General features: G+C 74.3%; 43 protein-coding genes and 1 pseudogene. 22 read left to right on the top strand and 22 right to left on the bottom strand.

Features of this window, described 5'->3' with window-relative positions; translation table 11 throughout:
- From ACFUK0_RS18380 to ACFUK0_RS18350, 7 genes and pseudogenes are all read left to right on the top strand, one after another.
- Positions 1-1,188 (top strand): annotated as a pseudogene (locus ACFUK0_RS18380) (non-ribosomal peptide synthetase); the annotation flags it as partial.
- A 130-nt stretch (positions 1,189-1,318) separates the two neighbouring features.
- Entirely contained in the window at positions 1,319-1,543 is a 225-nt protein-coding gene (locus tag ACFUK0_RS18375; RefSeq protein ID WP_380251336.1) for an MbtH family protein, read from the top strand.
- A 79-nt stretch (positions 1,544-1,622) separates the two neighbouring features.
- Positions 1,623-3,452 (top strand): ABC transporter ATP-binding protein, encoded by a 1,830-nt coding sequence (locus ACFUK0_RS18370; RefSeq protein ID WP_380251334.1) that lies wholly within the window; start codon positions 1,623-1,625, stop codon positions 3,450-3,452.
- Complete coding sequence (locus ACFUK0_RS18365) at positions 3,445-5,163, top strand: ABC transporter ATP-binding protein (RefSeq protein ID WP_380251332.1); 1,719 nt, start codon at positions 3,445-3,447, stop codon at positions 5,161-5,163. The genes ACFUK0_RS18370 and ACFUK0_RS18365 overlap by 8 nt, the downstream gene beginning before the upstream one ends.
- Before the next feature lie 70 nt (positions 5,164-5,233).
- On the top strand, positions 5,234-6,070 hold the full coding sequence (locus ACFUK0_RS18360; protein ID WP_380251330.1) for a siderophore-interacting protein: 837 nt from the start codon (positions 5,234-5,236) through the stop codon (positions 6,068-6,070).
- Positions 6,067-7,140, top strand: coding sequence for a FecCD family ABC transporter permease (locus tag ACFUK0_RS18355; protein ID WP_380251328.1), 1,074 nt, complete (start codon positions 6,067-6,069; stop codon positions 7,138-7,140). The genes ACFUK0_RS18360 and ACFUK0_RS18355 overlap by 4 nt, the downstream gene beginning before the upstream one ends.
- Positions 7,137-8,240, top strand: coding sequence for a FecCD family ABC transporter permease (locus ACFUK0_RS18350; RefSeq protein WP_380251326.1), 1,104 nt, complete (start codon positions 7,137-7,139; stop codon positions 8,238-8,240). Before ACFUK0_RS18355 ends, ACFUK0_RS18350 begins: the two co-directional genes overlap by 4 nt.
- Before the next feature lie 92 nt (positions 8,241-8,332).
- On the opposite strand, the gene ACFUK0_RS18345 is transcribed toward ACFUK0_RS18350, so the two are convergent.
- Positions 8,333-9,610, bottom strand: coding sequence for an amidohydrolase (locus tag ACFUK0_RS18345; protein WP_380251324.1), 1,278 nt, complete (start codon positions 9,608-9,610; stop codon positions 8,333-8,335).
- A gap of 186 nt (positions 9,611-9,796) precedes the next feature.
- Between ACFUK0_RS18345 and ACFUK0_RS18340 the strand changes: the two genes are divergently transcribed.
- Positions 9,797-9,985, top strand: coding sequence for a thiazolylpeptide-type bacteriocin (locus tag ACFUK0_RS18340; RefSeq protein ID WP_380251322.1), 189 nt, complete (start codon positions 9,797-9,799; stop codon positions 9,983-9,985).
- 53 nt (positions 9,986-10,038) lie between these two features.
- Here the strand turns inward: ACFUK0_RS18340 and ACFUK0_RS18335 are convergent, their stop codons facing one another.
- From ACFUK0_RS18335 to ACFUK0_RS18285, 11 genes are all read right to left on the bottom strand, one after another.
- Positions 10,039-11,985: a TOMM precursor leader peptide-binding protein gene (locus tag ACFUK0_RS18335; protein WP_380251320.1), complete on the bottom strand. Its 1,947-nt coding sequence runs from the start codon at positions 11,983-11,985 to the stop codon at positions 10,039-10,041.
- Positions 11,982-12,734, bottom strand: coding sequence for an ABC transporter permease (locus ACFUK0_RS18330; protein ID WP_380251318.1), 753 nt, complete (start codon positions 12,732-12,734; stop codon positions 11,982-11,984). The genes ACFUK0_RS18335 and ACFUK0_RS18330 overlap by 4 nt, the downstream gene beginning before the upstream one ends.
- Positions 12,731-13,666, bottom strand: a complete 936-nt coding sequence (locus ACFUK0_RS18325) for an ABC transporter ATP-binding protein (protein WP_380251316.1) — start codon at positions 13,664-13,666, stop codon at positions 12,731-12,733. The genes ACFUK0_RS18330 and ACFUK0_RS18325 overlap by 4 nt, the downstream gene beginning before the upstream one ends.
- Before the next feature lie 42 nt (positions 13,667-13,708).
- Entirely contained in the window at positions 13,709-14,941 is a 1,233-nt protein-coding gene (locus ACFUK0_RS18320) for a peptidase M50 (RefSeq protein WP_380251314.1), read from the bottom strand.
- Positions 14,938-16,017 carry a lantibiotic dehydratase C-terminal domain-containing protein gene (locus ACFUK0_RS18315; protein WP_380251312.1) on the bottom strand — a complete coding sequence of 360 codons (1,080 nt, stop codon included), beginning with the start codon at positions 16,015-16,017 and terminating at the stop codon, positions 14,938-14,940. The genes ACFUK0_RS18320 and ACFUK0_RS18315 overlap by 4 nt, the downstream gene beginning before the upstream one ends.
- Positions 16,010-18,844 (bottom strand): lantibiotic dehydratase, encoded by a 2,835-nt coding sequence (locus ACFUK0_RS18310; RefSeq protein WP_380251310.1) that lies wholly within the window; start codon positions 18,842-18,844, stop codon positions 16,010-16,012. The genes ACFUK0_RS18315 and ACFUK0_RS18310 overlap by 8 nt, the downstream gene beginning before the upstream one ends.
- The gene (locus ACFUK0_RS18305; protein WP_380251308.1) at positions 18,831-20,414 is read right to left on the bottom strand and encodes a SagB family peptide dehydrogenase; all 1,584 of its coding nucleotides are present in this window, start codon (positions 20,412-20,414) and stop codon (positions 18,831-18,833) included. Before ACFUK0_RS18305 ends, ACFUK0_RS18310 begins: the two co-directional genes overlap by 14 nt.
- Before the next feature lie 34 nt (positions 20,415-20,448).
- The gene (locus ACFUK0_RS18300) at positions 20,449-22,386 is read right to left on the bottom strand and encodes a TOMM precursor leader peptide-binding protein (protein WP_380251306.1); all 1,938 of its coding nucleotides are present in this window, start codon (positions 22,384-22,386) and stop codon (positions 20,449-20,451) included.
- Positions 22,376-24,613, bottom strand: a complete 2,238-nt coding sequence (locus tag ACFUK0_RS18295; protein ID WP_380251304.1) for a TOMM precursor leader peptide-binding protein — start codon at positions 24,611-24,613, stop codon at positions 22,376-22,378. Before ACFUK0_RS18295 ends, ACFUK0_RS18300 begins: the two co-directional genes overlap by 11 nt.
- Positions 24,614-24,617: 4 nt before the next feature.
- A complete protein-coding gene (locus ACFUK0_RS18290) occupies positions 24,618-25,733 on the bottom strand; it encodes a BTAD domain-containing putative transcriptional regulator (RefSeq protein WP_380251302.1) in 1,116 nt (371 codons plus the stop codon).
- 367 nt (positions 25,734-26,100) lie between these two features.
- Positions 26,101-26,565 (bottom strand): hypothetical protein, encoded by a 465-nt coding sequence (locus tag ACFUK0_RS18285; RefSeq protein ID WP_380251300.1) that lies wholly within the window; start codon positions 26,563-26,565, stop codon positions 26,101-26,103.
- 250 nt (positions 26,566-26,815) lie between these two features.
- On the opposite strand from ACFUK0_RS18285, the gene ACFUK0_RS18280 reads away from it, so the two are divergent.
- Complete coding sequence (locus ACFUK0_RS18280; protein ID WP_380251298.1) at positions 26,816-27,508, top strand: ester cyclase; 693 nt, start codon at positions 26,816-26,818, stop codon at positions 27,506-27,508.
- A gap of 57 nt (positions 27,509-27,565) precedes the next feature.
- On the opposite strand, the gene ACFUK0_RS18275 is transcribed toward ACFUK0_RS18280, so the two are convergent.
- From ACFUK0_RS18275 to ACFUK0_RS18265, 3 genes are all read right to left on the bottom strand, one after another.
- Entirely contained in the window at positions 27,566-30,118 is a 2,553-nt protein-coding gene (locus ACFUK0_RS18275) for a bifunctional lysylphosphatidylglycerol flippase/synthetase MprF (protein ID WP_380251296.1), read from the bottom strand.
- Positions 30,115-31,437 carry an alpha/beta hydrolase gene (locus ACFUK0_RS18270; protein ID WP_380251294.1) on the bottom strand — a complete coding sequence of 441 codons (1,323 nt, stop codon included), beginning with the start codon at positions 31,435-31,437 and terminating at the stop codon, positions 30,115-30,117. The genes ACFUK0_RS18275 and ACFUK0_RS18270 overlap by 4 nt, the downstream gene beginning before the upstream one ends.
- 331 nt (positions 31,438-31,768) lie before the next feature.
- A complete protein-coding gene (locus ACFUK0_RS18265) occupies positions 31,769-32,728 on the bottom strand; it encodes an alpha/beta hydrolase (RefSeq protein ID WP_380251292.1) in 960 nt (319 codons plus the stop codon).
- Positions 32,729-33,038: 310 nt separating this feature from the next.
- On the opposite strand from ACFUK0_RS18265, the gene ACFUK0_RS18260 reads away from it, so the two are divergent.
- Both ACFUK0_RS18260 and ACFUK0_RS18255 read left to right on the top strand, forming a co-directional pair.
- The gene (locus ACFUK0_RS18260; RefSeq protein ID WP_380251338.1) at positions 33,039-33,833 is read left to right on the top strand and encodes a spermidine synthase; all 795 of its coding nucleotides are present in this window, start codon (positions 33,039-33,041) and stop codon (positions 33,831-33,833) included.
- Positions 33,834-33,951: 118 nt separating this feature from the next.
- Positions 33,952-34,821: a class I SAM-dependent methyltransferase gene (locus ACFUK0_RS18255; RefSeq protein WP_380251290.1), complete on the top strand. Its 870-nt coding sequence runs from the start codon at positions 33,952-33,954 to the stop codon at positions 34,819-34,821.
- Between the two features lie 85 nt (positions 34,822-34,906).
- On the opposite strand, the gene ACFUK0_RS18250 is transcribed toward ACFUK0_RS18255, so the two are convergent.
- The gene (locus ACFUK0_RS18250; protein WP_380251288.1) at positions 34,907-35,413 is read right to left on the bottom strand and encodes a DinB family protein; all 507 of its coding nucleotides are present in this window, start codon (positions 35,411-35,413) and stop codon (positions 34,907-34,909) included.
- 258 nt (positions 35,414-35,671) lie between these two features.
- On the opposite strand from ACFUK0_RS18250, the gene ACFUK0_RS18245 reads away from it, so the two are divergent.
- Positions 35,672-35,854 carry a hypothetical protein gene (locus tag ACFUK0_RS18245; protein ID WP_380251286.1) on the top strand — a complete coding sequence of 61 codons (183 nt, stop codon included), beginning with the start codon at positions 35,672-35,674 and terminating at the stop codon, positions 35,852-35,854.
- On the opposite strand, the gene ACFUK0_RS18240 is transcribed toward ACFUK0_RS18245, so the two are convergent.
- Positions 35,851-36,726, bottom strand: a complete 876-nt coding sequence (locus tag ACFUK0_RS18240) for an NAD(P)H-binding protein (protein ID WP_380251284.1) — start codon at positions 36,724-36,726, stop codon at positions 35,851-35,853. The genes ACFUK0_RS18245 and ACFUK0_RS18240 overlap by 4 nt on opposite strands.
- A 139-nt stretch (positions 36,727-36,865) precedes the next feature.
- Here ACFUK0_RS18240 and ACFUK0_RS18235 point away from each other — a divergent pair, with 139 nt between their 5' ends.
- Positions 36,866-37,573: a TetR/AcrR family transcriptional regulator gene (locus tag ACFUK0_RS18235; protein ID WP_380251282.1), complete on the top strand. Its 708-nt coding sequence runs from the start codon at positions 36,866-36,868 to the stop codon at positions 37,571-37,573.
- Between the two features lie 106 nt (positions 37,574-37,679).
- Here ACFUK0_RS18235 and ACFUK0_RS18230 read toward each other — a convergent pair whose 3' ends face one another.
- Positions 37,680-39,104, bottom strand: a complete 1,425-nt coding sequence (locus ACFUK0_RS18230) for a glycosyl hydrolase (RefSeq protein WP_380251280.1) — start codon at positions 39,102-39,104, stop codon at positions 37,680-37,682.
- 411 nt (positions 39,105-39,515) lie between these two features.
- On the opposite strand from ACFUK0_RS18230, the gene ACFUK0_RS18225 reads away from it, so the two are divergent.
- On the top strand, positions 39,516-40,544 hold the full coding sequence (locus ACFUK0_RS18225) for a LacI family DNA-binding transcriptional regulator (RefSeq protein ID WP_380251278.1): 1,029 nt from the start codon (positions 39,516-39,518) through the stop codon (positions 40,542-40,544).
- 28 nt (positions 40,545-40,572) lie between these two features.
- Here ACFUK0_RS18225 and ACFUK0_RS18220 read toward each other — a convergent pair whose 3' ends face one another.
- The 3 genes from ACFUK0_RS18220 to ACFUK0_RS18210 all read right to left on the bottom strand — a co-directional run bounded on the left by ACFUK0_RS18220 (position 40,573) and on the right by ACFUK0_RS18210 (position 45,707).
- The gene (locus ACFUK0_RS18220; protein ID WP_380251276.1) at positions 40,573-41,598 is read right to left on the bottom strand and encodes a LacI family DNA-binding transcriptional regulator; all 1,026 of its coding nucleotides are present in this window, start codon (positions 41,596-41,598) and stop codon (positions 40,573-40,575) included.
- 105 nt (positions 41,599-41,703) lie between these two features.
- Positions 41,704-44,244, bottom strand: a complete 2,541-nt coding sequence (locus ACFUK0_RS18215; protein WP_380251274.1) for a carbohydrate binding domain-containing protein — start codon at positions 44,242-44,244, stop codon at positions 41,704-41,706.
- 155 nt (positions 44,245-44,399) lie between these two features.
- Positions 44,400-45,707, bottom strand: coding sequence for an ABC transporter substrate-binding protein (locus ACFUK0_RS18210; protein WP_380251272.1), 1,308 nt, complete (start codon positions 45,705-45,707; stop codon positions 44,400-44,402).
- 372 nt (positions 45,708-46,079) lie between these two features.
- On the opposite strand from ACFUK0_RS18210, the gene ACFUK0_RS18205 reads away from it, so the two are divergent.
- The 4 genes from ACFUK0_RS18205 to ACFUK0_RS18190 all read left to right on the top strand — a co-directional run bounded on the left by ACFUK0_RS18205 (position 46,080) and on the right by ACFUK0_RS18190 (position 49,706).
- Positions 46,080-47,084: an alpha/beta hydrolase family esterase gene (locus tag ACFUK0_RS18205; protein WP_380251270.1), complete on the top strand. Its 1,005-nt coding sequence runs from the start codon at positions 46,080-46,082 to the stop codon at positions 47,082-47,084.
- Positions 47,085-47,336: 252 nt separating this feature from the next.
- On the top strand, positions 47,337-48,005 hold the full coding sequence (locus ACFUK0_RS18200; RefSeq protein WP_380251268.1) for a DedA family protein: 669 nt from the start codon (positions 47,337-47,339) through the stop codon (positions 48,003-48,005).
- 73 nt (positions 48,006-48,078) lie between these two features.
- Positions 48,079-48,747 (top strand): O-methyltransferase, encoded by a 669-nt coding sequence (locus ACFUK0_RS18195; protein WP_380251266.1) that lies wholly within the window; start codon positions 48,079-48,081, stop codon positions 48,745-48,747.
- A gap of 59 nt (positions 48,748-48,806) precedes the next feature.
- Positions 48,807-49,706 carry a Gfo/Idh/MocA family protein gene (locus ACFUK0_RS18190; RefSeq protein ID WP_380251264.1) on the top strand — a complete coding sequence of 300 codons (900 nt, stop codon included), beginning with the start codon at positions 48,807-48,809 and terminating at the stop codon, positions 49,704-49,706.
- A gap of 48 nt (positions 49,707-49,754) precedes the next feature.
- Here the strand turns inward: ACFUK0_RS18190 and ACFUK0_RS18185 are convergent, their stop codons facing one another.
- On the bottom strand, positions 49,755-50,846 hold the full coding sequence (locus tag ACFUK0_RS18185) for a hypothetical protein (RefSeq protein WP_380251262.1): 1,092 nt from the start codon (positions 50,844-50,846) through the stop codon (positions 49,755-49,757).
- A 229-nt stretch (positions 50,847-51,075) separates the two neighbouring features.
- Here ACFUK0_RS18185 and ACFUK0_RS18180 point away from each other — a divergent pair, with 229 nt between their 5' ends.
- The 4 genes from ACFUK0_RS18180 to ACFUK0_RS18165 are packed head-to-tail and all read left to right on the top strand — an operon-like array spanning position 51,076 to position 55,658.
- On the top strand, positions 51,076-52,104 hold the full coding sequence (locus ACFUK0_RS18180) for a phosphotransferase family protein (RefSeq protein WP_380251260.1): 1,029 nt from the start codon (positions 51,076-51,078) through the stop codon (positions 52,102-52,104).
- Between the two features lies 1 nt (position 52,105).
- Complete coding sequence (locus tag ACFUK0_RS18175) at positions 52,106-53,347, top strand: acyl-CoA dehydrogenase family protein (RefSeq protein ID WP_380251258.1); 1,242 nt, start codon at positions 52,106-52,108, stop codon at positions 53,345-53,347.
- Entirely contained in the window at positions 53,344-54,525 is a 1,182-nt protein-coding gene (locus ACFUK0_RS18170; protein WP_380251256.1) for an acyl-CoA dehydrogenase family protein, read from the top strand. Before ACFUK0_RS18175 ends, ACFUK0_RS18170 begins: the two co-directional genes overlap by 4 nt.
- Positions 54,522-55,658, top strand: coding sequence for an acyl-CoA dehydrogenase family protein (locus ACFUK0_RS18165; protein ID WP_380251254.1), 1,137 nt, complete (start codon positions 54,522-54,524; stop codon positions 55,656-55,658). Before ACFUK0_RS18170 ends, ACFUK0_RS18165 begins: the two co-directional genes overlap by 4 nt.
- Positions 55,659-55,693: the final 35 nt, after the last annotated feature.

Here is a 55,693-nt window from a genome sequence, read left to right as displayed (position 1 = left end):
TCGGCGGGCGGCCGCCGGCTGCGGATCGCGCACACGGTCTCGTTCTCCTTCGACATGTCGTGGGAGGAGCTGCTCTGGCTGGTCGAGGGCCACGAAGTCCATGTGATGGACGAGTCGCTGCGCCGCGATGCCGAGGCGCTGTCCGCCTACTGCGCCGCGTACGAGATCGACGTCATCAACGTCACCCCCTCCTACGCGCAGGCGCTGGTCGACCGGGGTCTGCTGGACGAGGGTCGGCATCGTCCGGTGCTGGTGCTGCTGGGTGGTGAGGCGGTGGCGGAGACGTTGTGGTCGAGGCTGCGGGAGACGCCCGGTGTCATGGGTTACAACCTGTACGGGCCGACGGAGTACACGATCAACACGTTGGGCGGTGGGACGCTGGATTCGGCGACGGCGACGGTGGGCCGGCCGATCTGGAACACCCGGGCGCATGTGCTGGACGCTTCGCTGAGGCCGGTGCCGGTGGGTGTGGCGGGTGAGTTGTACGTGTCGGGTGTGGGTCTGGCGCGGGGGTATCTGAACCGGCCGGGTCTGACGGCGGAGCGGTTCGTGGCGGATCCGTTCGGTGAGCCGGGTGGTCGGATGTACCGCACGGGTGATGTGGTGCGGTGGCGTCAGGACGGTCTGCTGGACTTCCTGGGGCGGGTGGACGACCAGGTGAAGATCCGGGGTTACCGGGTGGAGCCGGGTGAGATCGAGGACGCGATCGCGGAGCATCCCGGGGTCGCGCAGGCGGCGGTCGTGGTCCGCGAGGACACCCCCGGCGTGAAGCGCCTCGCCGCCTACCTGGTGCCGAGTGAGGGTACCCTTATCGAGACCCCCGTGGTCCGTCGTATGCTTGCCGGGCGCCTGCCGGAGTACATGGTCCCGTCCGCGTTCGTCGTGCTCGACGAGCTGCCGCTGACCGTCAACGGCAAGCTCGACCGCAAGGCTCTCCCCGCGCCCGGCGCAGCCGACTTCACGACGGCCGGACCGCTGAGGGAGCCCCGGTACGCCAGCGAGAAGGTGGTGCACGCCGCCTTCGCCGAGGTACTGGGACTGCCCGGCCTCGGTGTCGACGAGAACTTCTTCGACCTCGGCGGGCACTCCCTGCTCGCGCTGTCGCTGCTCCAGCGTCTGCGGGCGGACTTCGAGGGCGCCCTGTCCCTCGCCGACCTGCTGACCCGGCCCACCGTCGCCGCGCTCGCCGAGTTCCTGGTCGAGCGGACGGTGGACGTGGCCCTCGACATCCCCGGGGGCACGGCCACCCCCTGCTCCGACTGACCCCCTGACACCCCCTGACACCCCCTGACGCCCGAACAACCCGAGGAGTACGACCATGACCGCGACCAACCCCTTCGAGGACGACGACGCCCGCTACTACGTCCTCGTCAACGCCGAGAACCAGCACTCGCTGTGGCCCGCCTTCGCGGAGATCCCGGCCGGCTGGACGGTCACCCACGGCGAGGACACCCGCCAGGGCTGCACCGAGTACGTCGACGCCACCTGGACGGACATGCGGCCGGCCTCGCTGGTCGCGCGCACCGAGTCCGTCCACGCCTGACGGAGCCACGGGGGACGGCGGCACGCCGTCCCCCCGCTCCGGGCCCTGACCGCTGCGACCAGACGGACTACCGATCGACGTGAGCACCCCACAGACGGACCCGGCCGACCACCCCCTTCAGCTGACCGCCGAACAGCTGGCCGACGAGGACCTGGCGCCCGGCGCGCTCTCGCCCGAACGCCGCCGGCGCGCCCGCGCCCTGCTGCGCGGCTCGCTGCGCCCGCACCGGGCGACCGTCGCGGTCGCGATGATCGCCGCCGCGATCCGGCAGGTCGCCCTGCTCGCCGTCCCGTGGTGCGTCCAGCGGGCCCTGGACGACGGGCTCGGCAAGGACGACGGCGGCGCCCTGCTGTTCTGGTGCGGGGCCACCGCCGTCACCGCGCTCGTCCAGTTCGCCGGCCTCTACGGCTGGCAGTACTGGTCCGGCTACGCCGACGCCAAGGTCGGCGCCGACCTGCGCTCGCGGCTGCTGCGCCACCTGTCGGGCCTCGACCGCGCCGCCCTCGCCTCCCGGGGCCACGGCGACCTCGCGATGCGGGCCACCCGCGACACCGACCTCGTCCGCGAGTGGGTGCACGGCCTCGCGATCTGGGTGGTGCTCGGCACCACCTTCGTCGTGGTGCTGCCCGCCCTCGCCGCCCTCGACCTCAGCCTGCTGCTGGTCACCCTCGCCACGCTGCCGTTCCTGGTCTGGGTCAACCTCTACTTCCCCAAGCGGTTCGCCGCCGCCAGCGGGGAGCTCTCCCGGGTGCACGGCGTGCGGGCCGACGCCGTCGCCGACCTGCTGCAGGTCGGCACCGGCCTGCGCGGCACCGGCGGCCACCGCCCGCTCGTCGAACGGCACCACACTGCCAGCGCCGAGGTCACCGAGCGCACCGTCACGGCCGCCCGGATCGAGGCGACCTGGGCCGCCGTCGCCCCGTTCGTCCCCCGCCTGGCCGTCGCCGCAGGCGTCGGCATCGGCGGCCTGGCGGTGATGGACGGCCGGCTCACCCTGGGCGCCCTGGTCGCGTTCACCTCCTGGATGGCCATCATCACGCTGGCGACCCGGGTCCTGGTCGACCGGCTGCTGGAGCGGGGGCAGGCCGACGTCGCCGCCGCCCGCATCGACGAGGCCCTCTCCCTGCAGCCCGACGTGACCGAGCCCGCCCCGGCCGACGCCCGGCCGCTGCCCGCCACCGGAGACCTCACCCTCACCGGCGTCAGCGCCGTCCGGGACGGCCGCACCGTGCTCGGCCCGCTCGACCTCACCGTCCGGCACGGCGAGTTCGTCGCGCTGTCCGGGGCCACCGGCGCCGGCAAGAGCACCCTGCTGCGGCTGGCCGTCCGCCTCGACGACCCGGACACCGGGACGGTCGCCTACGGCGGCACCGACCTGCGCACCGTCGCCCTGGACGAGGTCCGCACCCGGATCGCGTACGTCGCCCAACGCCCCGTGCTGCTCTCCGGCACGGTCGCCGACAACCTCCGGCTCGGGCGTGACCTCGACGACGAGGCGCTGTACGAGGCCTGCCGGATCGCCGGCATCCACGACCAGCTCAGCGCGATGCCGGACGGCTACGGCACCGAACTCGGCGAGGGCGGAACCGCCCTGTCCGGCGGTCAGGTCCAGCGACTGGCGATCGCCCGGGCGCTGCTCGGCGACCCGGTGCTGCTGCTGCTCGACGACTCCACCTCGGCCCTGGACACCGGTACCGAACAGCTCGTCCTGGACCGGCTGCGCGGCTGGGCCGAAGGCCGCACCGTCGTCTTCACCACCCACCGCAGTGCCGTCCTGGCGGCCGCCGACCGGGTCGTCCGGATCCTCGCGCCGGCCGAACCCACCGAAAGGCCCGCAGTGACCTCATCGACCTCAGTGACCTCAGTGACCCCCGTGACCGTGAGCGCGGGGGAGGCCGGCCGTGGCTGAGCAGCCCCTGCTCCAGGAGGAGGCCGACCAGCACGCGGTGCTGCGCCGGGCCGCACCGTACCTGCGCCCGCACCGCGGCCGCCTCGCCGTCGCGCTCGGCGTCGGCCTGGCCGACTCGGCGGCCCTGGTGGCCGTCGCGCCGCTGATCGGCCTGGCCGCCAACGCCGTCACCTCCGGGGACCGCACCGGACTCGCCGTCGCCGTCGTGCTGCTCGTGCTGCTGGCACTCGCCCAGCTGGGCTTCGCCAGGGCCGGCGAACTGCTGCTCATCCGGGCCGGCGAACAGGTCGTCCGCACCCTGCGGGAGCGGTGCGTGGAGAACCTCGCCACCGCGCCGCTGCGCTTCCTGGAGACCCACCGCAGCGGGGAGCTGCTGCGCCGGGCGACCGGCGAGGTGGCCGAACTCGCCGCGTTCGTCCGCCTGCACCTGCGCAACCTGGTGGCCTCGGCGGCGACCCTGGTGTTCACCCTGGTGGTGCTCGCCGGGTACTCCTGGCTGCTGCTGCTCGTCCAGCTGGTGGTGTTCCTGCCGCTGACGCTGCTGGTGACCCGCTGGTTCCAGCGGGACGCGGCCGCCGCCTTCGGCGGCAAGGCCGGCGCCGAGGCGACCGTCGCGGCGACCTTCAGCGAGACGCTGACCGCCCGTGAGGCGCTGCAGACCTCGCGCGGACTGCCCGGCTGGGCGCGGCGTTTCGACCGGGAGAACGCCCGTGCGGTGCGGACGGCGCGCCGCGCCCTGCGGGTGGAGAACCGGATCGACCTGGTGAGCCTGGTCGAGGGCCTGGCGCTGGTGGCGCTGCTGCTGGCCGGCGGCTGGCTGGTCGGGCGCGGCAGCCTCAGCATCGGCGCGGTCGTGGTCTTCGTGGTCGCCAGCCGCAACCTCTTCGACTCCTTCACCGACCTCTCCCAGCTGGTCGGCGAGGTGCAGACGGCCCGGACCGGGCTGGCCCGCCTGCTCGACCTGCTGGCCGCGACCGAGCCGGAGCCGGTGCGGCCGCGGCCCGCCGCGCCCGCGCTGCCGGAGCGCGGCGACCTGCACTGCGCCGGCGTCGGGTACGCCTACCGCTCGGACGGCCAGGTGCTGCACGCGATCACGCTGGAGTTCCCGGCCGGGAGCCGGACGGGCGTGGTCGGCGAGACCGGCTCGGGCAAGACGACGCTGTCCAAGCTGCTGTGCGGCCTCTACCGGCCGGACCACGGGGCGGTCACCTTCGCCGGGGTCGACCTGCGGGAGATCCCGGAGTCCGAACTGCGGCGCCGCGTGGTGCTCGTGCCGCAGGAGGTCCGGATGGTCTCGGGCACGATCGCCGACAACCTGGCGCTGGTCCAGGGCGCGCCGGACCGCGCGCGGATCGAGCGGACGGTGCACCGGCTCGGCCTGCGGGAGTGGATCGCCGGGCTCCCCGGCGGACTGGACGCGGAGGTCGGCCAGCGCGGCGGCAACCTGTCGGCCGGCGAGCGGCAGATCCTCGGGCTGGTCCGGGCGGTACTGGCCGACCCGGCGGTCCTGGTGCTGGACGAGGCGACGGCCGACATCGACCCGGTGACGGCGGCCCGGCTGGAGCACGCGCTGGACGAACTGCGCTCCGACTGCACGCTGGTGGTGATCGCGCACCGGCCGGAGACCATCGCCCGGATGCCCAGGGTGATCCGGCTGGAGGGCGGCAGGCTTCCGGTGGAGACGGCCACTGGCCTGCCCGTATCAGGTTAGGCTAACCTAATCGACAGCGAGTTCCCCGTGCCGCCGGCCGGCGCCACCCGACACCGGACAGGACCGAACGATGACCACCGAGACCGCTCCGCCACGCATGCGGATCGTGCGGCACCCGCTCAAGTACCGCCTCCTGGAGGTCAAGCGGGTGCACCGGATCACCCCGGGCACCGTCCGGGTCACCTTCGGCGGCGAGGCGCTCGACGGCTTCTGCGAGCAGGAGCCGACCGACCACGTCAAGCTCTGCTTCGCCGAGTCGGGCGCGGAGCTGCCGGTCGAGCCGGTGGTCGAGAACGACACCTGGATGGACGCCCCCGACGGCATGTCGGAGCCGCTGACCCGCGACTACACGGTGCGTCACTACCGCCGTGAGCAGCGGGAACTCGACATCGACATGGTGCTGCACGGCACCGGGGTCGGCTCCACCTGGGCCGCCGCCGCCCAACCCGGCATGCGGCTGGGCGTCTTCGGCCCCCGCGGCTCCGAGGTGCTCCCGTTCGTCCACGACTGGTACCTCCTCGGCGCCGAGGAGACCGCCCTGCCCGCGCTGGCCCGCTGGGCCGAGATGCTGCCCGCCGGCGTCCGGGTGATCGCCTTCGCCGAGGTGTCCGGCCCCGAGGACGAGCAGGTGATCGAGAGCGCCGCCGACCTCACCCTCACCTGGCTGCACCGGGGCGCCGCCCCCTCCGGGAGCACCGACCTGCTGGAGCGGGCCATCCGCGCGGCCGAACTGCCCGCGGGCCTCGGCTTCGCCTGGGTGGGTGGTGAGGCCAACTCCCTCAAGCCGATCCGCCGTCACCTCCGGCGTGAGCGCGGCCTGCTGAAGGAGCAGGTCGACGTGGACGGCTACTGGAAGCGGGGCGTGGCCAACCACGACCACCACGAGGACGACGCCGACCACGCATGACCGCCGCCACCCTGGAACCCCCCGCGCCGGCTCCCGCCCCGGCCGCCGCCCCCGGGCCGGCCCGCAGGCCGGGCACGTCCCGGCGGGTCGCCTGGCTGCTGGGCGCGCTGGCCCTGCTGGCCGTGCTGGCGCTCGCCTCGATCGCCGTCGGCGCCCGCTACATCCCGCCCGGTCAGGTGCTGCACGTCCTGCTGCACCGGGAGCCGGCCTCCGAGGACTGGATCGTGGTGCACCACGCCAGGATCCCGCGCACCCTGCTGGGCATCGTCGTCGGCGCCGCGCTCGGGCTCGCGGGCGCCCTGATGCAGGCGCTCACCCGCAATCCGCTGGCCGACCCCGGCCTGCTCGGCGTGAACGGCGGAGCCGCCGCCGCGGTGGCCCTCGGCACCGCCCTGCTCGACCTGCGCAGCTTCGGCTCGTTCGTCTGGTTCGCCCTGGCGGGCGCGGCCGTGGCGGCCGTCGTCGTGCACGTCCTCGGAGCCGGCGGGCGCAGCTCCGCCACGCCGGTACGCCTCGCGCTGGCGGGGACCGCCGTCACCGCCGTGCTGACCGCCGTCGTCAACGGCCTGATCCTGCTCGACCCGCTGACCCTGAACCGCTTCCGGTACTGGCAGGTCGGCACCCTCGCGGGCGTCGACGCCGCGGTGCTCCGGCAGGTCCTGCCGTTCCTCGCGGCGGGCGGCGTGATCGCCCTGCTGCTCGCGCGCCCGCTCAACGCGATGGCCCTGGGCGACGACGCGGGGCACGCGCTGGGCGCCAACCCGGGCCGGACCAGGATGCTCAGCATGCTCGCCGTCACCCTGCTCTGCGGCGCTGCCACCGCGGCGGTCGGCCCGATCGCCTTCGTGGGCCTGGCCGTTCCGCACCTGGCCCGTTACGTCTGCGGCCCCGACCAGCGCTGGGTGCTGCTCCTGTCGGCCGTGCTCGCGCCCGTCCTGCTGGTCGGCTCCGACATCGTCGGACGCCTCGTCCTGCACCCGGCCGAACTCCAGGTCGGCGTCGTGACGGCGTTCGTCGGCGCACCGCTCTTCATCGCCCTCGTCCGGGGCCGGAGGATCGCCCAACTGTGAACACCAGCACGGCGGTCCACCGCCCGGCCGACACCCCCCAGAGCCCGCCCGCCGCCACCCGGCCCGTCCCGCTGCACGCCGTACGGCTGCCGGCCGGCCGCTCGCTGCGCTGGCACCCCCGGGCCACCGCGGTCTGCGGCCTGCTGCTGGTCGCGTTGCTCGGCGCCGTCGTCTGGACCCTGACCGTCGGTGACTTCCCGCTGCCGGTCTCCGGCGTCCTCGACGTGCTCACCGGCGGCGGCACCCGAGGCCAGCGGTACATCGTCATGGAGGTCCGGCTGCCCCGGCTGCTCACCGCGCTGCTGGTGGGCGCGGCCATGGGCCTGGCCGGCGCGCTGTTCCAGACCCTGGCGCGCAACCCGCTCGGCAGCCCGGACGTCATCGGCTTCACCGTCGGCTCGGCCACCGGGGCGCTCGCGGTGATCCTGGTGATCGGCGGCAGCGCAGCCGTGGTGGCGGGCGGCGCGGTCGTCGGCGGGCTGCTCACCGCGCTGCTGGTCTACCTCCTCTCGCGGCGCGGCGGCACCCAGGGCTACCGGCTGGTGCTGGTCGGCATCGGCGTCAGCTCACTGCTCTCCTCGCTCAACGCCTACCTGATCGCCCGGGCCTCGTTCAGCGACGCGCAGAGTGCGGCGGTCTGGCTGACCGGCAGTCTGAACGCCCGTGGCTGGGAGCACTGCGGCCCGATGGCCGCGGTGCTGACGGTCCTGCTCCCCGCCGCGCTGCTGCTCGGGCGGCCGCTGCGGATGCTGGAGATGGGCGACGACGTCGCCTCCTCGCTCGGGATCCCGGCCGAGCGGATCCGGATCTGGCTGGTGCTGGTGGGCGTCGGCCTGACGGCTGCCGCGACCGCCGCCGCCGGGCCCATCCCGTTCGTCGCGCTGATCGCCCCGCAGGCCGTCCGGCGGCTCACCCGGGCGACCGGGCCGAACCTGCTGGGATCGGCGCTGACGGGGGCGGTGCTGCTGGCCGTGAGCGACATCGCGGCGCAGCGCCTGCTGGCCCCGACCCAGCTCCCGGTGGGTGTCCTGACGGGGCTGGTCGGCGGCTGCTACCTGGTCTGGCTGATCGCTCGCCAGTGGCGGACCGGCCACGCCTGACGGGCTGTCCGCACCCGGCCGTCCGCACCCGGCTGTCCGCACCCGGCCGGGCGCCTGGCCGGCTGTGGCGAGCGTCGTGGGCGCAGCCGCCGTCAGGGCGCGGCCGTCAGCTGGGTGAGGGCCGCCGTGGACAGGGCGGCGATGCCCGTCCGCAGCGTCAGGCCGACGTTCGGGCGGAACTCGGGGGAGTGGTTCGGCGGCAGCGCCGCCAGCTTCCCGGCCGCCGACCCGCCGGGCGCCGCCGCCCACTGCTCCGGGCCGACCATGCCGAGCATCCAGTACGCCGTCCGGATCCCGGTCACGCCGTGCAGCCCCGCGCCGGCCGCGCCGAACAGCGGGAAGTCGTCGGTGGCCGTCGCGGGCGGCCAGCCGGTGACCCGCCGCGGCCCGAACGCGCCCTCGTGCGCGGCCCGGACGGTCGCGGTCAGTGCCGCGTCGGGCAGGTTCACCCCGGAGCGGGAGGTCACCTCGACCGTCGGCTCCCGGGGGCAGCCCGAGGCCCGGGCCTCCGCCGCGACGATCCGACGCACGGCCACCACCATCCGCTCCAGGGCCTGTTCGGAGAACGCCCGCAGCGTGACGCCGAGCCGCGCCTCGTCCGGGATGACGTTCGCGGGACCGCCCGCGCGCAGCGAGCCGACGGTCAGCACGGCCGGCTCGGCCGGGCCGGTCTCCTGGGCGACGACCGACTGGAGGCGCAGGACGACCGAGGCGGCGGCCAGCACCGGGTCGACGGCGAGATGGGGCGCGCCGGCGTGACCGCCGCGCCCGTGGATCACCACCTCCAGCGTGACGCTCCCGGCCGTCACCGGGCCCGCGCCGTGCGCGACCATCCCGGCCGGCAGCGGGGCGGTGTGCTGCGCGAGCACCACCGACGGCGGCTCGAACCGGCGGTAGAGGCCGTCCGCGAGCATCGCCCGGGCCCCCTCCAGGGTCTCCTCGGCGGGCTGTCCCACGACCAGGACGGTGCCGCGCCAGCGCTCCGCGCTCCGGGCCAGCGCGGTCGCGGCCCCGGCGGCGCAGGCCAGGTGGACGTCGTGGCCGCAGGCGTGCATCACGGGCACCTCGCGCCCGTCCGCCGCGCGGGCCCGCACGGTGCTGGCGTACGGCAGGCCGGTCCGCTCCTCGACGGGCAGGGCGTCGAGTTCGGCGCGCAGCAGCACCACCGGGCCGGGGCCGTTGCGCAGCACGCCGGCCACCCCGTGGCCGCCGATGCCGGTCTCCACCGCGTACCCGGCGGCGGTGAGGCGCTCGGCGAGGCGGGCGGCGGTGCGCTGCTCCTGACCGGACAGCTCCGGGTGGCGGTGCAGGTCGAGGTAGAAGCCGGCCGCCTCGGCGAGGTCGGCCGGGGGGAGGTCTGCTGAGGGCATCGGGGCTCCGGTTCCAACGGGGAGGGCAGGCCGCCGGCCTGCGGTGTCAGTGAGGTGACAGCGGGCGGCAGGCGGGTCTGCCAGTGCCGTCGCGTAGACAGGTGTCAGCGGTGGGGCCCGCCCCGCCCGTGATGCCCGGTCCGGCCGCTGCGGCCGGGCCGTCCCCAGCGTCCAGAAGGAGTTCCCATGGCTGCCGTCAACAGCGCGGACACGAATCTCGCCTCCCTCGCGCAGGAGATCCTGAACCTGGAGTCGGAGACCTTCGAGATCAGCGACTACTCGGACGCCAGCGAGGTCATGCTGGGCTCGTCCACCAGCTGCTCCAGCACCAGCACCTGCTCCAGCACCACGAGCACCACCAGCTGCACCGCCTGACCCTGCGGTCCGGCCCGTCAGCCCCCTCGGTGAGGGGGCTGACGGCGTTCCGCTCAGGGGAACGGGTGCGGTACCAGGCGCAGTTCGTCGTCCCGCAGGTCCGTCGCCCGCAGGCCGCCGCGTCGCAGCGCGGTGCGCAGCCGGGGCATCGTCAGGGCCCGCTGGCGCTGCCAGCCGAAGTCGATCGGGAGCAGGCCGGGCACGATCGTGCAGACCGTGTGCAGCCCCAACTCCCGCTGCTCCGGCGAGGTCTGGTCGACCGCGATGACGTCGAAGCCGGCCCGGGCCAGCTCGTCCCGGCAGAACAGCAGGTCGTCCAGCAGATCCGCGGAGGCCGGGCGGGTCTTCGCCCAGCCGTCGTACACCTCGTCCAACGGCCGGACGGCCGCCGGCTCCAGGTAGCTCCGCGCGTGCCGGGCCATCTCCGGCAGCCCGAACAGCGCGGCGTGGTCCGGTAGTCGGCGCACCAGATCGAAGTCCTGCGCCATCGCGGCGAGTTCGGCCGGGCGTTCGCGCACCTGGCCGGGCAGGTGCGGGATGTACGTGAGGATCTCGGACACGGCGGACTCCACCGCCTGCTCCGGGTCGAACCCGGCACCCGCCGCGAAGGCCAGCGACCCGGGGCCGCCGCCCCGCCGCACCGCGAGACCGGTGACCACGGGCACGGCGAGATCGACCCGGTTGTCGAACACGTGGACGTCGTACCCCTGCAGGGCCGCCCGGTCCACCATCGCGTGCAGGTCGCGCCCGGAGCAGGACGCGAGGTCGATCTCGGTCAGCCGGGCGTTCCCGTACCAGCCGAGCAGGAACGAGTCCCGCTCGATCAGCTCCAGCAGCCCGAACAGGATCGCCTCCTCCAGGCAGCTGCCGATCGCGCAGCCGTTGGAGCACTCGAAGACGAAGTTGTCGGACGCCAGCCCCGCGCTGTAGTAGCAGAGCCGGGCCGGCACCAGCACCGGCCGGTCGTCGCGCAGCGAGTAGCCCTGCACCCAGGGGATCGGCCGATCCGGGTCGAAGGGGCTGAGCAGCGGGTCGTCCCGGTACGTCCGCGGCGGGTAGAGGCCGCAGTCGCGCGGGTCCACCGCCCGGCCGGCCAGGTTGCGGTACGAGTCCACAGGCATCGGGGCGAGGCGGCGGCGGTGGGTGCCGGCGTAACGCTCCAGGCCCTCTAGGAACGCCAGGTCGCGGCTGCTGCGGAAGGAGTTGGACTGCCCGCTCCAGGTGACGTCGGTGAGCCCGGCGTATCCGCGCATGAAGACGCTGCCCGCCACCGGCGCGGTGGTCGGCGAGGTGACGTCCGACCAGGTGCCCGCGCCGAGCGCCCCGCAGACCGGGTTGGCGAGTGCGGCGGCGGGCAGCCCGTACGAGCCGGGGGAGCGCAGCCGGTAGCCGTCCGGGGCCGGTTTGGGGCGGGGGAGCAGCGGCAGCACCGCGCCCTCACCGTCGGCCGCGCCCTCGCCGTCGCCGCCGGCCGCGCCCTTGCCGCAGACCGGGCAGAGCGGTTCGGGCAGCAGCGGCACGGTCTGCACCTGGAGCGTCTCCAGGTCGAGCCGGGAGACCTGCGGCAGGCCGGTCGCCGGTCCCGCGGCCTCCGCGACGAGGCGGCACAGCGCCCAGACGCCGTCCAGCGCGTACCCGGTCAGCAGCGGCCAGTCGCTGTCCAGGACGGTGGTGCCGAGCCCGGTCTCCAGGGCCTCGCGTTCGGTCCGGCTGCGCAGCCGCTGCCAGCGCATTGCGAGGCACGTCCCGCAGGCCGGTGCGCCGCCCGGCGAACCGCCCCACGGGCCGACCAGCACGGCCTGCGCGGTCAGGTGGACGCCGGCGGCGGCCCGCCGGTGCGCCTGCCCGGCGGGTTCGGGCCGCAGGACGTCCCGGTCGCCGAGCGCGACGACGGCCGGGGCGGGCAGGCCGGCTGCGGCGGCGCGTTCGGCGAGAGCGGCCGCCAGGGCCTTCCGGGCGGCGTGCAGCGGCAGCGGGGTACGGGTGGCGGTGGTCGTCATGTCCGGTTGCTCCAACGGAAGGTCCGGGCGGCCAGCGCCCCGAACAGGGCGGCGAACACGGCGAGTCCGAGGCAGGCCAGGGCCGGCCCGCCGACCCCGTGGCGCCCGGCGACGGCGTCACTCACCCCGTCGACGAAGTAGCGCAGCGGCAGCACCCGGGACAGGGCCTGCAGCCAGCCCGGCATGAGGTCGATCGGGTAGAACGCGCCGGACAGGAAGGCCATCGGGACCATCACGCAGTTGGCGATGGCGGCCACCGCCTCCGGCGTGTTCGCCAGGCTGCCCACCACCAGGCCGATCGCGACGAACGCGGTGACCCCGAACAGCAGCACCGGCAGGCCGAGCGGCCAGGACGACGACAGGTGCAGTCCGAACACCGGCAGCAGCGCGACGCCCGTGAACAGCACCGCCTGGACGAGCCCGGTGCCCAGCGCCACCGCGTAGCGCGACAGCAGCACCGAGGGCAGCGGCGTCGGCGTGCGCCAGATCAGCCGCAGCAGGTCGTCCCGGCGCCAGTGCATCAGCGTGAACGCGACCCCGAACAGCGCCGCGTTGCCGATGCCCCAGGCCAGCACGCCCGGGGCGGTGTAGTTGATGTACGCCATCCCGCCGTCGACCGACTGGCCCCGGAACAACAGCCCGAACACGACCAGGAAGATCAGCGGGAAGGCGAAGGTGAAGAAGACCGAGGTGCGGTCCCGGACGTACGCCAGGTAGGTGGCCCGGGTCATGGCGGTGTAGGCGCTCACCGGCTCCGCTCCGATCCGGTGGCCGGGCCGGCCGCGGTGAGCCGCAGGTAGGCGTCCTCCAGCGTCGCGGTCCGGGTCTGGATCGACTCCATGCCGACCAGGGCGCCGACCGCCACCAGCACCCGGTTGGCGGCCCTGGTCTCGATCACCACCTCACCGCCCTCCACGCGCACCTCGTCCACGCCGTCGATGCCCCGGGCGTCCGCGACCGAGATCCGGTCCGAGGGGATGAGCAGCCGGGCCGGCGCCGCCAGCGACCGGACCAGGCTGCCCGGGGTGTCCAGCGCCAGCACCGAGCCGCCCGCGACGATCGCCACCCGGTCGCACAACGCCTCGGCCTCGTCCAGGTGGTGGGTGGTGTAGACGATCGTCCGCCCCCTGCCGCGCAGCGCGCGCAGCACCTCCCAGAGCGAGCGGCGGGCCTCCGGGTCGAGCGCCGCGGTCGGCTCGTCCAGGAAGATCAGCTCGGGTTCGTGGATGAGCGCGGTGGCCAGCGCGAGCCGCTGGCGCTGGCCGCCCGACAGGTCGTCGACCCGGCTGCCCCCCTTCGCCGCCAGGTCCACCAGGCCGAGGGCCCGGGCGGCGGCCGACCGCTCCAGGCCGTACAGCGCGGCGACGGTCTCCAGATGTTCCGCCGCGGTCAGCCGGGTGAAGAAGGTGGACGCCTGGGTCTGCACGCCGATCCGGCGCAGCAGCGCCGTGTTGCGCGGCCACGGGCTCTCGCCGAGCACCGTGACCGTGCCCGCGTCCGGCCGGCGCATGCCCGCCACGATCTCCATCAGCGTGGTCTTGCCGGCGCCGTTCGGCCCCAGGATGCCGAAGAACTCGCCGCGCCCGACCGTCAGCGACACCCCGTCGAGCGCCACCACCCCGTCGTAGCGTTTGACCACACCCGCCAGCGCGACCGCGGCGGCGCCTGCGCCTTCACTCATCCTGTGCTCCCTTGCTGGACCTTGCCGGTGGACGGAGGTTGGTCACGAGGCGGCGCCGCCCCGGCGGCGGACGGCTCTGGCGAGCAGGCCGACCGCCCACAGCACCAGCGCGGCGCCGGCCACCAGCGCCGGGGCGTAGCCCGCCGCCCCCGCGTAGCCGTCGGGCAGCAGCCGGCGGCAGAGCGGCCCGGTCAGCGCGAGCGCCGCCCCGGCCAGCACCGCGCAGGCCAGCGTGTAGCCGCCGAGCGCCAGGCGCAGCCGCCCCGGGTACGCCGCGAGCGCGCCGGGCTTGCCGCGCCGGACGGCGGCGCGCACCAGCAGGGCGACGAACGTGCGGCTGTCGGTGGCCAGTTGGACGGTGCCGAGGGCGTACCCGAGGATCTTGTAGCCGTCCAGCGGCGGCAGCGGCAGCAGGTTGGCCAGCGCCATCACCGTGCCGAGCAGCAGCAGCCCGCCGAGGAACGGCCGCGCCTGCGCGTGCTCGGGCAGCAGCGCCCAGACCGGGTAGAACGGCACCAGGTACAGCAGGTTCATCAGCACGCCCGCGCCGGCCGTGGCGATCTGCTCGCGCCGCCGCCCGAAGAACCGGACGTCCTCCACCTCGCAGTAGAGGTACGTCATCACCAGGACCCGGCGCAGGCCGATCTCCGTCGTCCGGCCGCCGTAGGCGCGGGCCACCACGCCGTGCGCCAGCTCGTGCAGTCCGAGGCTCAGCCAGAGCAGCACGCCGACGGCCGCCAACGCCACCGGCTGGTGGCTGAGCCGCGCGGTGTCGTCGGTGAGCCGGCCGAGATCGGCGGCGACCGCGGCCAGCAGCAGTACCACCAGGGCGGCCAACGGCACCAGGAAGCCCCGGCGGCGGGCGAAACCGGTCGCCCGGTGCAGCCGCTCCACCAGCGCGGGCGCGTCCGCCGTCATCCGGACACTGCCGCGCAGCAGCGTCGAACGGGCCGCCGGCGCCGGCGGTTCGGGCTCCTGCGGCGGCCCGTCGGCCAGCAGTCCCCGCCCGTACAGCAGCCGGAGCATCTGCTGCCACTGCTGCTCGCCGAGGCGGGCCCGGAACCGCCGGGCGTACTCCTCGCCGATCTCGTCCAGCGACCGGGCGCCGTCCAGCCGGGCGATGATGAAGTGCTCCTTGACGCCCACCTCCAGGCGCCGGCCACTGCCCGGGTCGTGCAGCAGGTGGATCGTCGAGGTGCCGCGCCGCAGCGCCCGGCTGATCCGGACCCCCGGCCGCAGCCGTGGTCTCAGCGCCAGCAGCTCCCGCCCGCTCACGGCGCCGCCGCCGGGGACGGCTCGCGCAGCGCCCGGGCGAGCACGTACGACAGGTAGGCCTCGTCCCGCACCGTCACCGACAGGCGGTTGTTGGTCATGTGCAGATACGGCGAGAGCAGCATCGGGAGCGACTGCGCCGGGTCGTCGACGGGCAGGTCACGCGTGCCGTCCCAGGAGCGGAACACCAGGTCCCCGCGCCGGGTCAGGTCCAGGGCCCGCCCGCGCAGCTCCAGGCTGTGCTGCGCCCAGCCGCGCAGGAAGCCCGGCAGCCGGTCCAGGGCACTCTCGGCGACGGCCTCGCGGATCACCCGGAAGCGCAGCGGCAGGGCGGCGTCCATGGTGCCGTACGCGCGGTCGTAGCCGTCCTGCGCGGTGTAGTTGGTGCCCTCGAACGCACCGTTCCAGAAGGCGTGGTAGCGGTCCAGGAAGTCCAGCAGCGGCGCCTCCTGCGGCAGGAAGCAGCCCGACATCGTCATCATCAGCTGGGCCGACAGCCCCAGCACGACCGTGCGCAGGTGCACGTTCATGCTGCGGGCGGCCTCGATGACCAGGTCGCTGGAGCGCTGGAAGTGCCACTCCGCCAGCGCCACCCCGGCCGGGCCGCCGTACTTGCCGTACTCCGGCTCGTACGGTTCGGCGCTGAAGGTGTTGTTCTCCCGCAGCCGCATCCTGCCGTCCGGGCCGAGCAGCCGCCCGCGCTGCTCCTCGGGGTACTCCAGCTCGAACAGCGTGTTGTACAGCTCCGCCAGGAAGCCGCCCTTCACCTCGTACAACGCGGGCCGCTCCCGCAGGAATCCGCCGATCGCCCGCTGCGCCCGCTCCTGCACCTCGGCGGCCGCGGCGGGGGAGGAGGGCCGCAGCCGCAGCCGGACGTGCGGGCCCTCCAGCCAGTAGTTGATGAAGAAGTAGCCGGCCAGCAGGCCCTCCCCGGTCAGCTCCTCGACCAGCGGGCGCACGCACTGGAGCAGCAGCGGCCGCGGGCTCGCGGCGTAGAAGACGTGGAAGGCCAGCCAGTCGCCGGGCCCGGATCCGCCTCCGGTCGGCCCGGAGCGGGGGCGGGTGGTGAGGTCAGTCAAGGCTCTGCTCTCCCTGCTGCTCCGGTGCGGCGGCGGTGTACGGGTGGGTCTCGACGGCGAGTTCGGCGACGTGGCGGCCCTGCGCGGAGCGCACGTGCAGGGCGTCCTCGCCCGGCAGCATCTCCTCGAAGGCGACCTGGACACTGCGCCCGGCGAGCAGGGCGTCCAGGGCGATCAGCGACAGCGGGCTGTCGAAGTCCACGTACTGGGGCTTGGAGGCGCCCTGCCAGCCGCCGGCCCCGCCGGCCTGCGGGGCGGGGCGCACCTTGGCGAACACCTGGCCGGGCAGACCGTGCCGCCGGCGCCAGCGCTGCCAGCGCAGGTACCGCTCGGCGTCGCCGTCGGCCGGCTGCGGCTGCGGCAGTGAGCCGGGTTCGGCGCTCCAGGCGCGCCGGTGCAGGACGAGACTGCCGTGCCGCAGGCGCGGCCGGTGGGCCACCCCGTCGACGGCGGGCGCGGCGGGCACCCCGCGCCAGGCCTCAGGCGTCACCCGGGAGGTGGGCGAGAACAGCAGCAGGGTGCGGGGGATCTCGGGCAGCACCATCGGCACGAGGTAGCCCAGGTACAGCGGGACGACCTCGCGGTCGAGGCGCCGGGAGCGCAGCACCAGCCGGTCGGTCGCGGTGTCGTGCTCGACGTAGAGGTCGTCGAGCTGGATCCGGCTTTCCTCGGGGGCCGTGCTGGTCTCGCCCGGGCAGACGATCTCGTAGTCGGTCAGCCGGGTGTGCAGGTTGAGGTTGGTGGTGGCGGCCCCGGCCGTGATCTCGGCGAACACGGCGCCGGGCGGGCGGAGTTCGCGCAGGCCCTCGCGCAGTGCGGCCGGCAGGCTGTCGGCGGCCGGGGCGCCACCGGTGTCGAAGCAGTGGGTGAAGCGGGTGAAGGGGAAGCAGAGGCCGCCGTAGGAGTTGTTGAGCACCACCAGGGGGTCACCGGCTCGGCGGGCCAGTTGGAGGAAGTGGCTGTACGGCTCGAATCCCCTTGCGAGTGGGGCGAGTTCGTCCGCGACGGCGCCCAGGGCGGCGCCGTCGAGCTCGATCTCCCGGGCGTCGTCGGCCCGGCCCTCCCACAGCGCGTTCATCCGGCCGGCCAGTTCGGTCCGGGCCCGGTCCAGAGCGGTGATCTCCGGCAGGCCGAGCCAGTTCTCCTCCGCCGGGTAGGCGTTGTCCGCGCCGGCGGCCGGCTTCTGCGAGGTGAACTGGAGGTACTGGTGGAAGATGTCCTCGTGGAAGTCGTGGACCAGCTTGAGCAGGTCCTCGCAGCGCCCGCCCCGGCCGTACCGGACGAGGAAGAAGCCCTTGAGGGTGAGCCGTTGGGCGAGCGCCACGTCGAAGACCGGCAGGATCCGGGCGAGCGAGCGCAGCGGTTCACCGGCCAGCCGCGCCCACTCGCCGGCGTCCGCCTCGGCCGCCTGGCCCGTCACGTCCTCGTACAGCAGGGTCTGCGGCAGGGCGGGCGACTCGGCGCCCAGGTCGGCCTGGACGGCCAGCAGGTCCCGGCGGAGCGCGGCCAGCAGGCGGCGGCGGGTGGGCACGTCGGCGGCGGGGTAGCGGGCCACGCAGTCGGCGGGGCCGTCCAGCCGGGCGGCGACGGCGTCGGCCCAGGGGCGGTCCAGTGAGCGGAGCGCGGCCGTGAAGGAGTGCAGCGGGTCGTGGCTGTGCACGTCGGTGGTCAGCCAGGGCAGTTGCAGGATGCCGAGCTCCAGCAGGGTGGTCAGGTAGTGCTCGGCCTCCTCCGCCGTGGCGTCCGTCCCCTCCCGCAGCAGGTCCGAGAGTTCACGGTGGCGGATCAGCGGGCGGTCGCCGAGGTGCCCGAGGACCTGTTCCAGCACTCCGCTGAGCCGCAGGAAGAACAGCCGGTCCTGGGCCGCGTCGAAGCTCACCGCGGCGCTGTCGTCGCCCGCCGTGACCGAACGCCGGACGTAGCGCACCCGGTCCTCGTCCAGCACCCAGCCGGAGGCGAGCGCGACGGGCAGGTCGCGGCGCCGCCCGGGGTCGGCGCCGATCAGCTCGGCGATCCGGCTGAGCACGACGACGTTCAGCCGGGCGTGGCCGGTCTGCTCGCCGCCGAGCGTCAACTCCCCTTCGGCCGAAGCCCGGAACGTGCCGGGGGCGACGGTGGTGAGGGTGCTGAACGGGCTGGTCTTGCACGCCGTCCGGTACAGATAGGACAGCAGCGAGCGCTCCATCTTGCGGGTCCGCTTGTCGGTGGCGGCGGCGGGTGCGGCGACGAACGCGTCGAGCTTGGCCTCCAGGGTCGGCGAGGCCAGCAGCAGCCCCAGCCGCAGCGGCTCCGATCCGGCCAGTCGGCGCAGTTCGGCTCGGGTGGAGGCGAGTTCACCCTCGACGAGGGCGTGCCCGGCGTGCTGGAGGTCCGCCAGCCTGCGCCGGGAGTGCAGCCAGTGCGCGAGCAGGTCGCCGGTCGGCGGGTCCAGCTCCGCGGCCAGGGCCAGCGCGGCTGCCTGGTCCTGCGGCAGCCGGTTGTTGAACACCTGCCGCCGTACGGCGAGCAGCCGGCGGCGCCGGTCGTCCGGTGCGGAGCCGACCAGCGCGGCCAGCGGTTCGCTGAGCTGCTCGCCGAGCGCGGCGAGCCGCTCCTCCTCGGCGAGCAGCTCGTCGGCCCAGTCGCGCGCGGCCGGGCTGCGCAGGCTGTGCACCGTCTCGACGGGCAGTCCGGCGGCCCGCAGCATGAACCGCGGGCTCAGGATGCCCGCTCCCCGGCCGTTCATCGGTGTCTCCTCGCTCACCTGGTCCCCGCTCGCCGGGCTCGGCGTCTCCTGGCTCGGCGTCTGCCGGCTCACCTGGTCCTCCGCCCGCTCAGGCGATCGCATGGCTGAAGTCGGCCGGGTGGGGGCGCTCGTGGCCGACCATCATGATCAGCAGCGGTATCTCGCCGCTGCTGTCCAGCCCCAACTCCTCCGCGTACGAGACGCAGTCGAAGCCGAGTGCCACCCCGCAGGCGAGCCCGAGGGCGGACGCCGCCGTGTAGACGGCCTGCGAGACCGCGCCCACGCTCGCGTTGACCAGCCGCAGCCCCCGGTCACCGACCGCGTCCAGCACGGCCGGGGTGGGCGCCGCGGCGGTGATCACCGCGCCCGCCTGCTCCAGGTTGTAGTTCGACAGGAAGTAGTTCCGCTGGAGGAAGGCGCCCTGCGGGCCGGCCTTCAGCAGCCGCAGCCCGCCCTGCGCCGGGTCGTAGGCGTACGCCCCGGGCGGCACCCCCTCGACGTGGTTGACGAAGACGTACAGCCTGGCCGGGGCGGCCCCGTCGGCCGCCTGCACGTCGCTGCCGAGGTCGGCGCCCGCGGCGGCGGCGGCCAGCGCCGCGGACAGCTGCCCGGCGGTCATCGGCAGCGTCGAGGTGAACCGGCCGAAACTGCTGCGGCGTGAGCGCAGCGCCTCGCGCACCCCCAGGTCGAGCGGCTGCGGCGCGGGCAGCGGCACGACCTCGCCCCGCGCGGGCGCCGGCCGGGCCAGCGCCGCCGTGAGCGCGTAGGCCGGGGGCCGCACGGCGGCGCCCTCCAGCGTGGCCTCGTGGATCAGCCGGACGGTCTCGAAGGTGAACACCCGGCGGGAGCGTTCCTGGTCGGCGAGCCCGACGCGGGCACCGCCGCCGGTGGCGCCCTGCCGGGCCGGCTCGCCCTCCCAGCGCAGCGGGACGACGGCGAACACGCCCTCCTCCTGCGGGGAGAATCCCAGCAGGCGCCCGATCCGCTCCTCGTCGAACCAGAACGCGGCCCCGACGCGCAGGCCGCGGGCCTGCGCCCAGAGCCGCCAGGTCGCCAGCAGCGCGCCGATGTCCATGGTGACGACGTGGTACGAGAAGCTGTTGTACTTGAAGGCGTTCTGCCAGAACTTGACGCTCAGGACGAGGAACTGGTCCGTCTCCGGGAAGCCGTCCGGGTCGCCCAGCGCGGCCCGGACCTCGGCCGAGACGTCACCGGCGAGCAGCCGCTCCATCGAGTGGTGCGGCGTCGCGTAGTGGTAGACCCCGGGGGTGAGCGGCCCGCTCGGCCCGGCGGCCCAGTGGATGCCGATCGGGTAGAGCCCGCCGCCGGAGGCGGTGCCGCGCGACCAGTTGGCGTGCGTGTAGAAGGGCAGCGTGCCGAGGTCCGAGTTGGCCTGCACGGCCAGCCGGCGGCCGGTCAGGCCGTACGAGTCCTGGAGCATCCCGCCGAGCAGCGGCAGCGTGAACGCGCCGTCGCCGGGCCCGCCGAACAGGCCGTCCTGCACGGTCGCGGTGGGCGGGGCGTCACTGTCGGGCAGCGGGAAGCGCTCGGCCCCGGGGTGGAACCTGCCCTTCCGGGGGCGGTCGGCCCAGTCGGGCACGAAGTCCGCCGGTTCCATCGGGACCCGGCCCCGCCGCATCACCGCGTTCGCGTACGCGTGGGCGTAGCCCATGGTCGCTCCTCTCTGGTCCGGTCAGGGGTTGGGGTCAGGGGAACGGGTGCGGCGCCGGGTTGAGGTCCGCCGGCCGCAGGTCCCGGTCGCGCAGCCCGGCCTCGCGCGGCGCGGTGCGCAGCCGGGGCATGGTCAGGGCGCGCTGGCGCCGCCGGCCGAAGTCGATCGGCAGCAGACCGGGCACCAGTACGCTCGCGGTGTGCAGTCCGAGGTCGCGCTGCTCGGGCATGGTCTGGTCGACCACGACCACGTCGAAACCGGCGTCGGTCACCGCCCGGACGCAGGCCAGGACGTCCTCGCGCAGATCGCCGCCGGGCCGGATCGCGCCCGGCCCGCGCAGACTGTCCAGCCCCGCCGTCCGGGGGCGGTCCGGCTTCAGCAGGAAGTCGGCGTGCCGGGCCATCTCGGGCAGGCCGTACACCAGCGGGTGGTCGTGCAGGACGTGGATCCGGTCGAAGTCCGCGGCCATCGCCCGCAGCCGCTTCTCCTCGCGGGCGGTGCGACGGCGCAGGTTGACGGCGTCGGTGGCGATCTCGCAGAGCCCGGCCCAGAGCGCCGCCTCCGGGTCGAGGCTCGCGCCCGCCCCGAAGCAGAGCCGGCCGAGCCCGCCGTCGATCCGCTCGGCCACGGCGGTCACCACCGGGATCGGGAAGCTGATCCGGGTGTCGAAGAACCGGGCGCGGTAGCCGTACATCGCCAACCGGTCGACCAAGGCCGGGATTTCGGGCCGCTCGGCATCGGACACGTCCAGTTCGGGCAGGTCGAGCATGCCGAACCAGGCGAGCAGGAAGGCGTCCCGCTCGACGGCCTCCATCAGCCCGAAGTAGACGGCCTCCTCCAGGCAGCCGCCGGAGGCGCAGCCGTTGGAGCTCTCCTGGACGAACCGGTTCTCCAGGCCGCCGGGCGCGTGGTAGTAGGTGAGGATCTCCGGTACCAGGACGGGCCGTTGGTCGCGCAGCGAGTACCCCCACACCCAGGGGATCACCCGCTCGGGCGTGAACGGCCGGATGCCGGGCTCGCCCCGGTGGAACTCCTCCGGGTAGAGGCCGCAGACCCGCGGGTCCACGGCCTGCCCGGAGACGTCCCGGTACGCGGCCCGGACGGTGGTGCGCCGGCCGCGGGCCCGCATCCCGGCGAAGCGCTCCAGCCCCTCCAGCAGCCCGACCCGCGTGCTGGCACGGTAGTTGGCGGTGTGGCCGCCCCAGAAGCACTCCCGCAGGTAGTCGCCGGAGCGCATGGTGAAGCAGCCGACCGTGGAGGAGGTGGAGGCGGACACCAGGTCGGGGACGACGGAGGGCCCGAGCATCCCGGCGACGGGATTGACGAACGCCTCCAACGGCAGCTCGTACTCCTCGGCGCCACGCAGCCGGAACACGTCCGGCGCGGGCTTCGGCCGGCTCCGCAGCTCGATCCGGGCGCCGTCCGCGCAGTCCTCGGTGCGCCGGTCGCACTGCGGGCACTCGGCGTCCGCCACCAGCGGGAACCCGCTGACGTGCAGGGTCTCCAGGTCCAGCAGGTCGACGACGGGGAGCCGGCCGGCCGGGGCGGTGCGCTCGCGCCGGGCGGCGGCCAGTGCGGCGACGGCGTCCGCGAGGAACGGCACGGCCCACGGCGGGCTGCCGGCCGCCCGGGTGGCGTCGCCCAGCTCCAGCGCCTCGCGCAGCGGCCCGGAGCGGACGGCCTGCCAGCGCCGGGCCAGGCAGCGGGGGCACGGCGAAGTGCCGTCGCCCGCCGCCGGCCCGACGATCGCATGGTGCCCGTACAGCTGGACGGGCGTGGCCGGGCCCCCTGCCGGGTCGGTCACCGCCAGCTCGTCCCTGGCGCCGAGCATCGAGACCCGGACGGGCTCCGGGGCGTCGGCGAGCCGGGCCGCCAGCGCTTCGCAGACCTCGGCCCACGGCCCGGTGAATCCCGTGAGCCCGGCCTGCGGCGGCTGCGGGCCGGCCGGGCGGGGCAGGACGTCAACGGGCACCGGAGGCCGCCCCGTCGGTGAGCAGCACCCGGGCGACCTCGATGCGGCCGGCCCGCAGGTCCGTCGCCCCGGCGGGGGCGAGCAGGACGTCCCGGCCGGCGGCCCGCAGGGTGTCCAGCACCGTCGTCCAGTCCGTGCCCGGTGCGGGGTCGAGCGGCGCGCCGGGGCCGGCCGTCAGGGCGCGCGGATCCAGTTCGCGGATCAGCGGGTCGCCGGTGTCGACCTCGCCGTCCGGTCCCTGGTCACGGCCGAGTTGGGCCTGTCCGAGCAGGTCCCGCACCGCCTCCAGCACCGCGTGCCGCAGCCGCAGGCCGCTGCCGAGGGCCCAGACGGGCCGGCCGGTGCCGGGGTCGGCGGCCCGGGCGAGCACCACGGGGACGGCCCGGTGCGAGCCCGCGGCGAGTTCCAGCAGGTCGAGCTCCAGGCCGAGGTTCTTCGCGGAGCGGGCCAGGAACACCAGCTCCGCGTCGTCGGGGAAGGCCTCCGGATCGACCCGGGCGGTGGGTGCGCCGCGCAGCGCCCGGCGCAGCGCGTCGTAGGAGAGCGCGGACAGCAGCCCCCTGGCCGCCGCCTCGCCCTCGGTCGCGCCCGCTCCGGTGCCCGCGGCGGTGGCCTCGAACGCCCGGTCCCGGTTGTCCGCCCCGAGGGTGCGCAGCGCGGCCGCCGGGACGAGGACCTCGGAGCCGTCGAGCAGCGAGTGCGCCCGGCCCCAGGCCGGTACGTCGGCGCTGCCCGTCCAGGTGCCGGAGGCCGTGCCGAGCGACTGCGGCCCGATCAGCGGCCGCCGCCCGTGCGAGGCCTGAGCCTGGGCCGGGCCGAGCAGTCCGGTCAGCGGCACCACGTGCTCGGCGTAGACCTCGGCCGCCCGGTACAGCGCGCGCAGCCGGGCCCCGGCGACATGGTGCACGTCGAACGCGGCCACCTCCCGCCGCACGCCGTGGCCGAGCGCGAGGCCCACCGTGCTCACCTTCAGGGGTGTCTGGTTCCAGGCGTCGTCCGTGTAGGCGGTGAAGACGCCCGCGTTCGGACGCACGAGTACCGCCCGGGTGTCGAGTTCCGCCAGTGCGGCCTGCGCGGCGCCCTCCTCGGCGGCGCCGTCGGCGGGCAGCTCGTCCGTCGCCGGCAGGCCGAGGACGACGGGCCGGTGCGACGGGGTGTCGTGCCCCGCGCAGTGCGGGCAGCGCGGGTGCGGGAGCAGCGGCTCGGCGACCACGTCCAGCGAGTCCAGGTCCTGGATGATCAGCTTGCCGTCGGTCTCGGCCGGCAGGGCGCCGGTGGTGAGCCGGAACACCTCGTAGCCCAGCAGGTTGCCGATCATCGCGGCGAGCGGCCGGCCGATCCGCGGGCCGGCGGGGGCGAGCGGCGCCAGCGGGGAGAGCGAGCTCCACAGGTCGGCGGCGGCCCCGGTGTCGGCGCCGGCGCCGAGCCGCAGGGCCGCGCAGACCCAGCAGCCGGCCGTGTCCGGGGCCATCACCGGCCCGGTCACCGCCCGGCCACCGAACGTCCAACTGCCCAGCAGCCGGCGGCCCCCGGGTATCCCGGCGGCCAGCAGGCGGACGATCTGCCGGGGTGCGGCGGGCCCGCCGGTCACCAGGACCAGGTCGTACCCGTCGAGGTCGGCCCAGTCCAGCTGGTCCCCGCCGCCGAGCCGGTTCACCGACACCGGACAGCCGGCCGCCGTCAGCGCCTTCGCCTCCTCCTCCACCTCGCCGAACCCGTTCCCCACCCGGTCGACGCCCGGCAGCACACCGATCTCGGCGCACCCGTTGCGGACGAGACTGAGCGCGCACCAGCGTGCCGTCAGGTCGTCCCCCAGCACCGCCACCCGGGTACCGCGGAAGCGCCCGAAGCGGCCCGCCGCGTCGCCCACGTAGTGGTCGATGTAGTCGATCTGCGCGGCGAACCGCTCCGCCACCTGCGGATCCGGCGCCACCTCGGGCGTCTGCTCCGGACCGGCGTCCCGGGCGAAGCCGCGCTGGTACAGCGCGTGGACGAGGTCGCCGACCATCCGCCGCTGCGGCTCGCCGAGCCCCTGGCAGATCTCCGCCACCCGGTGCCGGCCGTTCAGGTGCGGGACGATCAGTGAGGCGAACCGGTACGCCTCCTTGGTGGTCAGGTTGAAGCCGCCGTGGGCGTTGTGGAACAGCACGCCGGTCGGCGTCCGGCTGAACAGCACGTCACGGCGGATCCGTGGGCGGGTGTCGGCGATCTCCTCGTACGCGGCCATGTCCTCACACCTCTGTCGTACGGAGCGGAGCGGCTGCCTGCCGCGGGGATTCGAGTCGGTCGGCGGGGCCACGACGGTGCTCCGCAGTGCGGTGCACAGGGTGGTCCGCGGGCTGTTCGGGGGGAGCGCGGTGCCGGCTCCCGGCCGCCGCGCGGGTGAAGGCGCAGAGCAGGTCGTGCATGCGGTACTGGCCGTGCGGCCCCTCCTCCAGCAGCCCGGCCTGCACCAGGCTCGCGAGGACGAGCTCCCCGGTCGCCGGGGCGCCGCCGGTACTCTCGGGGGCCCCGCCGGGGCGCCGGCCGGCCGGGCGCGGGGCCGGCTCCGACTCGCCGCGCAGGATGTCGAGTTCGAGGCGCCGCAGGGCGGGCCCCGGGTCGACGCCGAGCTCGGTCAGCAGGTGCTTCTTCACCCTGCGGTACTCGGCGAGGGCCTCCGCGCGGCGGCCGGTGCGGTTCAGCGCCTCGATCAGCTGCTCCCAGAACCGCTCGTGCAGCGGGTGTGCGTGCGCCACCGGACGGAGTTCGGCGAGCGCTTCGCGACATCGCCCGAGGGCGAGTTCGATGTCGAAGATCCGTTCGGCCGTCCGCAGCCAGTCCTCGGTGAGCCGCGGTACCTCGTCGAGGTGCAGTGCGTCGGAGTGGACGTTGGTCAGCACGGGCAGCTGCCACAGGGCGAGCGCCTCGCGGAGCAGGTCCAGCTCGGTGCTGAGGTCGGGCGCGTCGGCCGCCCGGCCGAGTAAGGAGCGGAAGTGCAGCAGGTCGAGGGTCTGCGCGTCGGCGGCCATCCGGTAGCCACCGGGCACCGCCTCGATGGTGTTCCCGGAGATGCCGTACTTGCCGAAGAGCCTGCGCAGGCGCAGGACGCAGGTCTGCAGGGCGGCCTTCGCGGTCGCCGGTGTCTCCTCGCCCCAGATCACCCGTTGCAGCGACTCGGCCGAGACCACCGTGTTGGGCCTGACCAGCAGGGCCGCCAGCAGGGCGGCCGGTTTGGACGGCTGGAGCACCGCGACCTCGGTGCTGTCCGCGATGGCCAGCAGCCCGAGGACGGTGAAGCGGGCCCGCCCGGCCCCGGTCGCGGGCGGCAGGCCCGTGTTCGCCTGTTCCGGCTCGCTCTCGCCCATGGTTCTCCCCCATCCTCCACGTTGCGGGTGCGCTGCAGAGACCGGTCCGGCCGTGGTCGGGCCGTGCCGTTGGGTGTGCCTGCCGGCACCGTTTTGACTGATCGGTGCCAACATCCCGGGGCCAGAACGTACGGGGTGACGGTTGCTCAAGTCAACGATTCGGATGGTCATTTGAGCGAACATTGAGCTAAGCGTCCGGCCGCTTCTCCTGGATTGCCCGAACCGCCGTCCGCCCTTGTCAGACGGTCCCGTCCGTGCTCCGTCCGGGGCGCCCGTCCGATCCGCCGGAGTGCGCCGGGGTGCACTCCGGGGCGCAGAGAGGCGGGGCCCACGGGACATTCCCGTGGGCCCCGCCGGAGGACGGTGGTCAGGCGGCGCAGATCACGTTCGCGCCGGGCAGGTCCTGGAGCGTGGACTCGGTGAGCGAGCCGCTCGCGTACTCGTAGTAGAGGTAGGTGTAAAGGTCGATCCGCACCCCGCAGGAGGAGTCCGCGGCGACCTGGTAGGAGAGCGTCACGGTGGTGCTGCCCCCGGGGGCGACGGGCGCGGTGTACCCGACGGTGTTGCTGCTCAGTGTGAAGTTCAGCCCGGGCACCTGGGTGGTGGCCCAGGTCGGCTGGACGGACTGGTAGATGAACTGCACGGGCGTGTCGTGCACGTTGGTGAACGTCAGGGTGAGCGTCACCGAGTCACCCGGGAGCACGCTCGACGCACTGGCGCTGACGGACAGGGCGGGCGAGTCCGCGTGTGCGGGCGGGGCCAGCAGCAGCAGGCCGAGCACCAGGGACAGGATCGCGGACAGGCCGAAACGCCTCAGATGTGTGGTGTGCATGGTTCCGGAGCCTAGGCGCGGCCCGGCCGGCCGTGGGCGTCCTTCGGCGCGGACCCGTCGGATGACGGACGGTCGTACAGGCGTCATGTACGCATCACTGGTCAGAAAAATCGCGACAGCATGATTAACCGGGCCCAAGACGGTCGAGCGGACGTCCGCACTTGTGGTGCGCGGGGAGCGGGAGGAGGAGAGTGGAAGGCAGCGCGGTCGGCGGACGGAGGCAGCAGGGGGTGTGATCGGGAGGTTCGCGATGACCTTTGTACAGATCGTCGAGTGCCGTACGGAGCAGCCGGACGAGCTCAACCGGCTGATGGACACCTGGATCGAGCAGACCCAGGGCAGGCGCACCGCCACCCACGCGATGATGGGCGCCGACCGGGCGGACGCCCGGCACATCGTGGAGATCGTCGAGTTCCCGTCCTACGAGGCGGCGATGCGCAACTCCGGTCTGCCGGAGACGGACCGGATCTTCCGGGAGATGGTGGCGCTCTGCCAGGAGCCGCCCACCTTCACCAACCTCGACCTGGTCCGCGACGACCAGCCCAACAAGGACGCGGCCCGCCGGCTGCTGCTGGACCCCCCGACGGGCGACATGTCCCCGATCGACGAACTCCTCGCGCCGGACTACCGCGACCACGACCCGTCGATGGACGGTGACACGGTCGGCCCGGCTGCCGTCAAGGAGATGATCGAGGGCTACCGCCGGGCCTTCGACTTCACCTTCGACATCCGGAGCCAGCTCGCCGAGGGCGACATGGTGGCCACCCGCTGGATGTGGCGCGGCACCCACATCGGGGAGTACATGGGCATGCCGGCCAGCAACAGGACCATCGAGTCGGCCGGCATGACCATGTGGCGCTTCGAGGACGGCAAGGTGAAGGAGGGCTGGTGGAGCTGGGACGCCGTCGCCATGATGCGCCAGATGGGCATGATGCCGGGCTGACCCGCGCGAGAACCTCCCCGTCGTCCGTCCCCGCCGTCCTGATGCGCGGGCCGACGGTCAGGCCGACAGCCTGCGCATCAGCCGGACACCCTGGGCCGCGGTCAGGTGCGGCAGGTACGCCTTGCCGATCGCGCGGGTGATGCTGGGCAGCGCGGCTGGGTCGGGGTACACCATGTAGAGCGGCCGGTACTCGGGCTGGAACTTCGCCTTGAACGCGAGCAGCGACCGGAAGCCGTACACCGGCTCCAGCGCCTTGCCCATCCAGTCCAGCATGCGCTGCAGGGAGGTCGGAGCCTCCCCGCGCTCCGCCCGGGCCAGCGGCGCGCCCGACAGTGACAGGAAGCGCGCGCCCTCCTCCTTGAAGCCGAGCGCGGCGGACGCGATCAGGAACTCCGTCACGCCCCGGAGGCCGTCCGCGCTGCGCCGCATGAAGTCCAGCGTCCAGCCGACCGGCCGGCCGTCCTCGTACACCGGCATCCAGCTGGTCAGCCCGTGCACCCGGCGCTGCGCGTCGACGGCTATCAGGACCCGGACGGCCGGGTCCTCCAGCTCCTCCAGCCCGCCGAGGGTGAAGCCCATCTCCGGCAGGCCCTTGTCGGACACCCACTCCTCGGAGATCGAGCGTATCTGCTCCCGGAGCGCGGCCGGGGCGTCCCGGTAGCTCCACCACTCGGCGGTGATGCCCTGCTTGGCGGCCTTGTTCAGCGAGGTCCTGACGTCCTGCCACTTCTTGCCTGTGAAGGCCAGTCCGGGCAGCGCCACCACGGTGTCCTCGGCGACCTGGAGCGAGCGCCAGCCGAGGTCCCGGGCGACCTCCCGGACGTCCGGGGTGACGCTGTAGAAGCAGGGCGTCCAGCCGCGCGCGTCGCAGTACCGGGCGAAACCGGCCACCGCACGCCGCCGTGCCTGCGGCTCGCCGAACGGGTCGCCGGTGGTGAGCGCCACGGTCGACAGCACCCGGTACGGCACCGCCGCCCGGCCCTCCTCGTCGAACCAGTAGTGGTTGCCGTCCCAGGTGCTGATGAAGGAGAGCGTGCCGCCCCCGTACCTGGTGAGCAGGGCCCGGGCCCGCGCCGCGTCCTCGGCGTCCGCCTGCACCGCCGACCGGCGCAGGGCCACCAGCAGCGCGGACAGTGCGACGACCCAGAACACCAGTCCGCAGTAGGTGACCAGGGCCCGCGCCACGCCGCCGACCGCGATCGGGTAGTCCGAGAGCAGTTCGCCGTAGGCCGGCGGGAGGTAGGCCGCCGCCAGACCCGCCACCAGCCGGCCGGGGGAGGTGTCCGGCTCGAACTGGGTGCGCACCAGGGTTCCGGCGCCCACGTACACGCCCGCCGTCACCAGCAGCGTGCCGCCGACGACCGCGCCGAGCCGGCGCACCACGCGCGGGGACATCCGCAGCCGGAAGCGGTGGCCGGTGCGCAGCAGGAGCGCCGTGGTCAGCACCGGCAGCAGCAGCGCCTCGACGAAGAACTCGACCACGTAGCGGATCCCCGCCGGATCCTGCAGCCAGGAGAGGTCGTCGGCGAGCAGCCAGGCCAGCAGGGCGATCCAGATCAGCTCGGTGACCACGGTGATCCGCCAGGCCGCCCGCAGTCCGCGGCGCAGCCCCTCGGCGAGGACGAGCAGCAGGGCCGGGACGGCGGCGGCCATCAGCCGGCCGGGCGAGTCGAAGAAGTTCTGCACGGCGTGCGCCCGGGCGCACTCGTGGGCCGAGTACGAGCAGAGGTCGGCGACCTCGTCGGGCGAGTACGAGCGGGAGAGGTACAGCTCGGAGAGGCTGTTGAACGGGCCGATCGCGTCGTCGTAGAGCGCGGCGACCAGTGGCCCGACGGCCGCGGCGACCAGGCAGAGCGCGACCAGCACCCGGGCCTCCTGGTGCGAGGGGCGGTAGCGCGGCCGGGGCCGGCGGCGGTGCAGCAGTGCCCCGCCGGCCAGGCCGACCAGGGCGGCGGCGAAGCACTGCACGCCCTCCAGGTGGCCGATGTACAGCGTGGACACCAGCGGGACGAGCACCACCAGCAGCCGCAGGCGCCGGCGCCACAGGGCGGTCAGCCGGTGGCTGAGCACCGCGGCGAGGGCGAACAGGCCGACTCCGGGACCGACCGCGACCTGGTCCCGGATGGTGTGGGTCCAGCCCTCGCCGGCGGCGATGCCCAGCCGCACCAGCGCGGCGCCGAACAGGGTCGCGAGCACCTGCCCGCCCAGCAGGACGAGCACGCTCCGGCGCCGCCCGAGCCGCCGCTCGGCGGCCGGTCCCACCACGAGCAGCAGCACGCTGGTGAGCAGGTAGGCCCCGATGCCGGAGCACCAGAGGAGTGAGGAGAGCGGGGTCCACCAGCGCGCCGCGTCGATCGTGGACAGGCCGACGCCGACCTGGTCGAGCAGCCGCGGCGGCGGGCCGGTGCGCAGGCTTCCGGTGGCCGCGCCGACCGTCCACAGGGCGGCCAGCAGGCTCAGCGTGAGCGGCGCGGAGCGCAGCCGGCGGGCGTGCCGTGCCCAGCGCCCGCCGGGCGGCCCCGGGGTCGGCCCGGGGGCCGGGGCAGCGGCGCTGCTCGCGGACGGTGCGGCCACCGGTGCGGTCACGGGCGCGGTCACGGGCGCGGTCATCCGTGCAGCCCCGTGCGCTTGGCGAGCCAGGGCAGGTTGTCGCTGATGCCGGCCCGGAACACGTTCCAGTCGTGCCAGCCGGGCTTGAGCTGGAAGTCGACGGTGAGCCCGGCCCGGCCCGCGGCGGCGTACATCTTCTCCTGCTGCGGGCGGTAGTCCCCGTCACTGGCCCCGGCCACGAAGATGCCGGCGGTGTCGGGGAAGCTCCTGCGGGCCAGCAGGTGCAGCGGGTCCACGGCGTCGAAGGCCGCCTCGTCCCCGCCGAACGCCTCCTTGACGCTCTTCTCGTGGCTGCCGAGGGTCGGCTCCTCCTGGCCGGAGATGTCGATGAACGAGCCGTAGACCCCGGGGGCGTTGAGCGCGAGCTGCAGGGAGCAGGTGCCGCCGAAGGACAGGCCCGCGATGGCCCAGGCCTGCCGGCCGGTGGCGGTCTGGAGGGTGGCGTGGATCCAGGCGGGGACGTCCTCGGCCAGGTAGGTCTGGGCCTTGGCGAGCCGGGAGTCCATGCAGAGCTGGTTCGTCCAGGGGGTGCCGGTCGGGTCGGCGACGACCACGACCGGGGCCAGGCCCCGGTGCGCGGCCGCGAAGCCGTCCATCATGTCCTGGAGGCCGCCGGTGTTCACCCAGTCCTCGGGCGCCCCGGGCTGGCCGGGCAGCAGGACGAGCACGGGCAGCAGCGGCCGCGGGCTGGCCTGGTAGGCGGGCGGCAGGTAGACGAAGCCGTTGCGGGTCTTGAACCCGGAGCGCGGCCCGGGTATCGAGACGGTGGAGAGGGTGCCCTTCGTGGGGAGGTCGGCCGGCGGCTGCCAGACGTCGGAGAGCGGCTTGCCGGGCGGCGCGGCGACGGTGCTGGCGGCGGCGGCGATGCTCAGCGACTTCGGCTGACTGAGCCACGGCGCGAGCAGCAGGCGGGGCGTCGGGTACTGGTCGAACTGCCGGTTGACCTGCGAGGACGCCGTCAGCACCACCACGCTCGCGGCGAGCGCCAGCAGTGCCCGGCCGCGCCACGCCCGGCGGGGCATCCGGAACCCGGCCAGGCAGAGGCCGAGCAGTGCGGTCCCGATCCAGAACGTCACCCGGTGCGGCAGGCCCTCGGGGAACGGCTGCCACCAGTCCTCGACGGCCACCTGGACCAGCACGGTGAGGGCGGCGGCGAGCAGCACCGCGCAGGGCAGCAGCCGGGTCGACCAGCGCCGGCCCCGGGCGAGCGCCAGCACGGCCAGGGCCGTCCCCCCGGCCGCCAGCACGGCGTACGGGACGGGCCCGTGCGTGAGCGGCCAGTCCAGCGGGTTCCAGGTGGCGGCGAGCGCCCGGTTCATCGTGCTCCTTGCTTCGCGGCGCGGGCCGCGGCAGGACTCGCGGCCGCCACGGGGCTGCCGTCGCGGCCGCGAGCGCGTCGTCTGTGGTGGCCCGCGCTCCCGCGGGCCGGATACCGGGCCGTGGCAGTGCCCGGTCCCGTCCCCCCTCGCGGCGGGCCGGAACGGTGGTGGGCCACCCGTCCCCGCTGAACAGTCGACGTGTCCGGCCATGCTCACGGTTCCCCGCCGACGCGCTGCTGTTCCCCGCTGTTCTACCAGCCCGCCCGCGCCCCGCCGCGCGCCGGGGTACGGCGGGGCGGGCGCGGGCGGCCGGGGAGTGCGGGGGTCGCGTTCACGCGGGCGGGGCCGGGAAGTACGCGCCGGTCCAGCGGTCCAGTTCGGCGAAGACCTGCGCCCGGGCGGCCTCACCGGACAGGACGAGGTCGTGCATGCCGCCGTCGATCCGGACGGTGGTGACGTGGCGGCCGAGACGCGGGGCCAGCGCGGCGATGTCGTCGGCGCGGAGCACGGCGTCGGTGTGCAGCAGTGCCGGGTCCCACTTCTTGGTGACGGTGGAGGCGGTGGAGGCCATCAGCAGGACGGGGCAGTCGATCCGCAGCCCGCGTCGCACCTGCTGCTGGCCGCGCTGGATGGCGGCCAGCCAGCCCGCGTACAGCGGGAACCCCTCGGCCGGCTTGAGGGTGAGGTCGAAGTCCCACTGGCCCCGGTGGTCGCGGTGCAGGCTGTGCGCGTAGTGCGGATTGAGCGGGGCCGGCAACCGGCGGGTGGCCGCCACCCGGCCGAGCGCGCCGACGGCGGGGCCGGCCAGGGCGCGGACGGCGGCGGCGGTGGGCATCGAGAGGAACGGGCTGTTCAGGAAGAGCCCGTCCAGCAGGCCGCGCCCCGCGCGCCGGGAGGCCCACAGGGCGGCGACCAGGCCGCCGGTGGAGTGCCCGTCGACCAGCAGCCGGGTGTGGCCGTCCAGCTCGCGGATGATCCGGACCGCCTCGTCCAGCTCCTCGTCGTACGCCGCCAGGTCGCGGATGAAGTTCGGCGACTGGTGCGGCCGCAGCGAGCGCCCGTACTTGCGCAGGTCCAGTGCGTAGAAGGAGAAGCCGGCCGCGACGAAGTGGTCCGCGAGGTGGGTCTGGAAGAAGTAGTCGGTGTAGCCGTGGAGGTACAGCACCGCCTGCCGCGACCGGGGGACGAGCCGCCTGACCAGCGTCGCGCTGACCGGGCCCTCCTCGTCGGGGGCCAGCACCAGCTCGGCCGCCTCGTACGGGGTGCCCAGGATGTCTTCTCGGAACTCCACGTCTGCCGCCCCACCCGATCTTCTCGCCGACTGTCCGGAGCACCGACGATACCGGCCGGTAGCCCACCGGGTGCGCTGCGCCCGGCCCGGGCGGCGCGCCCTATGCTGCCGACATGCCGAGAAACCCTGCAGCCCCGGGCCAGCACCTCCCGGTGCCGTCTTGAGCGGCCCGAGCGACCACCGCGGCCCCGCCGGCCCGAGCGACCCCGGCGGCATCGGCGACCCCGGTGCCCCCGGTGACCTGAGCGACCTGAGCGACCCCGAGCCGCTGCCCGTACAGCGGCAGGTCGCCCTCGGCACCGCCAAGCTGATGCCGGACCTCGACCAGGACGGCGGCTGGCTGCTCACCCTCGACGGCACCCCGCAGTCGTACGTCGACCTCGCCGACCCGACCCACCTGGAGTTCGAGTACACCCGGCGGATCGGCCACCTGCTGGACGCACTCGCCCCCGCCGGACAGCCGCTGGACGCCCTACACCTGGGCGGCGGCGCCCTCACCGTGCCGCGCTACCTCGCCGCGACCCGCCCCGGCTCCCGGCAGCGGGTCGCCGAGATCGACGGGCCGCTGCTCGCGCTGGTGGCGGAGCAACTGCCCTGGCAGGGCCCCGGCGTCGACATCACCGCCACCGTGGCGGACGCCCGCGAGGCGCTCGCCGCCGCGCCGCCCGGCTCCGCCGACCTGGTCATCGCGGACGTCTTCCACGGCTCGCGGACGCCCGCGCACCTGACCTCGGTCGAGTTCCTCCGGCTCGCGTCCACCGCACTGCGGCCCGGCGGCTGCTACGCGGCGAACCTTGCCGACGGCCCGCCGCTCGCCTTCGGCCGGGCCCAGGCGGCGACCCTGCGGGCGGTGTTCCCGTACACCTGCCTGGTCGCCGAGCCCTCGGTGCTGCGCGGCCGGCGCTACGGCAACATCCTGCTGATCGGCTCGGCCCGGCCGCTGCCCGTCCGGGAACTCAGCAGGCAGCTTGCCGCCGACCCCTTCCCGGCGCGGCTCTGCGACGAGGACGACCTGGCGGAGCTGGTCCGCGGCGCCGTGGCGGTCACGGACGCCGACGCACAGCCCTCGCCGCCGCCGCCGGACGGCGCCTTCAGCGTCGGCTGACCACCGCTGCACCGGCGGGCCACGAGGGGCGGCGCGCCGGGGCCGGGCGGTCCGGGCGCGCCGCGCCGGCGGTGCCAGAATCGGCAGGTCCGGCCACCACGTCCCGAGGAGCGCCATCATGACCGCCGAGAGTCCGGCCGTGTCCGACCGTGCAGCCACCGCCGAGGGCACTGACCTGGAGGGCGTCCCGGAGACGGCGCTGTGGACGCTCTGGCAGCGTGCCGCCGAGGCCCGCCGGCCGGACGCGGTGCTGCGCGATCCCAAGGCGGTCGAGCTGGTGGACCGGATCGACTACCCGTTCACGGAGCGGTTCGGCACCAGCGGCGCCCAGGCCCAGTTGCAGGCGCTGCGGGTGGCGTGTTTCGACCGCGAGGTGGCCGACTTCCTGGCCCGGGAGCCGCGCGGCACGGTGGTCTGCCTGGGGGAGGGGCTGGAGACCCAGTACTGGCGGGTCGACAACGGGCGGGCGCAGTGGCTCACCGTGGACCTCCCCGAGTCGGTGGCGCTGCGCGAGCGGCTGCTGCCGCCCGGACCGCGCCAGCGCTACCTGGCCGCCGACGCCACCGAGTTCGGCTGGGCCGACGAGGTGGACCGCAGCCACGGCGTCCTCGTCACCGCGCAGGGACTGCTGATGTACCTGCGCCCGACCCAGGTGCGGTCCCTGATCGCGGGCTGCGCCGAGCGGTTCCCGGGCGGCTCGTTGGTGATGGACGCGGTGCCGCACTGGTTCAGCAGGCTCACCCTGACCGGCCGGATGCGTACGGCCGGCTACCAGGCGCCCCCGATGCCCTGGTCGATGGACGCGGGCGAGCGGGCCAAGCTCCGCACCGCGAGCGCGGCGGTGACCGGAGTCCGGGACGTCCGCCCGGTCGGCGGGCGAGGGCTGCTGGGCGCCCTGCTGCCGTTCGCCCTGACCGTCCCGCCGCTCTCCACCCGTCGGCCCTCGGTCACCGTCCTGGACTTCACCGACAGGCCCGAGCGGTCGTGACGGCGCCGTCGGCAGGGCCACCATGCCCCCGGCGGGCCGAAACGGCCCGCCGGAGAAACCGGCGGACCGTCAGGAAGAGGCGGGGCTAGGCGCCGGTCGTGCCGTCGAGCATCTCGCGCAGGATGTCCAGATGGCCGTTGTGGCGGGCCGTCTCCTCGGTGAGGTGCAGGAGGATCCAGCGCAGGTCGACGTGAAGGCCGCTGCCGCGGGCTCGCTTGGCCTGATCGTCCAGGCCGTTCGCACGGACCAGTTCGCGGTGGCGGGCGCTCTGTCCGGCGTATTCGTCGAGCAGCTGTGTGAGGGGGAAGTCTACGGCGATCCGCATCTCGCGGTCGGGATCCTCCTCGGTCCACGGACCCTCGTCCTCCTCGCCGAGGAAGACGACCTGGAACCAGTAGTACTCGACCCAGCGGAGGTGGTTGATCACGCCGCTCATGGTCATCAGCGGCGAGCCCGGCAGGAGCGCCCTGCGAGCGTCCTCCTCCGATACGCCGTCGCACTTGGCGCGGGCGGTATCACGTGTGTAGTCGAGGAACGTGGTGAGCTGGGTGCGCTCGTCCCACGCGGGCGGTGTGTCGTCGAATCTTGTCATCGCGCGAAGCGTCCACGATCAGCGTGTCCATGTCGAGGCATTATTCGACGGTCCCTGCCCGCCCCGGGCAGCCCCTGGCCACCGAGCAGCTGCTCCCGCCGCAGGGCGTTCCGCCCGCTCCCGCTGAGATCGACGAGTGCGCGACGCCGTACGGCCCGGGACCGAGCCCCGCGCTGAGTGGTGACACAGGTCACATCGCCGGACTGTCACGTACCGCCGGCGACCGGCATCTCCTGTTCGACTTCGACCGTCGACGAGATGCAGGGAGCGCACCATGACCGCTCGTTCGAGTCCGTCCGACCGAGAGCGCCGCGACCGCCCGAGAGGCCGGCACTCCAGCACGACAACCGCACCGAAGGAGGGGTCATGAACCCCGCACTCTGGATCGCCGCCGGTCTGCTCGCCCTGGTCGCGCTCTTCATCGCGGTGGGACGCTTCTAGGGCTGGACGACGGGCCGGAACACCTCCTGGCACCACTGGCGGAACCCGGTGGGAGCGGGGGCGGCCAGTGCCTTCTGCTCTGCGTCGTAGATGCCGTCGTTCTGGGCGGCGGCCATGTCGACCAGGCCCTGTGCCCAGGCGGCGCTCATGCCGTACTGCGTCATCGTCGCCCGGTAGGCCTGTCCGTCGGCCTGCTGGAAGCGGACCGGGCGCTCCAGTACCTCCGAGAGGACCAGTGCCATGTCGACGGGGGACAGTGTGTCGCCGATCACCGGGACGCTGCTCCGCCCGCTCCAGGAGTCGTCGGCGAGCAGGGCCGCGGCGGCCGCGGCGATGTCACGGGTGGCGACGGTCGCCAGCGGGCGGTCCGCCGAGTTCGCCAGGTGGAACGTTCCTTCGTTGCTGATCGCCCCGGCCTGGTTGAGGAGGTTCTCCATGAAGAACGGCATGGCCAGGGCCCGGTAGTCCACCCCGGTGCTCTCGATCATGTCGTCCATCGCGAACGCGGGCGACAGCAGCCCGGCGTGTCCGGCGTGGCCGCGGCCCAGACTGGTGACGCCGACGACGCGTTCGACGCCCTGCGCCCTGAAGGCGTCGCAGGCCGGGCGGGTGAAACCGAGGTAGTGGTCCTGGATGTCGCCGGCGCGCGGGTCCGGCGGCACCAGCCACAGGACGGCGTCGGCGCCTTCGAAGGCCTCGGCGAGAACCCCCGGGTCGCTGTGCGAGCCCTGGACGACCTCGACCCGCTCACGGGTCCGCGGATCCAGCCGGGCGGCGTCGCGGGCGATCACCCGGACCGGTTGGCCGCCGGCGAGCAGCGTGTCGACGACCTGGCGGCCGATCTGGCCGGTCGGGGCGGTGATGACGATCACGGGAGCCTCCTGGAGGGGGATTCGGGCGGAGCGCCCGGCCTGGCTGCCGGCTTTCGACAGGGCCCGTTTCCACTGATAACGCTTACATGGTAGCGATGATTTCGCAAACCGCTAACAGTGATCCGTTATCGTTGAGAACATGGAGACCGACCGCTCCGCCCCGACGGAGAGCAACCGTGAACGGATCATCGCCGCCGCCACCCGGCTGCTCGTGGACGGCGGACGCGAAGCGGTGTCCACCCGGGCGGTCAGCGCGGCGGCCGGCGTCCAGGCACCGGCCATCTACCGGCTCTTCGGCGACAAGCAGGGCCTGCTCGACGCGGTCGCCGAGCACGGCTTCGCGACGCACCTGGGTACGAAGGCCGGCCTGGAGCCCACCGGTGACCCGGTCGAGGACCTGCGCATCGGCTGGACCCTGAACCTGGAGTTCGGTCTCGCCAGCCCGGCCCTCTACACCCTCATGTACGCCGAGCCCCGCCCCGGTGCCCTGCCGCCCGCCGCTGAGGCCGCACTGGAGATCCTCGGCGCCCACATCCACCGGATCGCCGAGGCCGGCCGGCTGCGGATCGACGAGGAACGCGCCACCCGGCTGGTGCACGCCGTCGGCGGCGGCGCCACCCTCGCCCTGATCGCGACCCCCGAGGAATCCCGGGACGTCACCGTCTCCCACCTGGCGAGGGAAGCCGTGATCGCCGCGATCACGACCGACGCCCCCGCCACGGACGCGCCGGGCCCGGCCGGCGCGGCACTCGCCCTGCACGCCCTGCTCCCGCAGACCACGGTGCTGACCGCAGGCGAACGCGGCCTGCTCGCCGAACTGCTCGACCGCATCGCCGAGGCCGGGTAGCAGCACGGGTGGCCGGCGGCCCCGGGCGGGGCCGCCGGCCGGGGCCGGTCCAGGTCAGCTGGTTCAGATCGGCGTGGTCAGGTCGAGCGTGGTCAGGCCGGGCGGGTCAGCTCGGCAGGGTCCACTTCTGCCAGGCGTTGGTGTTGCAGTCCCAGATCTGCAGCTGGGTGCCGTCCGCGGTGCTGCCGCCGGGGACGTCCAGGCAGCGGCCGGACTGCGGGTTCTTCAGCTGGCCGGACGCCTGGGCCTGCCACTGCTGCGCGGCGGTGCCGTTGCAGTCGTAGAGCTGGACCTTGGTGCCGTTGGCGGTGCCGGCGGCCGTGATGTCCAGGCAGCGGCCGGAGTTGGGGTTGCGGATGGTGCCGTCACCGCCGGCCGTCCAGGTCTGGGCGGTGCCCGCCGCGCAGGTGTACAGCTGGACGGCGGTGCCGTTGGCGGTGCCCGCGGCCCGGGCGTCGACGCACTTGCCGGCGAGGCCGGTGATGGCCCCGCTGCCGCCGGTACCGCCGGTGCCGCCGGTGGGCAGGGTGATCTCGCCCTGGTTGTACACGCGCGGCAGGAAGTAGCCGGTCTGGATCTCGGCGTTGGTGTTGTTCCCGGTCAACTGCTCGGACCACAGCATGAAGTAGGCCCACTTCGGCTGGCTGTCCAGCAGTGCCGCCGTGGGGATCTTGCCGAGTTCGGCGATCGCGATCGGCTTGCTGCCGGCGATGGCGAGCAACTGCTGGTAGTCCGCGGTGCTCGGGTAGTTCTTGTACCAGGCGTCGAGGGAGACGACGTCGACGTAGGCGTTGCCGGGGTAGTAGTTCGCCCAGCCGCCGGCCGGGTTGTCCTGCACGTTCCAGACCCAGATGAGGTTGCTGAGCCCCTTGGTGTTGGCGAGGTAGTCGTGGGTGATCTGGTACAGCTTGGCGCCGCCGCCCGCGCCGGGGCGGTTGCCCCACCAGTTCCAGGTCTCGTTCATCTCGTGCAGCGGACGGAAGAGGAGCGGCACGCCGGCGTCCTTCAGCTGCTGGAGGTAGGGGACGGCCTCGTCGAGGCGCTTCTTCCAGGCGGTGTTGAGGGCCGTGCCCTCGGTGACGATCTGCGTGAACTGGTCATTGGTGATGCTGGACTTGACGCCGCCGTCGAAGTTGCAGCCGCTGCCCTGGGTGGGCGGGCAGACGTGCCAGGTCAGCGCGACCAGCGAGCCGGCTGCCCACTGCGCCTTGGCCTGGTTGACGACGTTCTGCCGGTTGGCGACGTCGGAGGCGTTGAACATGAGGTCGCCGCCCCACAGGCCGGGGTACTGGCCGGTGATGTCCTTGACCTGCTGGGTGTACTGGGCGGGGGCGGAGGCAGGCTCCTTGTTGTGCTGGCCGGAGACGACGTGGTTGCCGGTGACGGACTGGAGGTAGGTCAGGACGTCGGCCTTGGCGGTGGCCGGGAAGGCCTGGGCGTCCGGTACCGGGAGGGCGGTCATGAGCAGTGCGGCGAGGGCCGCGGCGAGCGCGGCGCCGCGGGCGGACAGCCGGTTGAGGGCTTGACGCATGGTGGACGGCTCCCTGGTGGAGGGGTGGGGGAATGCCCGGGGTGGGGTGGCCGGGCCTCAGGTGGGGTGGGGGTGCCGGCTGCTGCCGCGCAGCCCGTCCGATGCTCGTGTCACTGCCGAGCGGGCACCTGAACTGAACCGAGTAAGCGGGATGAACATACGGCCGGCTGGAAGCGCCGTCAATAGCGGGCGCTGCACCCGGACGAGCTCAACTTCGGCTGTTCGCAGGTCAACAGAGCTTCCCTTGGGAGCAAGAGGACGGGTGTCCCGAGCCGGGAGCCGGCCTGTACGACGATCCTGGTGCGACGGGCGGCTGGTCGTGACGGGAGCCGGTGGGTATCATCCGGTTAACCGAGAAAGTCGCGCACCGGCCGGGCGGCGGATCGGCCCTGCGGCGGAGGGAGAGCCCGGGTGACACGCCCGACCATCAGCGACGTGGCGCGCGCGGCAGGCGTGTCGAAGGGGGCCGTGTCCTACGCCCTCAACGGGCGGCCGGGGGTGTCCGATTCGACCCGGCAGCGCATCCTGGCGACGGCCGAGGCGCTGGGTTTCCACGCCGACCGGGCGGCCCGGGCGCTGGCCGGGGCCCCGGCGAAGGCGGTCGGCCTGACGCTGTACCGGCCCGCCAGGACGCTCGGCGTCGAACCGTTCTTCATGGAGCTGATCAGCGGCCTGGAGGCCGAACTGTCGCACCGCTCCTACGCCCTGCTGCTGCACATGGTCGCCGACCGCGAGCAGGAGACGGCGGTGTACCGGCGGTGGGGCCACGACCACGCCGTGGACGGTGTGCTGGTCTGCGACGTCCTCGAGGACGACCCGCGCCTGCCCGTGCTGCGGGAACTCGGCTTTCCCGCAGTGGTGATCGGGCCGCCGCCGGCCGGCGGCCGGGTCCCCAGCGTCTGGTCGGACGACGCCGTCTCCCTCCAGGAGGCGGTGGAGTACCTGGCGGCCCTGGGCCATCGCCGCATCGGCCGGGTGGCGGGCATCCCGGAACTCGCGCACACCGCGATCCGCAGCGAGGCGTTCGCCCGCCTCGCCCGCAGGCTCGGACTGGCGGCCGCCCCTTGCGTGTTCACCGACTACACCGGCCCGGACGGCGCCCGCGCCACCCGCCTGCTCCTCGGCGCGGCCGACCCGCCCACCGCGCTGGTCTACGACAACGACATCATGGCGGTCGCCGGCCTGACCGTCGCGCAGGAGATGGGGCTGTCGGTGCCCGGGGACCTCTCGATCGTCGCCTGGGACGACTCACCGGTCTGCCGGATCGTCCACCCGGCGCTCACCGCGCTGACCAGGGACATCGGGGCGTACGGCCGGCAGGCGGCGCGGCTGCTGCTGGCGTCGCTCGACGGCCGGGAGGCGGTCGGTGTGGCGGTCGAGGCGGCCCACCTGACACCACGCGCCAGCACCGCGGCCCCCAGGGCCCCTCGGGAAAACTGATTCCGACTGATCGTCACATGCCGGAGCGTCAGGCCGTCTGCGGGGCCGGGCCGCTGCTGTCCCGGGCGATCAGGGTCGCGGTGTGGTCCAGCACGGCGGCCGGCGGCCGCCCCCCGATCACGTCGAAGAGCAGCCGTACGGCGTGCGCCCCGTACGCGACGAGATCGCGGCCGAGCACGGTCAGCGCGGGTCGTACGGCCCGGCAGAGCGGCGAGTCGTCGAAGGCGACGAGGGACAGGTCGTCCGGCACCCGCAGGCCCATCTCCCGGGCGACGGCGAGGCCGGCGACCGCCATCACGTCGTTGTCGTAGACGATGGCCGTGGGCCGGTTCGGCGAGCTCAGGATCCGCCGGGTCACCAGACCGCCGGTGTGCGCGGTGTAGTCGGCGCAGACGATCGCCGCCGCCGCGCCCGCCCGTCGGCACGCTGCCGTGAACGCGGCGTCCCGGACGGCGGTGTGCAGCATCCCCGCCGGGCCGCTGACCCGGGTGATGCCTCGGTGGCCCAGGCCGGCCAGGTGCCGGACGGCGGAGTCGACCGCGGCCTCGTCGTCGTTCCAGATGCCGGTGAGCGCGCCCCCGGGGACGGGCCCGCCCACCACGACGGCGGGCAGTCCGAGCGCGGCGAGCGGCCCGATCCGCGGGTCGTCGGACTCCAGGTCGCACACCAGGACGCCGCCGACCCGCCGTTCACCGTGCCAGCGCCGGTAGACGGCGGTCTCCTCGGCCGCGTCGCCCACGTACTGGAGGGCCAGGCCGAGGTCACGGGCACTCAGCTCGGTCTGGATGCCGCTGATCAGTTCGCGGCGGAACACCTCGACGGTGTGCGCGTCGGAGGCGGGCCTGCGCAGCGTCATGCCGACCGGGCGGGAGACCGTGCCGTGCAGGGCCCGGGCGGAGCTGTTCGGGTTGAAACCGAGGTCGCGCGCGATGCCGATGATCCGGTCGCGCATCTGCTCGGAGACGCCGGGGCGGCCGTTCAGCGCGTAGGAGACGGTCACCCGGGAGACCCCGGCCTGCCGGGCGATGTCGGCCATGGTGGGCTGCCGCGGCATGAGCCTCCTCCGGACGGGCGCACCGCGAGCATACCCGCCTCGTGGGGCCCGCCCGGAGGCCGGCCGCGCCGTCCGGGGCGGGACGGCGCGGCCGGCGCGGCGGTGTCAGCGGGTGGCGGTGACGCTGTCGATCCAGGCGGTGCCGGTGGCGGCCTGGCCGTTGAAGTAGAAGGAGAGCTGGGTGACCTTGCCGGGGTCGAGGGTGCCGGGGGTGGCCCAGGACGGGTTCTTGAAGGTGTTCAGCGGGATGGTGAGGTTGCTGCCGTCGGTGTCGGTGAGCGGGACGGTGGTCTCCCAGTACGTGCCGCCTGCGACGAACTGGACGGTCAGGGCCTGGTCGGCGCTGCCGTCGGAGCGGGCCCACAGGCGCAGCCCGGTGGCGCCGCCCCAGTCCTGCGGGGCGGGGAGGGTGCGGATGATGCCGGCGTAGCCGGGGGCGCCGTGGTCGTAGGCGGCGCGCAGGCTGTGGCCGGTGCCGTCGGCGTGGGCGGTGTCGAGGGTGGTGGTGACGGCTCCGCCGCCGGAGTTGCGGGGGTAGGCGGTGGCGAGGGCACTGTCGGAGGGGTAGCCCTCGAAGTCGTCGACGGTGAGGTCGCCGGTGGTGAAGGTGGCGGGCGCGTTGCCGGCGGGGGTGGAGCCGGCGGAGTTCACGGCGGTGACGGTGTAGTGGTAGGTGGTGTTGGGCTGGAGGTTGGCGGCCGGGGTGTAGCTGGTGCCGCGGAGGCTCGTGGCCTGGACGGCGGGGTCGGAGAGGTCGGCGTTCCTGGAGACGGTGAGGGTGTAGTAGGCGGCGCCGGGGGAGGCCGTCCAGGTGAAGGGGGTGCGGGTGTCGACGCCGCCGGCCCCGCCGGCGGGGGTCTGCTCGAAGGCACCGGGCTTACCGGTGACCGGGGAGGCGGCGGCCGTCCAGGTGGCGCCGGTGAGGGGCGCGGGGTGGGCGCCGGCCTTCCAGTCGAGCCGGACGTGGCCGGTGGCCGGCAGGTTGCCGAGGGTCAGCAGGGTGTGGGCGCCGCGGCGTTGCAGGGCGGGGGCGGCGGTGACCCACGTGGTGCCGTCGGCGGAGGTCTGGACGGTGGGCAGGGCGGAGCGGTCGAGGGTGGCGAAGTCGGCCTGGAAGCCGGTGAGGCCCGGCCGGCTCCAGGTGATCTGCCCGGCCTTCCGGGGGGCCGGGGCGACGCGGACGCCGTCGCCGTCCTGGGTGATGGTGAGGGTGTCGCTGTGCGAGGAGGTGAGGGCGAAGCTCTGCAGGGGGTCGGCCGCCGCGTCCTGGCCGGGGGCGGTGGCGAGCGCTGCGGAGGTGGCGAGCGGGCGGCCGGCCCGGTCGAGGGCGACGGCGCGGTACCAGGCCGGGGCGGCCGGGGTGGCGGGGTCCAGGTAGGGCGCGTCGTTGTCGGAGAGCCCGGTGGCGACGGTGGTGTAGGGCCCGTCGGCGCCCGCGGTGGAGCGTTCGATGCGGTAGCCGTCGGCGCCGGCGGTGCCGCGCCAGGCCACCTGGTTGATCCCGGCGCTCTTGGTGACCGCGGTGACCAGGGGCGGCACGGCGGCGACGGCGGGGCGCGGCCGGTCGCCGGCGACGGTCAGCGCGAAGGCGGACTCGGCGAGGACGGTGGCGTGCATCGCGGCGGTGTCGCCCGGGTAGTGGAGCGTGAAGCCGTCGTCGTGCTGGACGTAGCCGTGGTCGTCGGCGTGGCCGAACAGCGACCAGGAGAGCGCACCGGTGACGTTCGGGTCGTCCGCGAGCGCGAGCGCGTCGGCGGCGGTGACGGTGGTGGTGCCGTGTTCGCCGGCCAGGTACACCTTGCCCTTGGCGGTGATGGCCTTGGCGTCGGCGGCTTCGGTGGCGGCGCTGCTCGGGTAGTAGTGCACGTCGACGATGTCGACCTGGGCGGAGGCGAGGGTGGCGGCGTCGACGCCCTGCTGGCGGCCGGCCGCGACCAGCTGCCGGGGCGCCAGCCGGTGGAGGTACGCGCCGAGGTCGTCGACCCAGGCGGTGGTCATGTCGTTGAGCTCGTTGCCGAGCGACCAGGACATCACGGTGGGGTCGTCCTTCAGCGCCAGCCCGGTGTAGGGGTTGACGTGGTTCAGGACGTGGGCGATGTAGTCCTTGTACGCGGCGACGGCCCGGGCGTCGGTGTAGAACGCCTTGGGTTCGAGGCCGAGCCATCCGGTGATGTTCGTGTAGCCGCCGGAGTAGTACGTCCACTGGTCGGTGAGCGGCACGACCAGGCGCAGGCCCAGGGCGCGGGAGCGCGCGACGGCGTAGTCGATGCTGGCGAACGCCGCGTCGTTGTACTGCCCGAGGGCGGGCTGGATGCACTTGGCACAGCCGAGTGAGGTGCCGAGGGTGTGGGAGCGGACGACGGTGGCGTTCATGGCGCGCGCCGTCCTGAGGGCGTCGTCGATGCGGTAGCCGGTGGGGTAGTCGACGCCGCCGACGTTCTCGTCCAGGCCGAGCCAGTAGAGGTTGGTGCCGCCGAAGCGGAAGGGGGCGTCCTGGAGGGCGAGGTGCGCGCCGTCGCGGGTGACGAAGGCGTCGGCGGCCGCTGCCGGGGGGCGGGCGCCGGCCGGGGCGGTGGTGGCGGCGACGGCGACGCAGGCGGCCGCGAGGGCGGCGGCCGTCGTGGTGCGGCGGGCGGTTCCGGGCATGGGTGGTACCTCTCGGAGGGGGTGGGCCCGGCCGGGGCGCTGCTCGCACGGCGCGGCCCCGGGCACGGGCTGGTTCTGGGGACGGGGGCCGGGTGCACGGGGCGCGGCGGCGGTCGGCGGGCCGCCGCGCCCCGGGGGCGCCGTTCGGCGGGAGGTCAGCCGGTGACGGTGCGCTGGCTCTCGGACCACTTCTTGTTCAGGTCCTTGAAGAAGCTGTCGGCGTCACCGCCGGCGGCTCCGCGGGCGACGTCCACCAGGCGCTGGCGGTAGTCCTGCGAGGTGATGCCGATCTCGGACGCCTTGTCGATCTTGTTGACGGCGTCGATCTTGTTCTGGCTCTCCTGGATGAAGCGGACGTTCCTGTCCTGGAAGGGCTTGAGGCTGTCGGGCAGCGGGGCGCCCTTGACCGAGGAGATCGAGGCCTCGGCCGCGGCGCTGCCGGACTTGGTGATGAACCAGTCGAGCCAGGCGCGGGCCGCCTCCTTGTGCTGGGAGTGCACGTTGACCGCGTACTGGTAGTCGGGGCGCAGCACCGAGCAGAACCGGCCGCCGCTCTGGACGGGGAAGGGCATGAAGCCGATCGTCGACGGGTCCTGCCCGGCGGCCTTGGCCGCGGCCTGCATCTGGGAGACCGCCCAGGAGCCGAGCCACATCGAGCCGACCTTGCCGGAGCCGATGAGGGTCTTGGAGTTCTCCCAGTTGCTGGTGGTCGGGTCGGGCTCGGCGAGCTTCTCGTGGACGATGTCGAAGAGCAGCTTGTCGGCGGTGTGCAGGTCCTGGCCGGCCGTCCACGGCTCGGGGGTGGTGGCGAGCGCGTCGTGGGCACCGGGGTCGCAGCTCGGCGAGCCCAGGGCGTTGGTCCAGTTGGTGAGCGGCCAGCCGTCCTTGTAGTTGGTGTAGTAGGGGACGGCGCCGGTCTTGGCCTTGATGGCCCTGAGGTCCTCGACGAACTGCTCGGGGGTGGCCGGCCACTCGGTGATGCCGGCCTGCGCCCAGACGGTCTTGTTGTAGACGAAGCCGTTGGCGACGCCGATGTTGGCGAGGCCGTAGACCTTGTCCTTGACGGTGGCATGGTCGGTGTAGTCGAAGGTCTCGGCCAGCGAGGTGTCGCCGAGCGGTGCGAAGAACGTCGGGTACTGGCCGACGGAGAGCGAGTTCGGGATCAGCAGGACGTCACCGTAGTTCTCGGTGTTCATCCGGATCTTGGTCTCGCCCTCGTAGTCGGTGAGCCCTTCGAAGTTCACCTTGACGCCGGGGTAGAGCTTGTTGAACTCGGCCGCGTACTTCTTGAGCGTGCCGTCCTGGACGAGGTCGGTCCGGTTGGTCAGGACGGTGATGTCACCGGAGACCTTCGCCGGGTCGCTCGGTGCCTCGGCCGACGACGAGTTGCCGCCGCTGCTGCTGCTACAGGCAGTGAGTACGGTCATCGTCGCGGCGGCGACAGCCAGCCATCCTCTTCGCATACCTGGTCACTCCTCGGTGCTGTGGACGGTCGATCGCACGGTGATCGTGCAGTGATCGCAAAGGGGGAGAGCCGCACGGGCGGCTGGGGCCCGGGGGCCGATGGACGCTTAACGTAGACGTCACAGCAACGCCATGTCCATAGAGCGGTCAAGTCTGTCTTTCAGGCGATTTGATAACACCGACGCCATGGCAAACTAAAACTTTACTTAACAGAAACCAGGGGGCGGCTCGTTCCGAACAGGTGCCGGCCAAAGTCTGGACATCGTTGTCTTGTCCGGTCCACACTCGACCCTGCGCGATCACCGCCGAGCCCCCGGCGCGGCGCCCACCCCACCGGACCCACCACCGGACCCACCACGGGAGACATCACCATGAGTAATCAGTGGGCCGAGCTCCGGCCTGCCCGGACGCCCTCCCTGCTCCGCAGTACTCTGGCCACCACCGCCCTGGCGACCACCGCACTGGCCGCGGCGACCCTCCCCGTCTCGCCCGCCGCCGCCGCCGCACCCGCCCGCTGCGCCCCGGCGGCGGCGCGCGACCTGACGGTGCAGGTGCCGTTCGACGGCGCCGAGTACGCCGTCCGCGTGCACGTCCCGCCCCGTACGCCGGGCGGCGGCAGGCTCCCGCTCGTCCTGACGCTGCACGGCAGCCAGAACACCGGCCAGGGGCAGCTCGACTACACCGGCGTCACCCGCACCGCCGACGCCAACGGCTTCATGGTGGCCGCGCCCCAGGGCGCCGTGCCGAGCGGCAGCGGCTACATCTGGAACGTCCCGCAGGTCACTCCCGCCGGCACCCGCGACGACGTCGCGTACCTGAGCCGGGTCATCGACACCCTCACCGGCACGCTGTGCGCCGACCCGGCCCGCGTCTACGCGACCGGGTACTCCGGCGGCGGCCGGATGGCCTCGGCCCTCGCCTGTGCGATCCCCGGCCGGCTCGCCGCCGTCGCCCCGGTCGCCGGCCTGCGCGCCGGCCGGCCCGACCCCGCCGACGACCGCACGCCCGACCCGGCCTCCTGCCGTCCCGCGAAGCCGGTGCCCGTCCTCGCCTTCCACGGGCAGCAGGACCACACCAACCCGTACGAGGGCGGCGGCGCCGCGGCCTGGCGCTACCCCGTGCCGGCCGCGCTCACCCGCTGGGCCGAACTCAACGGATGCCGGCCCGACGCGACCACCACCCCGGTCACCCCGCACGTCACCCTGACCGCCTACCGCGGCTGCCGGAAGGGCGCCGAGACCGCCCTCTACACCGTTGCCGACGGCGGCCACACCTGGCCCGGCTCCCCGTACGAGTCCGCGGGCAACGGCACCACCAACCGCGAGATCGACGCCAACACGCTGATGTGGCAGTTCTTCCGCCGGCACCACCGCTGAGCCGGCCGCCACCGCACGGCCTTCATCACCACACCGGTCCCGGTCCCGGTCCCGGTCCCGGCCCGCCGGGACGATCAAGCAACTGCCAAGAGATCACCAAGGAACCGGAAAGCGGCCCGGCGGCGTCCTCGGCCCCGGGCTCAGGTCCGGCGGCCGGGCACCGAGCGATTAGGCTGCCCTTTCGGGGGGACAGGCCCCGCCGCAATCGGATACGGCGAGACCACATCTCGTCCTGCCACGGAGGTACCGGCCTTGCACATCGACGCGTGGATCGAGAGCGTCCCACCGGGTTGGGTCTACGCCCTGGTCGCCCTGATCATCGGCCTGGAGAGCCTGGGCATCCCGCTGCCGGGCGAGATCGCCCTCGTCTCGGCCGCGCTGCTCGCCTCACGCGGCGTGGTCAGCCCCTGGTGGATCGCCATCTGCGCGATCCTCGGCGCGATCATCGGGGACTCGATCGGCTACTCGATCGGCCGTCGGGGCGGCAAGCCGCTGTTCGAGAAACTCGGGCGGAGGTTCCCCCGGCACTTCGGGCCCGAACACCTGGAGAGCGCCGAGCGGTCGTTCCACAAGTGGGGGATGTGGGCGGTGTTCTTCGGCCGCTTCATCGCGCTGCTGCGGATCTTCGCCGGCCCGCTCGCCGGCGCGCTGCGGATGCCGTACTGGAAGTTCCTGATCGCCAACGTGCTCGGCGGCATCGTCTGGGCCGGCGGTACGACGCTGCTGGTCTACCACGTGGGCAAGGTCGTCGAGCAGTGGCTGAAGGGCTTCTCCTGGGTGGGCCTGGTGCTCGCCGCGCTCGGCGGCGCCTTCTCCGCCTGGCTGCTGAAGCGCCGCGCCGCGAAGGCCCGCGCCGAGGCGGACGCCGAGGCCGCAGCCGCGGTCGAGCCGACGCCCGCACCGGCCCCCGTGGCGGACTGACGGCCCGGCAGTGGCGCCGGGGTAGCATCGGCGAGGCAGCCGGACGGTGACGACGCAACATGTGGAGGGCCCTGTGAGCCAGCAGCAGTGGGACGCCGTGGACGACTACTTCACCGACAAGCTGGTCGGGCACGACCCGGTGCTGGAAGGCGCGCTCGCCGCCGCCGACGCGGCCGGGCTGCCGCAGATCGCGGTCGCCGCCAACCAGGGCAAGCTGCTCCACCTGCTGGCCCTCACCCAGGGCGCCCGCCGGATCCTGGAGGTCGGCACGCTCGGCGGGTACAGCGCGATCTGGCTGGCCCGCGCGCTGCCCGCCGACGGCACCCTGATCACGCTGGAGATCGATCCCGCGCACGCCGAGGTGGCCCGGGAGAACCTCCGGCGGGCGGGTCTGGACAAGGTCGCCGAAGTCCGGCTGGGCCGCGCCGCCGACTCGCTCGCCGAGCTGGAGAAGGCCGGGGTGGAGCCGTTCGACCTGGTCTTCATCGACGCCGACAAGACCGGCAACCCGGACTACTTCGCCAGCGCCCTGCGGCTGACCCGGCCGGGCTCGCTGATCATCGTCGACAACGTGGTGCGGGGCGGGGCCGTGGCCGACGAGCGGAGCACCGACCCGAGCGTGCTCGGCACCCGCCGGCTGCACGACCTGATCGCCGCCGAGCCCAGGGTCTCGGCGACCTCCGTCCAGACCGTCGGGGCGAAGGGTTACGACGGATTCACGCTGGCCCGCGTACAGGGCTGAGAGCCGCCGTCCGGCAGACGCCCGGACGTCGGCTCTGAACCACCGAAGGAGCAGAAGAAGTGCGGATCGGACTGCTGGGCACCGGGCCCTGGGCGGAGCGCGTGCACGCTCCGGTACTCGCCGAACACCCCGGGATCGAGTTCACCGGAGTGTGGGGGCGGCGCCCGGAGGCCGCCGCCGCCCTCGCCGACGCCCACGGCGTGCGCGCCTACCAGGACGTCGACGAGCTGCTGGCCGCCGTGGACGCGGTGTCGATCGCGCTGCCGCCGGCCGTCCAGCCGGATCTCGCGGTCCGCGCCGCGGAGGCCGGCTGCCACCTGCTGCTCGACAAGCCGGTCGCGCTGACCGTCCCCGACGCCCGCCGCTTGGTCGAGGCCACGGCCCGGCACAAGGTCGCCTCGGTGGTGTTCTTCACCGTCCGTTTCGGCGGCGAGCAGGCGCCCTGGCTGGCCGAGCAGGCGGCCGTCGGCGGCTGGTTCACCGGCCGCTCCGACTGGCTCGGCTCGGTGTTCGCCCCCGGCAGCGACAGCCCGTACGCGGCCTCGCCCTGGCGGGAGGAGAAGGGCGCGCTCTGGGACGTCGGCCCGCACGCCCTCTCGGTGCTGCTGCCCGTGCTCGGTGACGCGAATCTGGTGACGGCCGTCGGCGGGCCGCGCGACACCGTCCACGTGGTGCTGCGGCACGAAGGCGGCGCTTCCAGCACCCTGGCGCTGAGCCTGACCGCGCCGGTCGAGGCGGGCGGCACCGGGATGGAACTGCGCGGCAGCGCGGGCGTGGTGCACCTGCCCGAGCGCGGCGAGGGCCCCGTCCGGGCGCTGCACCGCGCACTGGACGCCCTGCGCGAGTCCGCCCGCACCGGTGAGCCGCACCCGTGCGATGTGTCCTTCGGGCTGCGGGTGGTGGAGATCCTGGCTGGCGCCGAGCGCTCCCTCGCCGAGGGCGGCCCGGTCGCGGTCTGACCGCTCCCCGGTGCTCCTCGCGGCCGCCCCGCCGCCGGGCTCCGCCCGTCAGTGCAGCCGCTCCGGCCTCCGGTCGGCCGGGCGGCGCGGCGGGACGGGCGCGGCGGCGAAGTCGCGCGGGCCCGTCCACAGCGCCGGGACGGCGTCGCTGCGGCGCGCCAGCTCGTACCCGAGCGCCTCGTAGTTGACCCGCCAGCCCCGGAAGTGCGGCCAGGCCTCCTCGGCCGTCCGCTCCTGGGGGAACCCGGCCGCCGCGACCATCGCCACCGCCGCGTCGAACTCGGTGAAGGTGAGCCGGATCGGGCCGTCCGGGTGCGGATCCGGGTCGAAGCCGATGCGCAGCGAACCCGCGATGTCGCGCAGGGCCATGAACCCGGCCCGGAGCACCAGCCGGGCCTCCGGCGGCGCCGAGCGCGGGCTGACGGCCAGGTGCAGCGCGGCCGCGTCCAGTACCGCGAGCAGGGCCACCACCCAGCTGCGGTGCGCCTGCGGCGAGCGGAAGGCCAGCAGCACCGGGTAGTTGGAGTGGCTCTCGCCGATGTCGGCGGCCAGCCGCTCCCAGTCCCGGTAGAGCTGCGGGAGCGCCGTCTCGGTGTCCACCAGGGACTGCCGGGCGAGCAGCTCCGGCCCCCAGGCGGGCTCGCCGGCCCGGGTCTGGAGCAGCGTCACCTCCACCTCGCGGCGGTTGTACGCGCCGTACAGGGTCGGCAGGTAGGCGATCTGGAGGGCGATCACCAGCGGGCCGCTGGCGGCGGCCAGGAAGTCCAGTGCGGACAGGTGCAGCCGGTCGCCGCTGGCGAAGCCCAGGGTGAACAGGCTGGAGCCGGCCTCCCGGAACGACACCGCCCAGTCCAGCTCCGACATGCCGTGCATCAGCAGGGTGTAGGAGACCAGCATGGCGCCCAGCCACACCCCGAGCATGCCGACCAGCACGAGCGGCGCCAGCCAGGTCTGCGCCCGGTCGTGCGCACGGTACGTCCCGAACGGCGCGGCGCCGAGGCGCAGCAGCGTCCGCAGGCCGCTCCACAGCCGGTTGACCAGCGTCGAGTACAGGCCGCGCGGCACCACCAGGGTGCGCAGGATGCCGGCGATGGTGAGCACTAGGAGCAGCAGGCCGGCCAGGGTGCAGATCAACCTCATGGCGTTCATTGTGCTGGCTCCGCCGAGCGGGCCCGTGCCGGGGCCGCGGCTGGTGGCGGGCGGCGGCCGGGCGCACCTTTCGGGGTGGGGGCGTTGACAGGGCGCCCCCTTCGGCTGAATGCTAAGCAAGCGCTTAGTCACCACAGTCCCGTGAACCCGCGAACCCGCGCACCACGAAGCCTGCGAACCACCACAGCCCTGCGAACCACCGAAGCCTGGGAGCGAGCCGATGCCCGACACCTCCGCCGACCCGCCCGGCCTGGACCTGGCGCGACTGCGCGCCCACCTGGACCGCGCACGGCCGGGCACCGTCCGCGGCCCGCTGCGGGCCGAGCTGATCGAGGGCGGCCGCTCCAACCTGACGTACGTCCTCTCCGACGGCGCCTCCCACTGGGTGCTGCGCCGCCCCCCGCTCGGCCATGTCCTCGCCACCGCCCACGACATGGGCCGCGAGTACCGGGTGATGACCGCCCTGCGCACCACTGCGGTGCCCGTCCCGGAGACCCTGCTGCTGGTCGAGGACACCGAGGTGATCGGCTCCACCTGGTACCTGATGTCCTACGTACCCGGCGTCGCGCACCGCGACGCCGCCGCGCTGACCCGGCTCGGACCGCAGCGCGTACGGGCTCTCGGCCTCGACCTGGCCGACACCCTCGCCCGGCTGCACACCATCGACCCCGCGCAGGTGGGGCTCGCCGACTTCGGCCGGCCCGAAGGCTTCCTGGCCCGCCAGCTCCGGCGCTGGAGCACCCAGTTGGCGGCCTCCCGCAGCCGCGAGCTGCCCGGCATCGACGAGCTGCACACACTGCTCGCCGAGCGGCTGCCCGACTCCCCGGCGCCCACCCTGGTGCACGGCGACTACCGGCTGGACAACGTCCTGGTGGACGAGGCGGACGAGATCACCGCCGTCCTCGACTGGGAGATGTCCACCCTCGGCGACCCGCTGACCGACCTCGGGCTGCTCGTGATGTACACCGAACTCGCCGGCGCCGGCGGCGGGATCATCCCGGCCGCCGCCACCGCCCCCGGCTACCCGACCGCCCGCGAACTCGTCGGCCGCTACGCCGCGCAGTGCGGCCGGGACGTCTCGGCGCTCGGCTGGTACGTCGCCTTCGCCTCGTTCAAGCTGGCCGTCGTCGCCGAGGGCATCCACTTCCGCTACCAGCAGGGCAAGACCCTGGGCAAGGGCTTCGAGCGCGCCGGCGAGATGGGCGCGATCCTGGTCGACCACGGCCTCGCGGCCTTCAAGGAGCACTGACATGGACTTCTCGTACGACGCCCGGACGCTCGAACTGCGGGAGCGGCTGCTCGCCTTCATGGACGAGCACGTGTACCCGGCCGAGGCCGTCCTGGACGCCCAACTCGCCGACCCGGCAAGGGAGCACTGGGACATCCCGCCGGTGGTGGCCGAACTCCGGGCCGAGGCGCGCAGGCGCGGCCTGTGGAACCTGTTCCTCACCGGCGAACACGGCCACCCGGGGGAGGGCGGCGCCGGGCTGACCAACCTCCAGTACGCGCCGCTCGCCGAGATCACCGGCCGCAGCCCGCAGTTGGCGCCCGCCGCGCTCAACTGCGCGGCGCCGGACACCGGCAACATGGAGCTGCTCGCCCAGTTCGCCGACGCCGACCAGCGCAAGCAGTGGCTGGAGCCGCTGCTGAACGCCGACATCCGCTCCGCGTTCGCGATGACCGAGCCCGAGGTCGCCTCCTCGGACGCGTCCAACATCGCCACCCGGATCGAGCGCGACGGCGACGAGTACGTCGTCAACGGCCGCAAGTGGTACATCACCGGGGCGATGAACCCCGACTGCAGGATCTTCATCGTGATGGGCAAGACCGACCCCGCCGCCGAGACCCACCGGCAGCAGAGCATGATCCTGGTGCCGCGCGACACCCCCGGCGTGACCGTGAAGCGCGGCATGCGGGTCTTCGGCTACGACGACGCCGACCACGGCGGGCACGCCGAGATCCTCTTCGAGGACGTCCGGGTGCCGGCCGGCAACCTGATCGGCGAGGAGGGCTCCGGCTTCGCCATCGCCCAGGCCCGGCTCGGCCCGGGCCGCATCCACCACTGCATGCGGGCGATCGGGATCGCCGAGCGGGCCCTGGAGCTGATGTGCCGCCGCACCCTGGAGCGGGCCGCCTTCGGCCGTCCGCTCGCCGAGCAGGGCGTGGTCCAGGACTGGATCGCCGAGTCCCGGGTGCGGATCGAGCAGGCCCGGCTGCTGGTGCTGAAGACCGCCTGGCTGATGGACACCGTCGGCAACCGGGGCGCGCACACCGAGATCCAGGCCATCAAGATCGCCACTCCGCTCGCGGTCGAGTGGATCCTCGACAAGGCCGTCCAGGCGCACGGCGCGGCCGGCGTCAGCCAGGACACCCCGCTCGCCCACCTCTGGGCGGGCAACCGCACCCTGCGGCTCGCCGACGGCCCCGACGAAGTCCACAAGCGCTCGCTCGCCCGGCGCGAGCTCAAGCGCCACCGCGAGGCGGGCCGATGACCACCGCCGACGAACTGCGCAGCCGCACCGCCGAGTTGCTGGCCACCCACGACCCGGCCGGGACCCCGCCGCTCGACTTCCTGCGAGCCCGCTTCGACGCCGGCCTCGCCTGGGTGCACTTCCCGCCCGGCCTCGGCGGCCTCGGCGCCCCGCGCGCCCTGCAGGCCGTGGTGGACACCGCACTCGCCGCCGCCGGCGCCCCCGACAACGACCCCCGCCGGATCGGCATCGGCCTCGGCATGGCTGCCCCGACCGTCCTGCGCTACGGCACCGACGAGCAGAAGCTCCGCTTCCTGCGCCCGCTCTGGACGGGCGAGGAGGTCTGGTGCCAGCTGTTCAGCGAGCCCGGCGCCGGCTCCGACCTCGCCGCGCTCGCCACCCGGGCCGTCCGCGAGGGCGACGCATGGGTGGTCGACGGCCAGAAGGTGTGGACCTCCAGCGCCCACCTCGCCCGCTGGGCCATCCTGCTCGCCCGCACCGACCCGGACGTCCCCAAGCACCAGGGCATCAGCTACTTCATCTGCGACATGAGCGACCCCGGCGTGGACGTCCGGCCGCTGCGCCAGCTCACCGGCGAGGCCGAGTTCAACGAGGTCTTCCTCACCGGCGTGCGGATCCCCGACGCGCACCGGCTCGGCGCCGTCGGCGAGGGCTGGCAGATCGCCCAGACCACGCTGAACAACGAGCGGGTCGCCATCGGCGGCCAGCGCACCCCGCGCGAGGGCGGCCTGATCGGCCTGCTCGCCGGGACCTGGCGCGCCCACCCCGAGCTGCGCACCCACGAGCTGCACCAACGGCTGCTCCAGGGCTGGACGGACGCCGAGGTGCTGCGGCTGACCGGCGAGCGGCTGCGCCAGCAGCTCGCGCTCGGCCAGCCCGGCCCGGAGGGCGCCGCCGCCAAACTGGCCTTCGCCCGCCTCGCCCAGCAACTCACCGGCCTGGAGATCGAGTTGCTCGGCGAGGAGGGTCTCGGCTACGGCGAGTGGGAGATGACCAGGCCCGAACTGGTGAACTTCACCGGCCGCGACGCCGGCTACCGCTACCTGCGTGCCAAGGGCAACTCGATCGAGGGCGGCAGCTCCGAGATCCTGCGCAACATCATCGCCGAGCGCGTCCTCGGCCTGCCCGCCGAGCCCCGCTCGGACAAGGACGTGCCCTGGAAGGAGTCGGCCCGATGACCGAACTCGACCTGCTGTACTCGGAGGTGGAGGAGGACCTGCGCGCCGCCGTGCGCGCCGTCCTCGCCGACCGTTGCCCGCCGGAGGCCGTCCTCGCCCGCTGCGAGGGCCCCGAGCCCTACGACACCGGCCTGTGGCGGCTGCTCGCCCGGGAGGTCGGCGTCGCCGCGCTCCAGGTGCCCGAGCCGCTCGGCGGCGCCGGGGCGTCGCTGCGCGAGAGCGCCGTCGTCCTGGAGGAGCTGGGCCGGGCCTGCGCCCCCACCCCGTTCCTCGGCAGCGCCGTGCTCGCCACCACCGCGCTGCTGGCGGCCGGCGCACCGGCGGAGCTCGCCGCCCTCGCCGCCGGGGAGCGGACCGCCACGCTGGCCGTCCCGCTCTCCACCGCACCTGACGCCCCCTTCCCCCGGGGCGTACGGGCCACCGCGGCAGGCGGGTTGACCGGCACGGTGACCTCGGTCGCCGACGCGCTCACCGCCGACCTGCTGATCGTCCCGGCCGACGGCCCGGACGGCCCCGGCCTCTACGCGGTGGAGGCCGCCGCCGCGACGCCGGCCCGGCGCGGCTCGCTCGACCTGACCCGCCCGCTCACCGACCTCGCCTTCGACGCGGCCCCCGGCCGGCTGCTGGCCGGCCCCGACCGCGTCGAGGACGTGCTGCGCCACACCCTGCTGACCGGCGCCGGCCTGCTCGCCTCCGAGCAGGTCGGCCTCGCCGAGTGGTGTCTGTCGTCGACCGTGGCGTACCTCAAGGAGCGGCGGCAGTTCGGCCGGGTGGTCGGCTCGTTCCAGGCCCTCAAGCACCGCCTCGCCGACCTCTGGCTCGACATCGCCGGGGCCCGCGCGGCGGCCCGGGCCGCGGCCGACGCGCTCGCCTCGGGCAGTACGGACGCTCCCGTCCTGGTGGCCGTCGCGGCCTCGCACTGCTCGGAGGTCGCCGTCCGCGCGGCGGAGGAGGCCGTCCAGCTGCACGGCGGCATCGGGATGACCTGGGAGGCCCCCGTCCACCTGTACCTCAAGCGTGCGAAGGCCGCCCAACTCGCCCTCGGCACACCGGGCCGCCACCGCGCGGCCCTCGCCGGCCCGGCGGCCCTGCCCGCCCCCGGCCCGGCGCTGCCCCGGCTGCCGCACGTGTGAGACGCCGCCCCCGGGCCCCGTGACCGACGGGGCCC

The sequence above is a fragment of the Kitasatospora sp. NPDC057223 genome, from assembly GCF_042669755.1.
GTDB lineage: Bacteria > Actinomycetota > Actinomycetes > Streptomycetales > Streptomycetaceae > Kitasatospora.
The sequence above is the reverse complement of the archived record's forward strand: the minus strand, read 5'-3'. Positions and strand labels throughout refer to the sequence as shown.

Bases quoted from the DNA above. Each gene is read 5' to 3' on its own strand.
- ACFUK0_RS18375 (WP_380251336.1), top strand. From the start codon at position 1,319: ATGACCGCGACCAACCCCTTCGAGGACGACGACGCCCGCTACTACGTC.
- ACFUK0_RS18360 (WP_380251330.1), top strand. From the start codon at position 5,234: ATGACCACCGAGACCGCTCCGCCACGCATGCGGATCGTGCGGCACCCG.
- ACFUK0_RS18355 (WP_380251328.1), top strand. From the start codon at position 6,067: ATGACCGCCGCCACCCTGGAACCCCCCGCGCCGGCTCCCGCCCCGGCC.
- ACFUK0_RS18345 (WP_380251324.1), bottom strand. From the start codon at position 9,610: ATGCCCTCAGCAGACCTCCCCCCGGCCGACCTCGCCGAGGCGGCCGGC.
- ACFUK0_RS18340 (WP_380251322.1), top strand. From the start codon at position 9,797: ATGGCTGCCGTCAACAGCGCGGACACGAATCTCGCCTCCCTCGCGCAG.
- ACFUK0_RS18335 (WP_380251320.1), bottom strand. From the start codon at position 11,985: ATGACGACCACCGCCACCCGTACCCCGCTGCCGCTGCACGCCGCCCGG.
- ACFUK0_RS18325 (WP_380251316.1), bottom strand. From the start codon at position 13,666: ATGAGTGAAGGCGCAGGCGCCGCCGCGGTCGCGCTGGCGGGTGTGGTC.
- ACFUK0_RS18310 (WP_380251310.1), bottom strand. From the start codon at position 18,844: ATGCGATCGCCTGAGCGGGCGGAGGACCAGGTGAGCCGGCAGACGCCG.
- ACFUK0_RS18305 (WP_380251308.1), bottom strand. From the start codon at position 20,414: ATGGGCTACGCCCACGCGTACGCGAACGCGGTGATGCGGCGGGGCCGG.
- ACFUK0_RS18295 (WP_380251304.1), bottom strand. From the start codon at position 24,613: ATGGCCGCGTACGAGGAGATCGCCGACACCCGCCCACGGATCCGCCGT.
- ACFUK0_RS18290 (WP_380251302.1), bottom strand. From the start codon at position 25,733: ATGGGCGAGAGCGAGCCGGAACAGGCGAACACGGGCCTGCCGCCCGCG.
- ACFUK0_RS18285 (WP_380251300.1), bottom strand. From the start codon at position 26,565: ATGCACACCACACATCTGAGGCGTTTCGGCCTGTCCGCGATCCTGTCC.
- ACFUK0_RS18280 (WP_380251298.1), top strand. From the start codon at position 26,816: ATGACCTTTGTACAGATCGTCGAGTGCCGTACGGAGCAGCCGGACGAG.
- ACFUK0_RS18275 (WP_380251296.1), bottom strand. From the start codon at position 30,118: ATGACCGCGCCCGTGACCGCGCCCGTGACCGCACCGGTGGCCGCACCG.
- ACFUK0_RS18270 (WP_380251294.1), bottom strand. From the start codon at position 31,437: ATGAACCGGGCGCTCGCCGCCACCTGGAACCCGCTGGACTGGCCGCTC.
- ACFUK0_RS18260 (WP_380251338.1), top strand. From the start codon at position 33,039: ATGCCGGACCTCGACCAGGACGGCGGCTGGCTGCTCACCCTCGACGGC.
- ACFUK0_RS18255 (WP_380251290.1), top strand. From the start codon at position 33,952: ATGACCGCCGAGAGTCCGGCCGTGTCCGACCGTGCAGCCACCGCCGAG.
- ACFUK0_RS18250 (WP_380251288.1), bottom strand. From the start codon at position 35,413: ATGACAAGATTCGACGACACACCGCCCGCGTGGGACGAGCGCACCCAG.
- ACFUK0_RS18245 (WP_380251286.1), top strand. From the start codon at position 35,672: ATGCAGGGAGCGCACCATGACCGCTCGTTCGAGTCCGTCCGACCGAGA.
- ACFUK0_RS18235 (WP_380251282.1), top strand. From the start codon at position 36,866: ATGGAGACCGACCGCTCCGCCCCGACGGAGAGCAACCGTGAACGGATC.
- ACFUK0_RS18230 (WP_380251280.1), bottom strand. From the start codon at position 39,104: ATGCGTCAAGCCCTCAACCGGCTGTCCGCCCGCGGCGCCGCGCTCGCC.
- ACFUK0_RS18220 (WP_380251276.1), bottom strand. From the start codon at position 41,598: ATGCCGCGGCAGCCCACCATGGCCGACATCGCCCGGCAGGCCGGGGTC.
- ACFUK0_RS18215 (WP_380251274.1), bottom strand. From the start codon at position 44,244: ATGCCCGGAACCGCCCGCCGCACCACGACGGCCGCCGCCCTCGCGGCC.
- ACFUK0_RS18210 (WP_380251272.1), bottom strand. From the start codon at position 45,707: ATGCGAAGAGGATGGCTGGCTGTCGCCGCCGCGACGATGACCGTACTC.
- ACFUK0_RS18205 (WP_380251270.1), top strand. From the start codon at position 46,080: ATGAGTAATCAGTGGGCCGAGCTCCGGCCTGCCCGGACGCCCTCCCTG.
- ACFUK0_RS18185 (WP_380251262.1), bottom strand. From the start codon at position 50,846: ATGAGGTTGATCTGCACCCTGGCCGGCCTGCTGCTCCTAGTGCTCACC.
- ACFUK0_RS18180 (WP_380251260.1), top strand. From the start codon at position 51,076: ATGCCCGACACCTCCGCCGACCCGCCCGGCCTGGACCTGGCGCGACTG.
- ACFUK0_RS18175 (WP_380251258.1), top strand. From the start codon at position 52,106: ATGGACTTCTCGTACGACGCCCGGACGCTCGAACTGCGGGAGCGGCTG.
- ACFUK0_RS18170 (WP_380251256.1), top strand. From the start codon at position 53,344: ATGACCACCGCCGACGAACTGCGCAGCCGCACCGCCGAGTTGCTGGCC.
- ACFUK0_RS18165 (WP_380251254.1), top strand. From the start codon at position 54,522: ATGACCGAACTCGACCTGCTGTACTCGGAGGTGGAGGAGGACCTGCGC.